Genomic DNA, 57,671 nt, shown 5'->3' on the forward strand with positions numbered 1-57,671 from the left:
ATTAGTAACTCAACTAAGGGAAGATTCGGAAATAGAGATTTATTATGATTTTACTTCTGAATTAGAAGAGTCAGCCCAGGCTGAAAGCCAGGAAGTTTTATCTGAAGACGATGGTGACAATGAACAGATAACCATTGATGAAAATAATCCTGAAGATGAAGGACTGGAAGAATCAATAACAGAAACAGATGAAGAATAATTTTAAAATAGAAAAAAGGCCTTGTAATTTAAAATACAAGGCCTTTTTTTATTCTTACTTTGTTGCTAATTTTGCTATGGAAGAATCATGTCAAAATAATCCAGTAATTTTTCAATACAAATAAGATGAAACTCTACCCTCCTGCCATATTCTATCTTAGTACATGTTTCAAAAGTTATACCGGGTGTACCAGTTTTATCCAGGGATTCATAAGTGCTGCTTCCTTCAATGGGTTTTTGAATAATTTGGAATTGATTTTCAGGATATATTATTGCACTGTTTAATTCCTGTAATAGATAGTCTGCTACTTCCTTTAAAAGCATATAATGGTCATCAAGTACAATAGTTTGCCCATAAAAAGTTGCACCTTCTTGAAAATAATCAACTGATTCATGCAAATCTAACAAAAAATCAACTTCATTTTTTATGATTATATCAAATATTTCTCCGGCTAATCCTTTTATTCCTTCTGAAGCAGGTTCTCCTGGGAAATTCCGGTTTAAATCTTCTAAAGGAGACATTGCTCTAACACTATTGTTAACTGCCTCCTTGTTAGCTTCAGGGATAATTATGACTGTACCTTTTTTAAGCCCGGTATCATTTATTCTTTTTATAAACTGTTTTGTTGCCTCAATTCCTGCAAATTCATCTCCATGAACCCCTGCCATAATCATTACAATTGGGCCATTCTGTTCAGACAAAAAAAAGTATGCAGTAGTTTCAAATTGAGATCCTTCACAAAGTATTTTTTGTGAACTGGTAATAGCTGAGGTATTATCAGCGTAAACAAACATCAGGGATATGGAAAAGATTAAACTTACAATTATTAATAATAAAAATACGCTATTTCTATTTTTTAAATTAACCGGGTTATTTTTATCCATATTTTTATTCGAATCTTGATAATTTAAATCAATCAACTATTACTTTCATTGGTACACTTAAATATTTATCATTTGAAATAAATTCCATACTTTCGCCACGGGAATCGGCAATAACCCTATATGTCTTTACAGTATAACCAGGAATGCCTTCCTGTAACACTCTATCCTTAATATACTCCATATTTTGTCTCTTAATCTCTATAATATCAAAATCATGTATCTCTTCATCCCGGGTTATAATTGTAATTTCTTTATCTAATACCCTTTCACCATATACAGTCGTTATAAGGTTACCTTCTTTAGTCTCAGAAAATATTACAATTGTCTGGTCAAGTGAATTCTTAAACCTTAAATCTTTAAAGCCATAAAATATTGCCGCATCTCTTCCCAGGGGAACATAGTTTGTAGCCTCTCCATATATAGAATGATTGTATCTCTCAATTATTTGAAGGTTAGCAAGAAGTACTGCATTATATAAAGTGGTTGATACCTGGCAAACACCACCCCCATACCCGTTGGTATATTGTCCATTTACTATAATAGTACTCTCCTTGTATCCATCTTCCTTCTCAGCAGGTCCAACCAATTGGTTAAACAGGAAGTTATCTCCTGGTTTAAGTATGATTCCATTAATATCGTCAGATGCCTTTTTTATATTAAATAATGTATTGCTTTCCTTCCCCTGCAGGCTGGTTTTAAAAGAACTGATTTCCTGATTGATTCCTAATTGTGCAAGAAGTTTGTCTGTTGATATTTCAGGATATTCACGTTTAACCGGTACCTCAACTATGACATCTGTAGTGTCCGCATTTGCTGCATGGAGTAGATTTCTATTTATTTCTTCATATAATTCCTGCTTTTGTATTTCAATTCCTATCTGTGAAGGAATAATTCTGTCTACTTTTAATTCTGCATCTCTTGTGGGTTGCTCTATTTCAGTTTTAAGTATATTAATCAAATCATCATAGTCTGAATTATTAAAATCAAAATAGGGAGTAACGATCTTTGCCCTTCTTATTAAAGATATTCTATCTGCTATTCTCTGCCATACACTACCCTGTCTGCAAATTGCATATGCTTTATCAATTAATTTATCTAAATCTATGGAAGCGCCAAGATCCTCCCGGGGAACAATAGTAATTGCATAATCATCATGTTTTATTTGAATTGATCTATGCAGCAGCTCTTCTACTATTGGTGATAAGGCATTCTCAGTTTGGGTTTTGTTCAGCTTTCCAATATTATGTTCTAAAGCAAAAACATTGCTATAATTTTTCCCTCTATGGATTAAATAATCCACAGAAAATATCAAGAAAAAAATCAGGACAAGTAAAAGAAATGCTGTAAAAATGTTTTTATAAATACCGGCCTTATTATTTTTGGTTTGCCTTCTTCTATAATAATTTTGTGAATACAACTATTTTTCCTCCGTATTTGATATACCTGTAATTGTTTAAATTATAAATATAATGTTCATTGAAAAATAAAGATTTTTAATATATAATAAAAATCTATCAAGACATTATGCGGGAATAGCTCAGTTGGTAGAGCGTTGGCTTCCCAAGCCAAAGGCCGCGGGTTCAAACCCCGTTTCCCGCTCCATCCAGTTTCAACTTACCATTTTTTCCAAATTATCCCAGGAACCTTCCAATCACATCTTCTCCTTTGAGCATCAGATAAATGATGTAAATAAGCATTGCCAGCAGGAATCCAAGCAATATTCTACTGTATGCAATAGGTATCCTGTATTTTTTATCATCTGTTTTCATCATCCTTACCGTAAAACTTGAAATAACAGCAATTATAAAAACTATTATTAATAAGAGCATTATTACTTCATTTGTCATCTTAATCCCTCTTTTTGTTTCTCACTTATGAATAACCCTATTATGAAACATAGCTTCGGCTTATTTGCTAATAATTGCAATCCCAAAACTATATCAATATATCTATATTAATCTACTCTTAATTTCCCGGGCAGTAATAACTCCGGAAATAGATGCTTGAATCAATCCTCTTGTAATACCTGCTCCGTCACCAATAGCGTAAAGGTTTTCAACCTCTGTTTCAAGACATCGGGACAATTTAATCCTTACAGAATAAAATTTTACCTCTACCCCATATAATAATGTCTGCTTACAATAAGTACCAGGAGCTATTTTATCCAGCGCCTTTAAAGTTTCAAGTATATCACTCAGAATTCTATAGGGTAAAACAAAACTTAAATCACCGGGTGTAGCACTGTTTAGAGTAGGTATTACAGCAGAATTTTTTATCCTGTCAATAGTTGACCTTCTACCAGCAAGTAAATCTCCTAAACGCTGTACAATAACTCCTCCGCTTAAGATATTAGCCAGATTAGCGATAAACCTTCCATAAGCAATAGGGTCTTTAAATGGTTCTGTAAAATTAGTACTCACCAATAATGCAAAATTTGTATTATTGGTCTTTTTATCAGTATAACTATGACCATTTACTGTGGTTATTTCATTATTATATTCTAATACTACCTCACCGTGAGGGCACATACAGAAAGTTCGTACCTGGTCATCAAACTGGGCTGTGTAATAAACTAACTTTGATTCATAAAAAATATCTGTTATATGTTCCATAACTATGGCAGGTAATTCCACTCTTACTCCAACATCTACAGGATTATTAAAAGTACTTAAACCTAAATCAAGAGATTGTTTTTTTAACCATTCAGACCCAACCCTTCCAGGTGACAAAACAACATATCTACTATGGATAACTTCATCGGTTGTGGTAATTATTCCCTGTATTTTGTTATTTTTTTCGATTATTTCTTTTACTTCCGTTGAAGTTCTTATTTGTACTTTATTCTTGATAAAATTATAGATACTGTTTAATATTAAGGAACATTTTTCAGTACCAAGGTGTCTTACTCTGGCTGAAATAAATTTAAGATTTGCTTTAGCAGATGCCTTTCTTATGAGATTAATTTCTTCCTGATTGTTACCATAGATTTTTTCATCTGCACCAAATTGTAGATATATATCATCCACATATTTAATCAGGCATCCTAATTCTTCTGAGCTTATATAATCAGATAGTTGTCCTCCGATATTACCGGTTAGATTTAATTTTCCATCACTAAAGGCGCCGGCACCGCCCCAGCCTGCCAATAAGGAACAGGGCTTACAATGCTGACAGGGTATATTTTGCTCTCTCATAGGACATTTTCTTTCATCGATATTTTTCCCTTTTTCCAGCATTAATATATCAACTTTATTGTTATCTTTCAGAAGTTCAAGAGCTGTAAAGATACCAGCTGGTCCTGCCCCTACAATAATTACATCATATATCTTATTCATTCGAATCACCTTCTTACCTGTTTAAAGGGTTTAAGCAATTAGTGATTTAATAAAAAAACGTCCCGGGGGACGATTATACAACATGTCATTCTTATTAATGTCAAATATGTAAACACTATTTTTTTAGTATTGAAACAATATTTTCCTTCATATTTTCCAATGTACATGTTCTTATGTCAAATCTGTGATAATCAAGGATACCAGGATATTTTAAGCCGGAACCGGTAATTATAGCCACACACTTATCTGTTTTACTGATTATTCCCTTTATCCTTAATTTTTGGATTGCCGGTAAGGATACCGCAGCTGCGGGTTGTGCAAAAATCCCCTCTCTCGCTAACATTTTTTGAGCTGCAAGTGCCTCCTTATCAGAAACAGCAGTAACAATACCGTCGTATTTTCTTAGTTTTCGCAATAACTCATTTCCACTTGGCGGATAGGGGTTGGCAATAGCATTATCAATAGCTTTGGGCTTTACAACCGGAGAAATTCTGTCAATCCGGTCAATCCATGCCTGATATATAGGTGCACAGCCTTCCAGCTGAACACAAACAAATCTGGGTAAATTATCAATAATCCCACTTTGGTAAAATTCTAAAAACCCCTTTATTATTCCTCTGGCATTTCCCCCTGAACTGGTTGGTATTATTACATAATCCGGAACATCATAGTTAAATTGTTCACAAAGCTCAAAGGCAATGCTTTTGGAGCCTTCAACTCTGAAAGGAACATCTGAATTTAGAAAATAAATACCAGTTTCACGACCAATTTTTAAACTCTCGAAATACAATTTTCCATAATTACCTTCTACCTTTATCAATACGGGGTTATATATCAAAACAGGTTTAATTTTTTCTTCAGGTATATCAGCGCTTACCAATACAAATGTTTTAATATTGGCACGGGCACCGTAAGCGGCTACTGAAACGGCCATATTTCCACTGGAAACAGTTCCTATATAATTATAACCGGAATTCTTTGCGTGCTGAATGCTGCTAAGCGTCCCCCTGTCTTTGAAAGACCAGGTCGGGTTGACAGTTTCATTTTTCAGATAAATGTTGTCAATATCCAATAACGATGGCAAACTATTTGCCTGTATTAGGGGTGTATTGCCTTCCTTTAAAGATAGTTCTTTATCTAAATGGGTAAAGGAATAATATGAGGCATATTTGCTTAGAATATTGTTATCATGAATATCAACAGTGGTCTTTGGATGATTCTTCTTATTAATTTTTTCCTGAAATATTTCTACTTCTAATGGCTCAAAACAATCATCACAACGTGGGAATATTCTATCTGGCGGATATCTCTTTTGGCATCCTGTACATACAAAATATTTTTCTTCCAATACTCCCTCTCTAATTAATTAAAAAAGTATGGTCGGGGCGAGAGGATTTGAACCTCCGACCCCCTGAACCCCATTCAGGTGCGCTTGCCAAACTGCGCTACGCCCCGACTTTTTGATTAACACAAATATTATTATACAGTAGCATTTTTATTCTAGCAACTATAAATAAATAAACTTTGCCTCATTCTTTGAATAATGATTAGAAAGGAGTGTTTATATCCGGATGAATCTTTTGCCTTCAATTTCCCTGATTATGTTTTTCAACTCAAGGGATAATAATATCTCATTAACCTTTGCCTGTGGTAATTCGGTTAAATCAGCTATTTCATCTATGTGTAGCGGTTCAGTGGAAATAAATGTTAAAAATTTCCTCTCAAAGACAGTCAACTCTTTTACTATTTCCTGCTCTCTGTTTGTATTAGTCTCACTATTATTTTCACAAAAACTACCTTCTTCTTCTATCTCCTCTATTATATCCTTATAATCATTTACCAGTTTTGCTCCCTGTTTAATCAAATTATGACAACCACTGGATAAAAAAGAATGTACATTGCCGGGAATGGCAAATACTTCTCTTCCCTGCTCAAGGGCAAAATCGGCAGTAATTAAGGCTCCGCTTTTTGCAGCTGCTTCAACAACCAAAATACCTGCAGATAAACCGCTGATTATCCTGTTTCTTCGTGGGAAATTAGCCCTTTCCGGTTTAGTATAAATGGGGAATTCTGAGATAATCGCTCCCTTTTTTGTAATTTTATCAGCCAATTCCTTATTTTCTGCAGGATATATTCTATCAAGACCGCATCCCAATACTGCGACTGTCTCTCCATCTGCATTCAATGCCCCTATATGTGCATTTGTATCAATACCTCTTGCCAATCCACTTATAATAATATAATTACGGGTAGATAAATCCAGGGCAATCTCTCTGGCTATTTTTTTTCCATAATAAGTTGCCTTTCTGGAGCCAACAATAGCAATAGCCTTTTTTTTGTTCACTATCCCGGTAAAATTTCCTCGATAATAGATAATTGGGGGAGGATCATAAATGTTTTTCAACAATTCCGGGTAATCTTTTTCCTTGATGGTGATAACCTTGACTTTCATCTTATCCAGATATATTAATTCATCTTCCGGCTTAATCTTTTGCTTTTCCGATTTAATCCTCAACCATGTATCCTGGCTGATATGTAACAATTCTGCTATGTTTTTTATTTCAGAACTTTTATTCCAGGCCTCTTCAAGTGAAGAAAAATATTTCATTAAATATCCAAAGCGAATGGGACCAATTTCTTTCACTCTGTTCCATGCTAACCAGTATTTTAATTCTCTATTATCAATCATTTCCCTACCCTGCTGGATATATTTTTTTAAATACCTGTTTCCTGGTACTTTTTAGTACAAACCTTTACTGACTAAAATATTAATTCTTCCATTTTTTTCAATTTGTTCTCCCGGACCAGGGGTCTGAGCAATTATCATACCCTGAGATAATTGATGGTGCATTGAATATGCAATACTACCAATCTGGTAACCTGTTTCAGATAATAAAAATTCAGCTTCCTGGACAGTTTTCCCTATTAAATTTGGTATTTGATTTGCAGCTATTGATGTTCTTACTTCAACTGCTACACTGCGATTCTTTTTTATCTCTTTCCCTGGAAAAGGATTCTGGCTTACTACATAAAGATTTCCCCCTTTAGAAAAAAGAGGTTCATCGATAATCTCCATCTTTAAACCTGCTTTATTTAAAATATCATGGGCATCCTTAATCTCCATATCAAGTACAGAGGGGACATTTACATTTGGTATATAAAATACGGTTTGATAAGTTAAAAAAGCCACATATCCACCCATGGCTACTGTTCCGAATATAACAGCCATTATTACTATAAAACGAAAAATTCCCGAAAATAGCTTTAAAAACATACTCTTGTCCTATTCTAATTGTCTTTTACAAGTTTTACCATATAGAAGCCATCAATATCGTCTCCTGAAAAACCGGGTAAAAGTTGTATTGATTCCTTTATCTCTGTGCTATATTTTTTCACACTATATTTTTTTATAAAAGAAGAACTGTCCTGCACAGTATATTGCTTATTATGTTTAAGGAAGTCCATGATTAACAAGTCATTCTCTTCTCTTTCCATACTGCATGTTGAGTAAAGCAATTCTCCTCCATTTTTTACATATTTTGAGGCAATATTAAGAATATTCATCTGTAATTCATTTAAAATCCTTATTTGCTTGCTGTTTATATTCTTCCACTTGATATCCGGCTTTTTCCTGATAACTCCGGTCCCGGTACATGGTACATCTGCCAGTACTTTATCAGCCTTTTCAAAATAATCTTCCTTATAATCAGCTGCATTTCCCTTTTTAGTTTCCACAATATCAATATCAAGTCTCTTGCATTCCTCTCTCACCATTTGAAGCCTTTTAGGGTTTTTTTCCAGGGCAATAATTCTCCCCTTATTAGCCATCAACTGTGCCATATGAGTAGTCTTTCCTCCCGGTCCGCTGCACATATCAATAATAAGCTGACCTGGTAAAGGATTCAAAAACCTGGATGCCAGGGCAGAGCTTTCATCCTGGATAGAAAATAACCCATCTTTAAATATTTTTAAACTGGCAACATCGGTTAAATTCTCAAGAAATATTATTTCAGAAGGAATATATTTACCTTCTTTGAATATAATATCCCCTTCAGATAACACTTTTTTTAACTCCGCCATATTAATTTTTAGACTATTTGCCCGTATACTTGTATTTGGTTTTTTATTCATAGTCTTACAGATAACTTCACATAATTCTAAACCAAACCTCTTTATCCACCTATCTATCAGCCAGTTAGGAAATGAATAAACCACGGAAATATATTCTACAGGATCTTTTGATATATCTGGCCAATCAAAATTACCGAATTTTCTGATTATATTCCTTAATACCCCATTAACTAAATTTGAATATTTAAAATGCTTTCTTTCTTTAGTCAATTTTACTGCTTCATTGACAATAGCATAATCAGGTACCTTATCTAAAAAGATAATCTGGTAAACACTCATTCTTAAAATATTTTGAATTACAAAAGGCAGTTTTTTATTTTGTATTTTAAGAAATTGAAAAATAATCCAATCTAATTTTTTTCTAAATCGGGTTACACCATAGGTTGTCTCCTGCAGGAAAGCCCTATCTTCTTTTTTAAAGGAATAATTATTTAAATAATACTGAACCAGGATATTTAAATAAGAATTCTTTTCTTCCACCCTTACAAGTATTTCTAATATTACGTCTCTTATATTTTCTGCTTTCAAGTTTTACATTCCTTTTTATTTTACCATGCAAATAACATCACTTTTTATTCAATAATTGCAATAAACCAGGTTAATATTCAAATGAATCTTCTACAGTAATTTTGTAACCGTTAATAAATTGAGAGACATCCATCTCTTTAGAACCAGGCAGAATAAGACGCTTTATTACTATGCTATCATCATCTCCCGTTAATACTTGTATACCTTTCTTACTTACATCTATTATATCTCCCGGCCTTTGGCTCTGTTTGATATGATTTGTGTTTTCCAGTGTAACCAAAGATGCTTTGGTTATTTTGATTCTTTTGCCTTTAAATTCAGTATAAGCGCAAGGAATATAGGCAATTCCTCTAATAAGGTTAAAAATGTCCTTACCGGTTTTACTCCAATCGATTCTACAGTCATCCTTGCATATTTTTCTTGCATAAAAATATTCTCCCTCTGCCTGGGAATACTTTTTATAATTGCCTTTTTTTAAACTATCAAGTATATCGGGTAGCATTTCCGCACTCTGAATGGAAAGTCTGTTACTTAATTCCAGATAATTTTCTCCGGGCAATATATTCACTTTTTTTTGTAAAATAATATCTCCCGAATCAATCTTCTCACTCATAAATAAAAAACTTATACCGGTTTCTTTCTCACCCCGTATGATTGTCCACTGGACAGGTGCAGAACCTTTATAATATGGTAATAAGGATGGATGAATATTCAGACATCCCTGTACTGGTATTCCTAATACGTTCCTGGACAGTATCTGACCATAGGCAATTAAAACAATCAAGTCCGGTGAAAGTTCTTTAATTTTTTTAACGGAATCCCCGGAATTAATACTTTCTGGCTGATACAGGCTTAGTCCTGCATTGATGGCAGCCTCTTTTATAGGGGAAGGCTGCAGCTTTTTACCTCTTCCTGCCGGCCTATCCGGCTGAGTAATAACTGTTACTATCTCTTCTTCCAAAGAGATTAATTTTTCTAATACAGGAACTCCGAATGCTGCTGTTCCTACAAATATAATTCTCACAACAAACCTCCTCAAACAGGCTATTTAATCTCTTTTAGCTGATTTTTAATCATTATCCTTTTTGCAGGTCCAAGCCTATCTATAAAAAGATATCCCTCTAAATGGTCTATCTCATGCTGTAAGGCAATAGCCAAAAACCCTTCCCGGGTAATTTGAATCTTCTTTTCATCTAAATCAATTGCTTCTACAGTGACCGAGTATGATCTTTTTACCGGTGAATAGATTCCGGGCACACTTAAGCATCCCTCTTCTTCACTGGTTTCTCCCTCTCGTTTAACAATTTCAGGATTTATCAAGACAATGGGACCTTTATCCTCTGTATCAATTACAATTATTTTTTTGGAAACACCAACCTGGGGAGCAGCCAAACCAGCTCCTCCTTCGGCATACATTGTCTCAATCATATTGTTTACTAATTCCCTGATTTCATCATCAATTTTAGTTACCGGCATAGCCTTTTCTCTTAAAACCGGAGAACCATATTTGTGTAATCTTAAAATAGCCATTTCCTACTCCTAATACATTTTCATTGGATTAACATCAATTATTAATTTTACATCATGTGACCGATATTTTGAAATATATTTGGATAAACTGTCTTTAAAAAAATCCAGATCATTTTTTTCAGTATTTATCCTCATAATAAAACTTACCTTGCTATTATATTTCTCCCGCGTAATAACTATATTATCCTTATCCAGTTGAAATCCTAATTCATATTTATTTATCAAATCAAGATGATTAAAGTATTGAATTAACTCGTCTGCATTTTTTTTTACATTTTCTCTTTTTTTTCCTAAAAAATCAATTTTTATCATCTGAGTAAAAGGGGGATAATCAAGCTCTTTCCTGATTAATAACTCCTGTTGATAGAATAACCTGTAGTTAATTTTTTCGATAGCCTGCAGACTATAATGTTCAGGCTGATAACTCTGTATTAATATCTTTTTTGCATCTTTTCTGGTACTATATTTCAAAGCCAGATTATAAATAAACTGAAATGTTAATTCAGCTGACCGGTAATCAGGGATATTAAGCAGATAATCCGCTAAAATTAATCCTAACAGACCTACATTATCATATTTTACCTGCCTGAAAATAATCTGGGTTCCTATTAAAATATCAATTTTTCCTCTGTTAAATTCATTTATTATTTTTTTCTGTTCAATGGCACCGGGTGCATTATCGATATCAAGTCGACTGACAGTAGCTTTAGGAAACATTCTTTTTGTTAGCGCCTCTACATGTTGAGTTCCTGCTCCAACCGGTTTTATTCTTCCTTTACCACACTTGGGACAATACTCTTCCATTCTTACTCTTTTTCCACACATATGACATAGAACAGATTTAATCTCACCAGTAATGTGATAGGCTAAAATGTGATTACATTCGGGACATTTTATTACATGACCGCATTGAGAACAAACCATATGCCCGGCAAATCCACGCCTGTTTAAAAATAGTATGACTTTTTCACCTTTTTTCAGGCATTGGAGGATATTTTGTTGTAACTCGAAACTTATAATTCGCTGATATGCTTTCTCCTCTTTCAAGTCAACTAATTTTATCTCAGGAAATATTTTCTGAGAATGTATCATTCGTTTTTCAGTTTTTAAAATATACTTATTATTTTCTGCACACCAATAACTATCCACTGAGGGAGTATGACTGCTTAGAATTACCTCTATTTTCTCTAATTTTCCCCTGCTTAAGGCAACATGTTTGGCATTATAGCGGGGCATTCTTTCTTCCTTATATAATAATGAGTTTTCCTGCTCAACAATAATCAATCCTAAATCCTTAAAAGGAAGAAATATATTGGACCTGGTTCCAATTACTACATCCACATCACCTCTTTTTGCCTTCAGGAATCGAATATATTTTTCTGTTTGACTCACTTTTTTGTCAAATATCCCCAATTTAGCTCCATACCTGTTCGCCAGTTTCTTTTTTAATTCAGCACAACACCATTGGTCTGGAACCATAATAAAAACCTGTCTTTTTCTCTGCAGTACCCTATTAATACATTTCCTGTAGAAACGATCTCTCAGGTTATGATTATTATAATGAAACAAAAATGGTTTATCAGGGGCATCATTGTATTGCAATTCACTGTTTTCAGGCAAGGGGAATTGATTTTCTTTCTCTTCAAGAGTACTGATACCATTATTTACCATGTTAATATCAACACCTGGTTGAGATTGGTTGTCTACTCCATTCTGAAGAAAAGCTAATATTTTTTTTCTTGATATCTTGGTAGGAACAATATAATTCACAACAGTCCCTATTGGACATATATAATACCTGGAAATCCAGTCAGCCAAATCCAAAATTGATTCGGTTATTACAGGAATAGGGTCAATTACCTCTTCAATATTTTTCAGGCTGGTAATATTGGTCTGGTAAATTTTTTTGGTAATAACACCGACTATCTGCTTATTTCTGAATGGAATTTTTACTCTTTTACCAATATCAGCTATATCCTCCATCTCAGGAGGTATATAATAATGAAAACCTTTGGTTAAATTGTTCCTTAATGGAATTATTTCTGCTACACTTTTCCTGCTCATTACAACAACATACCATTATGTCGGTTGCTAAGTTTTATTTCTATAATATTAAGAATATGTTCAGCTAACTTGTGCTTGGACATCAGTGGTAAATCCTTTTTCTCACCTTCATTGTCAATAATTATAACTTTATTGGTATTAGTTCCAAATCCACTGTCTTTTCGGGTTATATCATTAGCTATGATATAGTCTAACTTTTTTGTTTTTAATTTTGTTAACGCATTCTCCAGCAAATCCTGGGCTTCAGCAGCGAACCCTACTAATATCTGGTTTGTTTTTTTCTCTCCTGCCTCTTTCAAAATATCGATATTCTTTGCAAGCTTAACAGTAAATGTTTCCTGCCCTTCTTTTTTAATTTTTCCGGAATACTGTTTAACAGGTTTAAAATCTGCTACAGCGGCTGCTGATATAAATACATCTGAATCCATAAAATAATTCATTACCTGTTTTCTCATCTCTTCTGCTGTAATAACATGGATTGTCCTGGCTCCAGGAGGATCCTGTAAACAGGTAGGACCGGTAATAAGTGTTACATCTGCACCATAGTTTACAGCTGTCTCAGCTAAGGCAAATCCCATCTTGCCGGTAGAATAATTTGTTATAAACCTTACCCTGTCAATCGGTTCTCTTGTTGCAGAGGCTGATATTAATATTTTTTTATCTTTTAAATTATTCTTTCTGTTAATTTGCCCTTTTATAAAATTTACTATGTGAACAGGTTCAGCCATACGCCCATCTCCGTAATCCCCGCAAGCCAGATTGCCTGTTTCTGCATTAATAAAGTAATATCCCTTTTCTGTTAAGTATTTGACATTATCCTGATAAATAGAGTTATTTATCATTACAGTATTCATTGCAGGAGCCAGGTATACTTTTCCCGGAAAAGCCAATACAGTTGAGGTTAATATATCATCTGCCATCCCGTTAGCCATTTTGGCAATAGTATTTGCCGTAGCAGGAGCAATGATTATCAAATCAGCCCATTGAGCCAGTGAGATATGCCGGATTTCCTCCTCTTCCCTGTTAACAGAAAACAACTCAGTATATACCCTGTTTTCACTTAAAACCGCCAGGGTAAGGGGCGTAATAAAACGCTCTGCGTTGTTGGTCATCATTACCTTAATGCTGTGCCCTTCTTTTTTTAATAATCGTATTAATTCAGCACTCTTATAAGCTGCTATTCCACCTGTTATTCCAATAACAATATTTATTTTTTTATTATTTTCTTTTTCTTTTTCTTCAAACATATTCCTGACCGGTATCTTTCACTAAAATTGTATTACTTAAATATGATAATTCGTTTTATAATCATTATTTTAATAATACCATATATAACAAATAATATAAAAACTATAGTCTCATAATTTAAAATCAGACAGCCCATCTCTTACCCTGCACCTTTCGGCAATTATAATGCACTTCAGTTCCTTTAATGCCTCGAGGAGGTGATTATTAATTACCAGATAATCATAGTGTTTTATCTGTTTTAGCTCAGAATGGGCATTATTAAGCCTTTTTTGAAGGATTTCCTCGTCTTCAGTATTTCTACCTCTTAACCTTTTTTCCAGCTTTTCCCAGGAAGGAGGCGCAATAAATATAAATATTCCCTGCGGAAATTTCTCTTTAAGCTGCAGAGCTCCCTGTACATCAATTTCTAAAACAAGATCTTTCCCCTGTTCCAAATTTTGTTTAATAGTATTTAGCAAAGTTCCTTTATACTCACCATGAACCAATGCCCACTCAGCAAATTTCTCATCCTTTATATACTGTTTAAAGGTCTCCTCATTGACAAAATAATAATCCCTGCCCTCTTCTTCATCTCTTCTTGGTTTCCTGGTTGTGACTGAAACAGAATAAGATAGATTGGATATCTGCTGAAATAGTTTTTCTCTCAAAGTTCCTTTACCTACTCCGGATGGTCCGGATATTACAAATAAATGTCCAGTCTTTTTTTTCATTTTTTCTTCCAAACTATTCAGTCATTGTTATCTTTTTTCTGATAACTGGCTAACCGGTTAATAATAGTTTCAGGCTGTAATGCTGATAAGATAACCTGGTTGCTGTCTGTTATCAGAATAGAGCGAGTCCTGCGGCCATAAGTTGCATTAATCAGTTTTTTTTCTTGTTTTGCTTCTTCCCGCAATCTTTTCATCGGGGCAGAATCAGGGTCCAGGATAGCTATCACCCGATTTGAATTAACAAAATTTCCAAAACCTATATTCATCATAAACATATTCTATAATTCTCCTGATTTATTTGATTTATTCAATATTTCTTGACTGCTCCTTTATTTTTTCTAATTCATCTTTTATTCTAATTATTTTTGATGATATGCCTTTATGGTTAGATTTGGCACCCATTGTATTTATCTCCCTGCCTATTTCCTGGGTATAAAATTCTAACTTTCTACCAATAGGAGTTACATTTTTTGTAAGTCTTTTTAATTGGTTAAAATGACATTTAAGCCTGGTAATTTCTTCAGAGATATCACTCTTCTGAGCTAAAATAGAGACTTCCATTTCCAGTCTACCCTGGTCAAGAGTAACATCCTGGCCAATTTGCTGAATTCTTTGTTTTAATTTCTCCTGGTACTCCAAAAGGCACTCATCTTTATCTTTTTCTATTTGATTAACAACTGTTTTCATTTTTTCAATTCTTTTCAGAATATCATCAATCAGCTTATTTCCCTCTTCTTCCCGGCATATTATCAGATTGTCCAGTGCTTTTTCCAGAGATACTTTTATTGATTTCCATAAATCATCATTTTCTTCTTCTTTTTTAAAATCAAAAATCTCCTTAAAACGCAACAGTGATTCCAAATTAATCTCATCATTGATTTTACTGATTTCTTTTAACCTGTGTAAAGAATTCAGGTATGATTTTAGCAATTCTTCATTAAGTTGTATACTACTGATATTATCATTAGAAGATTCAGATTTTATCAATACATTTATACTTCCCCTGCTAATCCTTTTCTGAATAATATTTTCAATTTTTTGCAGAACATCCAGTGATTGAATTGGCATCCTTACTTTAATATCACAATAGCGATTATTTACTGATTTTATTTCAGTCTTGGAAGTAATACCGTTTATTACTGATTCTCCCATCCCAAAGCCAGTCATGCTCTTTGTCAATGATTTCTTCTCCTTTCCAGTCCGGTTATTTTACAATCATTTTAGGTAATTCATTTCTTGCTGTCAAATAAGTATTATAATTATATAACTTAAAAACTACTTGACCTAAAAGATTAAATGTATTATAAATTACCTGTAATAGAAATAAAAAGGTGTATTTTATAGCATGAAATTAGACAGTATTGCAATAGCTTCTGTTGTGTTTGAAACAAAAAAAAATATAATTCCGGCAAAAATTATCGAGTTATACCAGCCAAGCAAATATGAAATTCTATTTGTATTGAAATCTAAAAAAGGTATCGGGAGACTTTTTTTCTCAATCAGACCTGATAGGATGGCTTTTTTTAGAAGTGAATCCCTGATACCGTCAGAAAATTTTACATCACTATTTTTCAATCATCTGCAAAACTGGTTACAGGGAGCAGATCTGTTAGACATTGAACACTATCAATTTGATCGGATAATAAAACTAATTTTTCAGCCTTATATTAAATTCGGCACTACAAAAAATTATCAACTGATAATTGAGTTTATGGGCAAACACAGTAATGCTGTTCTGGTAGACGAACAATTAAATATTAAATCCGCCATAAAACAGGTTGGCTCAGAAGTAAACCGTTTTCGGGAGATTAAACCGGGTATTCCCTATGTTTATCCACCAAAACAGGATAAGCATAATCCCTTATCCATTAGCCAGGAAATGTTTTTAAACTTATTAAATGATGATATTAAAAATAATGATATTATATTTTTTTGGCAATTCCTGCAGCATAATTTTAGCGGATTAGGTAAAAAAAGCGCGAAAGAGATTGTGACTGCCATGGGCTTATCTTCTCAATATTATTTAAGAGAGTTTAGCCAGGGAGATTATGCCAGAATGTGGCAATTGTTTTCTGAGGTTGTCAATAAAATTGCTAATAATATAATGTTTCCTGCTGTAATTATTGATAAGAAATCCAATAATATACTTGATTACTCCTTGCTTTCTCCTGTAACGAAAAAGGAGGATTCCATTGTTGTTAATTTTAAGGAAACATCTAATTGCCTTGAATTTGTATTTAACAGGTTAACCGAACAGGATAAAAAGAAAGAATTATATCAAAATATTAATAAAATTTTAAACAAGAATATAAAAAAATTTGAGAAAATGAAAAATATTTTCCAAAAAAAGAAAAAGGATATAGAAAGCAGTGAAGAATACCGCAAAAAAGGTGAGTTAATAAAGGCAAATCTTTATCGTATTAAACCCGGCGTGAAGGAGGTTTCCCTTGTTGATTATATTGATAATGAAAAAGAAATAATTGTGAGTTTAAATCCGGATTTTAATCCTGTTCAAAATGCAGAATATTATTTCAATAAATATAAAAAGTTGCAGCAAAATAGTAAAAATATAAAACAACAGGCTGAGGAAACAGAAAACGCTTTTCGCCAGTTAGAGGAAATAAGAAAAAAAACTGAGGAAAATAAAGATTCTCTGGAAATTCTTTCTGATATTTACAAAGAACTTTCCAAATCAGGATATATTAAAACTGAAAAAAGAAGAAATACAAAAAGAAAAAAGCCACAACCCAATATAAGTAAGTTCATTTCTCCAGATGGATGGACAATAATTGTTGGAAAAAATAATAAACAGAATGAATATCTTTTAAGATATTTATCTTCCGGGAATGATTTCTGGCTGCATAATCTAACCAGCCCCGGGGGACATATAATTATAAAAAACCACAAAAATCTGGATAATCCTCCATTTCAAACTCTTCTTTTTGCAGCTCGCTTAGCAGGATATTACAGTAAAATTAAAGATAAAGAATATGCTATTATTATTTACACTCAGAGAAAATATGTTAAAAAACCCAAAAACTCCAAACCGGGAAAGGTAATTTATTCTAATGAAAAAACTCTGCAAATATTAATAAATCATGATGAGATTAAAAATGATATGCATAAAATGTGGACTGGCTAACATTCTAATCTCCATAAAGTATGGCCAGTTGTTTCTTTATATCATCAGGAAGGGCTGATGTAAAACTCATCGTTTGTCCAGTAGCAGGATGAGAAAATTGTAGATAATGGGAATGCAAAGCCTGTCTTTGAATTGAAATATAGTTATTCTTTTCTTTTCGGATGCCATACAGCTTATCTCCAACTACCGGGTGTCCAATAAATCTTAGATGTACTCTAATCTGATGAGTACGACCTGTATACAACCTGAGCAACAATAGTGTAAATGACTCAAAATACTTGATAACCTCAAAGTACGTTTTTGCTTCACGGCTGGCTATATTAGAAACACTCATTTTATTCCTGTGATTTTTATCTCTACCTATAGGTGCTTCAATATACCCTGCTTTATCTTTTAAAATACCGTACACAAGAGCAATGTATTTTTTTACAATACTTCTTTCCTTTATTTGCTTGGTCAAACTATGATGTGCCAGTTCTGTTTTAGCAATCATCATTAATCCGGATGTTTCCTTATCCAATCGATGAACAATCCCGGGTCGGTTTACACCATTGATGCCCGGGAGGTTTCCCTGACAATGATACAATATTGCATTAACAAGTGTACCAGTTCGAACTTTACCTGTTGGATGCACAATCATCCCTGCGGCTTTATCAATAACCATCATATGCTCATCCTCAAAATAGATATCAAGAGGTATGTTTTCCGGCTGCAGATTCAATTCTTTTTGCTCAGGAATATTTATAGAAATTCTATCTCCATTTTTTAAAATGTAACTGGCTTTTATTTTTTTATCATTCACCAGAATATTTCCCTGAGTAATCAATTCCTTGATTCTATTTCTGGAAAAGCTACAATACTGGCCCTTTGCTAAATAAATATCAATTCTTATATTTTCTTCATTTGTATAGATAATTTCTCTAGTTTTACTTTGTAACTCCAAAATTGATTACTTCCCTTTTTAAAAAAATCTTTAATAACTAATCAATTATCATCTTCATTTTCATTAATCTCTTCCTTTTGAAAAAGAAAATAAATAATCAGCATGAATAGACCTATATTAAGCGCTGAATCAGCAATATTAAAAATAGGCCATATTTGGAAATCCAGGAAATCGATAACACTTCCTACCCTGAGACGATCAATCATGTTACCCAGGGAACCACCTAAAATAAATATCAAAGAGAAGAAAACCAGTTTGTTCTCTGGGGTTATCTTTTTTCTCAATAAGAATATTATCAGTAAAATAACCAATATGGTTACAACAACAAATACAGTATTTGGAAATCTAAGAATACCAAAAGCAGAGTTAGGATTTAAAATATAGGTTATATGGAATACTCCCTTTATAATCGGTATGGATTCCATTAAATTCATTTTTGTTTCAACCCAAATTTTTGTTATCTGATCAAAAAGGGTAATCAGAAATATACCTGATAAAAAGTATATTGAAATACCCTTTTTAGCAACCTTTTTCTTTTTCCCTGCCATTAGTATATATCCTTATTTATCATATGTTAATACAGTAACACATTTATGGCAGATAGTCGGATATTCTTTGTTTTCTCCTACGCTTTCTGAATAACACCAGCATCTTTCACATTTTTCTCCAGGGGCTTTCTTTACTGACACTGATAGTTCCGGAACTTCTTCCCCTTTTAAAATATTATCAGCAGATACTTCCTCTGATGCTTTGATTATCTCAACTTTTGAAACAATAAAAATAGTTTCCAGTTTATCCTTAAATTTGCCCAAATACTCGTATAATTCATTATTATCAGTGATCAAATCAACCTGTGCCTGTAGAGCATTACCAATAAGCCCTTCTTTTCTGGAAATCTCCAATGCCCTTAGAACATCCTTTCTTACTGCCAACAATTTGCTCCACTCTTCCTCCATCTGTGTTTGAACCATATGTTTGTCTACTTCCGGCCATGATGAGAGGAAAACACTTCCTTCTTTTTTATTTTCTTTATTTAAATTCTGCCATATTTCTTCTGCAGTAAAGCTTAATACCGGAGCAATCAAGCGAGTTAATTCATTGACAATTTTATAAAGAACTGTTTGAGCTGATCTTCTTGAAATAGAATCAGCATTGAGTACATATAATCTATCCTTAATTATATCAAGATAAAAAGAACTCAAATTAAGAGTACAGAAATTATGTATATCATGATATAGAGAATGAAATTCATAATTATCATAATTCTCAGTAGTATGTTTAACCAGTTGCTGGAATTGACTTAATATAATCTTATCAATATCTTCCATTTTTTCATATGGAATACTATTCTTTTCCGAATCAAAATCATTTAAATTGCCCAGGATAAAGCGGGTAGTATTTCTTATTTTACGATATATTTCTACCAGTTGTTTTAATATCTTTTTAGATATTCTGACATCTCTCCGATAATCAGAGGATGCTACCCATAATCTCAAAATATCTGCACCATATTCATCAATTACCTGTTGAGGAGGAATTACATTACCGATAGATTTAGACATTTTTCTTCCCTCTTCATCCACAATAAATCCATGAGTTAAGACTGATTTATACGGAGCTCTGTCAAAACTCGCTACCGATGTCAAAAGAGAAGTCTGGAACCATCCGCGATGCTGATCTGTACCTTCTAAATATAACTCACAAGGCCAGTGCAAGTCTTTTCTGGTTTGTAATACAGCTGCATGACTGCATCCTGAGTCAAACCAGACATCCATAATATCAGTTTCCTTTTCAAACTTATCACCATTACAGTGAGGACATTCGAATCCTTTTGGGAGAATCTCGTCTGCATTCATGGCAAACCATGAATTTGAACCTTTTTCTCTAAACAATTCTTTGACAATATCAATTGTTTGTGGTGTTATTACTATTTTTTTACAGTTACTGCAATAAAAGGCAGGGATAGGAACTCCCCATACCCTTTGACGTGATATACACCAATCAGTCCTTTCTTCTACCATACTGTATATTTTTTCTTTACCCCAGCGTGGAATCCATGTTACTTCATCAATAGCCTTTAATGACTTTTCTCTGAATTTATCCACCGAAACAAACCATTGCTCTGTTGCTCTGAATAAAATTGGTTTTTTACATCTCCAGCAATGAGGATATGAATGTTTAATTTTGCCACTTACTAAGAGTTTTCCATTTTCTTTTAGGGATTCAATAACCTTCTTATTACCTTTTTGATAATCCAAACCATTAAAAGGTCCAGAATTTTCATTTAGTCGCCCCTTGCTGTCAAGGACTGAGATAATCGGCAGACCATATTTAATACTAACTTCATAGTCTTCCTGTCCATGACCGGGAGCAGTATGAATACAACCTGTACCTTCTTCCAATGATACATGGGATCCTAAAATAATAAGAGAATCTCTGTCTAATATCGGATGCTTTGCTTTTATTCTTTCAAAGGCCTTGCCTTCTTGTTCACCTAAAACCTGATAAGAATCAATCCCAACCTTTTTCATTACCTCTTCTACTAATTTTGATGCTATAATCAAATTTCCCTGATTAGTCTTCACCAGGCTATATTTAAAATCCGGGTGAAGTGTGATGGCCAAATTAGCAGGTATTGTCCAGGGTGTAGTCGTCCATATTACTATATATACCTCACCAGGTTCTACCCTGGGAAAAATTGAGCTTATATCATCTTCTATCTTAAATTTAACATAAATTGAGTCACTCTCTTCGTCACTATATTCAATTTCTGCTGCAGCCAATGCAGTTTCACAGGAAGGACACCAATAGACCGGCTTTAAACCTTTATATATATATCCGCGCTCATACATTCTCCCAAATATTTCAATTTGTTTTTCTTCATATTCAGGCAAAAATGTCAGGTAAGGATTTTCCCAATCAGCAATAACTCCCAGTCTTTTAAATTCATCCATTTGAATATTAATATATTCTTTTGCATATTTCTGGCATTCTTCTCTTAATTTAACCGGGTCGATGTCATGCAGGGTGACATTTAAGTTCTTGCTTACCCTGTGCTCAATAGGCATTCCATGAGTATCCCATCCAGGTACATAATATGCATTATATCCTTTCATCCACCGGTACTTAGGAATTATATCTTTCAGAATCTTATTATATGCTGTACCTATGTGAATATTCCCGTTAGCATAAGGAGGACCGTCATGCAGGATAAACTTTTCGTTATCTCTGTGTTTTTCCAATAATTTCTTATCTAATTCCATGCTATACCAGAAATCCAACATTTTTGGTTCTTCTTTTGGTAAATTAGCTTTCATGGAAAAATCTGTTTTTGGTAAGTTTAGTGTTTCTTTAAAATCCATAATATACTCCCTTATATTCTAAATATATAAAAACAAAAGCCTCTTGCCTTCAAAAGGGCAAGAGGCTATAATTTCCTGCGGTACCACCTTATTACACGTTGTTCTATTAATTATTTATAACAAGAACAACCTTTATGAAAGATATGTTATTACATTCTTCCATCATTCAGCTTTATCGAGACAACCGTTTTGGCTTATTATATATATTTCAGCCAAAATCTCAAGAGGTGATTTTCAGAATTATTAACTTTCTTACTCTTCCCCTTGCTTATTTTTAAAATAATTATTTCTCATTATTGTGATAAAAAATAGTATCACTTTTTTTATAAAGAGTCAATTAAAGGACACAAAATATTTTCAGATTAAAGATTTTAAAAATCCTTATCATTCTGTATATCATCAAATTCCTTCTGGTTATTTTTTTTATTATTTGAGTAAAATTTCATTTTAATATCTTCTATTGCTTTATCCCGGATATCTTCCGACTCCCCTTGATCTACCTGCTTCACTTGCTCTTCCGGTTTGTGTTGCTCTTTAAGATTTTCTTGTTCTTCCGGTTCTTCAATAATCTCTTCATCTAACATCCTGATATGAATTTTTAGTGTATTTTTTAATTTTTCTAAAATCAGGTATTTTCTTTTCTTTAATTCTACTATCTCATTATTGATATCATAGATTTCCTGTTTTGCCTGCTGCTTAATCCTCTCAGCCTCAATTTTGGCATTTTCTAATACGACCTGTGCTTCTTTTTGTACATTTTCTTTAATATTAGAAGCACTCTTCTGAGCATTAATCAAGGCACTTCTAAGAGTTTCGTCCATTTTTGAATATTCTTCAACCCTTGATTTAAATCGTTCAACTTCTTCTTTGAGCTTTATATTTTCATTAAGCACTTCCTCGTAATCTTTAGCAATACGATCCAGGAAATCATCGACTTCTTCCTCATTATATCCTCTGAAGGATCTATTAAACTGTTGCTGTTCAATATCCATCGGGGTAATCTTCATTAATCGCCCTCCTTCTATTGGCTGTCTTTTTTAGCCATATGAATGTAATTCCTAAAATTAATAATATATATTAACAATTAATCTTATCAATGATGTTCTTAACAGGTTTAGTAAAAAATATACAATAATCGGGGACAAATCAATCCCCATCCCCCCCAAAGGAATGATTACCCTGAAAGGAGCTAATATCGGCTCAGTAGCCTGATATATCAGTTTAATAATAGGATTAGACCTATCAACCGGTAACCATGATAAAAATATTCTGGCTAATATAATATAACTGTAAATCCTGAAAACTATATTAATAATATTTATTAAAAAATACATAGATATCCTTAACTATCCCCTCTCATTTGTCCAAACTTTTCTTTTATTCTTTCCCCATCAACAATGTACACTACCCTCTCGGCGAGATTTCCGGCATGGTCTCCTATTCTTTCCAGATTATCAGAGATAAAAATCAAATGTATTGCCCGGCTGATTGTATGGGGATCTTCTAACATAAATGTTAACAGTTCGCGAAGTATCTGTTGATTTATCTGATCAACCAGCTTGTCTTTTTCCCAAACCGCTTTAGCTAATTCTACATTCCCGCTAAGATATGCTTCAAGACTATCCTTGAGCATTTCTTTTGTTAAATCTGCCATCCTGGGAATATCCACTAATGGCTTTACCATGGGCTTAGATGATAAATACTGGCTAGCTCCGGCAATATTAGCCGCCCTATCCCCAACTCTCTCTAAATCAGATATGGCTTTCATGGCACTTGTTATAACTCTTAGTTTTTTAGATACCGGGTGTTTTAATGCTATTAATTGCAGGCACTGTTCTTCAATATCCAATTCCATTCGATCTACTATTTCATCACCGTCAATTACCTGTTGTGCCATCTCCCAGTCTTTATTAACCAAAGACTGTACAGCCTTTTCCAGGGAAATTCTAACCATTTTTGACATTTTAATCAAGTTATCCCTTAAATCTGCCAGCTCATTATTAAAAATAGCTATTAATTCCTTATCTTCTTTGCTTTTTTGACTCATATTGCTTTATTCCTAAAATAAATTAAACATATTAACTTGCATATAATATAACAAAAAAGGTTCATTTTTTCAATTAAATTATAATAACTGAAACCAATGACTGAATCACATTAATAAACATTAATAGAATATCATAATGCTTTAAGCCAGGGTTTTAAAGTTTGGGCCTTTTTTATTTGATTCTTTCAAAACCAGGTTTACTCAGGTTTTTGCCTCTTATGGCACTTCCACCAAGATATGCTTCCTGTATTTTCTTATCATCCTTTAATTTTGAAGACAAACCGCTTATACTTATCCTGCCTGTTTCCAGTACATATGCCCGATTAGCAACAGCTAAGGCCTTTCTGGCATTTTGTTCAACTAATAAAATTGCAACACCCTGTTCATTGATTTCCTTAATTATTTTAAAGATTTGTTTTACCAATAATGGTGCAAGCCCTAACGATGGTTCATCCAATAGCAATAATTCCGGGTCACTCATTAATCCTCTGCCAATAGCAAGCATCTGCTGTTCACCACCTGACAATGTACCAGCTAACTGTTTTTTTCTATTTTTTAAAATTGGGAATAAATCATAAACACGTTCTTTTCTTTCTAAAACAATTTTTTTATCACTTCTACGGTTAAAAGCACCTAAATTTAGATTTTCCTCAACGGTCAATGTAGCAAAAACATGCCTTCCTTCAGGAACATGGGAAATACCATCAATTACAATTTTGTATGCTTCTCTTTTTTTTAAAGAATTTTCCTGAAACAATATATCACCATCATGTACAGGAACCAGTCCGGAAATAGCTCTAAGCAATGTACTTTTACCTGCACCGTTTGCACCTAAAACGCTAACAATTTCGCCTCTTGAAACATCCAGAGAAATTCCTTTTAATGCCTTTACTGCATCATAATAGATATGAAGGTCTGTTATTCTTAATAATGATTTTACCAAAACTACAAATAATCCTCCTCTTCTTCTTTTCCTAAGTAAGCTTCAATAACAACGGGATTATTATACACTTCTTCTGGTTTTCCCTCAGCAATTTTTTTCCCTTCATCCATTACCGTTACCCAGTCGGAAATTCCCATTACAACATTCATATCATGCTCGATAAGTAGTATTGTTAAATCTTCTTTTTTTAATTTATTGAGAAAAAACATCAAATCTTCAGATTCTTTATCATTTAAACCACTGCTGGGTTCATCAAGTATCAATAAATCAGGGTTGCTAGCTAAAGCCCTGGCAATTTCTAACATCCTTTGATTACCATATGCTATATTTTTTGCCAGTTCAAATTTACAAGAACTAAGCCCTATTTGTTCCAGCTTGCTCTCTGCAACTTCCTGTATCCTTTTTTCTTCTTTTATTTGTGACGGTAACCGAAATACAGAAGGCCATAATCCTGATTTACTGCGTGCATGCTGTCCGGACATTACATTTTCGAGACAAGTCATATCTTTAAATAAGCGAATATTCTGAAAAGTTCTGGCCATTCCTTTTGCAAGTATTTGATGTGGTTTTAATTTAAATAATCTTTCATCTTTAAAATAGTATTCTCCACTATCGGCTTGATAAATTCCAGTAATTACATTAAAAACAGTAGTTTTACCGGCACCATTTGGACCAATTATACTGCTTATATTTCCCTTCCTGACTTTTAAATCAAGCTGATTAACAGCAATTAATCCACCGAACTGCTTGGTTAATTTTTTAGTCTCCAGTATAATTTCTGTATTGGCAGTTTGCAGATTTTTTTCTTCTTTAGTATATTTTTCAGTCATTATATTTCACTCTCTTCTCCCTTAATAACCATTGGTTCTACTTGCAGTTTGCCTCTTTGTCTCGGCCATGCGCCACCTGGCCTGAACATCATCATCAATACCATTACTGCCCCAAATATTAACATACGGTATTGGGCAAAAGTTTGAAATATTTCCGGGAAAAGAGATATTGCCGCAGCTCCGATAAATACACCGGGTATTGAACCCATTCCTCCAATTAGAACAATACAGAATAGCAGACATGATTCCATAAAAGTAAAGCTATCCGGGGAAACAATCATAAGTTTGCTGGCATAGATATTACCTGCTACACCAGCTAATGCAGCACCGATAACAAATGCAAGCAATTTATAGTACCTGACATCAATGCCTGACGCTTCGGCCGCTATATTGTCTTCACGGATACAATTCCAGGCTCTTCCAATCCTGGAATTCTGTAACCTTATTAAAGCTATAACTGTCAATCCAACGACTATCCATATATAATAGTAAAATTCTGTAGAATTATTTATAACTAAAAAATTGCCGATAGAAGGAAATTGTATTCCAAAAATACCGTTTGGACCTCCTGTAATCCCGAGTGGATTGTTAATCAACGTCAAACGGATAATCTCTCCCATTCCGATAGTTACAATACACAGGTAATCTCCCCTCAAATGTATTATAGGAGAACATACTATGTAAGCAAAAATAGCAGCTGCAATAGCACTAACAGGTAATAAAGCTAATATGGGTAGATTAAAGCTGGTATTTAGAATTGCAGCGGAATAAGCCCCAATTGCAGCAAATCCCATGTGTCCTAAGTCAAATAGTCCTACTTCACCTAACACGACATTCAGGCTTAATCCTAACAGTGTATAGATGCCAAAGAAAAAAGCAACATCAATAATATAATTATTTTTGACAATAACAGGAAAAAGTAAAAACGCTATAATAATACCTGTTAAAAAATATCCACTTTTTTTATAAGCAAAACCATTTTTGGTATTGTTTTTTTCAATCATATTATTCTACTCTAAACTTTCTCAGCTACTTTCTCACCAAGAATTCCCCTTGGCCTAAAAATCAATACAAGAATTAACACTAAAAAAACAAATACATCTTTGTATGCAGTTGAAAGATAAGTTGAACCAAGCATTTCTAAAAGTCCTAAAATCAGTCCCCCTATCATTGCTCCGGGAATATTTCCTATTCCACCTAAAATTGTTGCTGTAAAAGCTTTAAGACCATAATTCCAACCCATGATAAAACTTATTCTGCGATAATAAACCCCAACCATAACTCCGGCTGTTCCTCCCAGTGCAGGTCCAAGGGCAAAAATAAAAAATATAATTAGATTAATATTTATTCCCATTAGAGCAGCTGTCTCTCTATCCAGCGCACAAGCCCTGATAGCAGCACCAAAGGTAGTTCTTTGAATAATATAATACAGTATGCCCATTAATAAAAAAGATAAAAGCAGAATTATAATCTGTAAAACATTAATTCTTAAACCACCAATATTTAAAATATGATTAGGGATAACATTTGATGTGTATGCCTGTGGTCTGGCTCCCCAAATAACCATAATGGCATTCTGTAAAAAAATCGAAACACCTAATGCGGATACTACGGCCGGTAATCTACCTGTAGGATATATGGGTCTGTATGCTAACCTTTCCACAATAATTCCCATAATACCTGTACCGATTGCGGCTACCAACATAGCCGCAATCAATCCACCCCACAAACCAAAGGTAGAGGTTACATAAGCAGTGCTCATAACTAATAGAGTATATCCAAAGTATGACCCCAAAGTAAATAAATCGCCGTGGGCAAAATTTATCAATTTCATTACACCATATACCATTGAATACCCTAATGCAATAAGAGCATAAAAAGAACCAATTGTTAATCCATTCAAAAGCTGTTCAATAATTAATTTCATTTACCTCTACCCCAATAATACTACTAATTTTTATCTCTCAACAATAGCATAGCTACCATCATCATTAACTATATACAGATTTATACCAGTTCCTACACGGTCTCCTTTTTCATCAAATCCAATTGGTCCGGTAATGCTTGGAAATTCTTCCATTTCATTTTTCAGATAATCAGCTAACATATCTGAATCTGTTGAACCTGTTTTATCAATAGCTTCAGCTATTACCATCAAAGCATCGGCAGCATAAACAGACCATGGGCTGGAAGGTAAAGCGTTATAAGCTTCCTGATATTTTTCTTTAAATTCCATAGCTTCCGGATTAGTAAAATATTGTATCAATGCTTCCTGAGTCATATAACAGCCTGAGGCATATTCCAATCCAGCAATTCTGATAAAATCTTCGTTAATTGCTGCATCTCCTCCCACAAAAACAGCATCAATGCCAATTTCTCTGGCCTGTCTAATAATTAAACCCGCCTCTGAAAAATAACCGGTAAAATAGAATAAGTCAGGATTTGTTTCCCGCATCTTAGTTAATGGAACTGTATAATCAGATTCTCCCGGAGTAATAGCATCAAAATAAACCAGCTCAGCTGTGCCGGCTTCTAAAAGAAATTTTCTGGCTTCCTCTGCTAATCCTAAAGCAAATGAGGTGTTGTCATGCAGGATAGCGACTTTTTTTGCTCCAAAGTATGGCACAACTTCCTCAGCAAAAAAGATTCCCTGCGTATCTGTTCTACCACAAGTTCGGAAAAAATACTTTAAACCTCTTTCAGACAATTCTGAAACTGTTGCTCCATATGCAATATTAACTATTTTATTAGCTTCGTAAATATCTGAAGCAGGTTGTGTGACAGATGAACCATAAGTTGAAATACCTGCAACTATTCCCCTTGAAGTTAGGTTTTGAGCAGCAAGGGAACCACCTTTTGGAGTACATTCATCGTCTACCACAATTATTTCAATCATTTTTCCATCTAAAACGCCACCCTTATCATTAACCATCTGCGCTGCTATTTCTACACTCTGTTTCGCCATTTCACCTTCAATTGCCTCTGATCCTGTTAGCGGACATTGCAGGCCAATTAATACAGTATCTTGTGCAGCAACATTAATGGGAAATAATATTAGTAAGGCTATTAATATCACGAAAATCTTCTTAATTCTTAACATAAATTCCTCCTCTTTGTTCTGAATTTTACTTTGCATATTATTTTATTTAATAGAAATCTTATCTATTGTCATACCTCCTCTTATAATATTACAAATTTTATTCAAATATAATAATATACCATAATACCAAAAAGAAGTAAATTAAACCACTTTTAGCCTTGAAATATTTTTTTTGGTTATTTTTTGTGTCAAAATAATCCGTTAATAATTTTTTCTATAAAATATATCAGAAAGATATCTTTGCTATTATAATTGCATTCAGAAGAAAAAATTGAGAGATTTAATCTGAAGAAATACTCTTCCTTATCATTAACCGGTTCGGCCTATCACCTTACCCTACATTCTAAAACATTATTTTTAACCTTTTTTAGTATGTCAGTTATTTTTTCTTCATCGTACGCTTTCACATCTTTAAGATCAGGGTCTAACATTTCTTCTGATTGAATAAACCTTTGTAATATATATCTGCGTGCACCTGTTATTTCTTCGGCTATGTTTTTTATTACCTCTATATCATGAAATTTTGGAATAATTGTTGTTCGAAATTCGTAATCAATACCTGAATTCATTATTAAGTTAATACTATTCCTGATTTTTGAGATAATATTATCAATCTTTAACCCAATTACCTCTGAGTAATCCTCTTCCCTTAACATTGTTTTTATGTCCATTGCAATATAATCAACTAAATTTTTTTCTATTATATCTTTTAATATTTCTGGATTACTGCCATTAGTATCTATTTTTATCTTTAAATTATGTTTCTTAATCTCCAAAAGGAAATCTTTAACCCCTTCATTTAATGTTGGCTCACCACCGCTCAGACAAATACCATCTAAAAAAGGTTTTTTTGAAAGTATTGAGGAAATCATTTCTTCTATGGGAATATCCTGCAAAGACTGATGCCTTAGCACTAAATCTGTATTATAACAAAATGGGCAGCGGAAATTACACCCACCTACATATAGAGTTGAAACAATCATGCCCTCCCAATCAATTAAGGATGTTGAGATTATCTTTTTTATCTTAATCATTTCCATATTTTTAACTTATTATTTTTCCTTCAATATCTTTTATGTCAGGCACAATGCCTCTCCAGGAATCCATTTCATTATCATAGTTATCCAGTATAATTATTGTTGGGGTACTCATAACATTCAGCATACATGCCTCTGTTAATCCATCAACAGTATCAATATCACAATATTGAACCTCAACTTTATCTTCTAATAACCTACCAATTTTTTTTGCCTGTGGGCAATTAGGGCAGTCTTTTTTCCAAAATATCTTGATTTTCATTTTTATCTTTTTCCTTCATTCAAAATAATTCAGATGACATTTTAAACAACCTGGTATTTGCCTATTCTCCTGTCTTTTAATTCGCCAATCTTATTTTTGTTCCAATTATTAATCTTGCTATAATACCCAACAATTCTGGTAATACCATAGACATTTTCACTATGACAATAGCTACATGAATCAAGCAGGCCACGGCTAATTTTATTACATTGATTACATACCGTAAACTCCGGTGAAATTGTTATTTGGGCAGAAAGTGTATTTTCCCATACTTTTTTTATCAAATTATAAATACTATCAGCAGGTGGCTGCTTTTCGCCGACAAAGGCATGGATGATAGCCCCACTTTTAATAAGAGGATGAAATTTACTCTGTTTGATTATTCGCGAAAGAAGGTCAATATCTGCTGCAGCTGCAAAATGAATGCTGTTTGAATAATAGCACTCATCATCTAAAATGCTTCCCTTGACCACTTTTTTGCTTTCCGGAAACTCTCTCAAATCTATTTTTGCAAGCCTGCCAGCAGCACTTTCAGCAGGAGATTCTTCCAGTGACAGCTTTATTCTGTATTTCTTTGAATACTCATTACATTTAATATGTAAAAAAGAGACAGTTTTTAATCCCAGATTGTAAGTATCCTCATTTTCATGTAACTGTTGACCTGTTAAATATTGAATAGCCTCATTTAATCCAATAATACCTACCAGGTATGTCCCTTTTTCTAAATCAACATAAGGCTCTCCATCAGGACTTATTTTCCCAACTTGCCATAATGGACCTTCCGGGGAATCCATCATTTTTTTCAAGAAATGCTTTTTTTCTTGATGTGCCTTAATAACTAATTTAAGAACTAAGTCTATCTGTTGGAAGAAATTATCAAATAATTCTCTCCTTTTGTCTGTGCCGGATTGTAATCTCATATCTTTGAGAGTCCTATAGGCACACTGTGGTAAATTTATTGTCACATTCTGTATTCCTGAAAACCTTAATTTTTCAGGCTTTTTAATCATCTGCATGTCTGTTATTTCATTTTTTAATCTACAACAGGCAGATAATGTAACACTATCCCTATCAAATATGAAATAAGGTGTTCCGTTTTTGGAAGCAATCTGACAGGCATACTCCAGCAATTCTTTTTGCCTGGGATCACAAAAAGAATCGTTATTAATATGAAGGTCCATTTTAGGAAAGGCAAAAACTTTTCCGTTAGAATCTCCTTTTTCCCATACCTCCATTAAAACCTTCAGGAATTGCTGGGCTTCTTGTGTATAATCCTGATATTTTTTTCCGGTATATTTGCCTCCCGGACCTATTGCAGGTACATCTTTTAAATGGTCAGGAATGCCGGTATGTACATTGAAATCCAGAAACAAACTTTGCCCTCCCCTTGAAAAGGCATTTTGTGAACCGCTGAAAATCAGGTATTGTGCTTCCTGCTTCATTTCCTCATAAGACATCCCGACCAAATAAGGCGCATAAAAGATATTAAGATAAGCTATACCTAAAGCCCCTGCATAATAGGCCTGCATCGAGGATAGGAATGTATTCAGGTGACCTGTTAAGGTTCTAGCATATTTAGCAGGTGAAGAGGAAGTATCTAAATTATCCAGATTTAATCCATATTTTTTTATATATTCGAGGGAATGTCCTGAACAGTAAATACGTGGATACCCTAAATCATGGATATGAATCATCCCTTTTAGATGTGCTTCTGCAACTTCCTGGCTAAAAACTTCCTGGAGCATATACTGCTTAATTGTATTTTCGGCAATAGCCAAATTAATTGCTTCAGGATTATTATTTGCAATATTGCTATTCTCTTTTGTCTTAGACAAAAAGAGGCGATTTAAATCATAAAATGGCATCCCGATAATTTTTTGTTTTATCCATTTTTTTTCATAACCACGGATAAATAACTCATTATCTACAAACTCCCTGATTAAACCGGTAGAGATATTGTCAAAATTTAAATTAAATATTTTTTCTTCAACATTTTTGGCAATTTTTCTTGCTACTCCAGAAGTGATATCTGCTTCCTTACACAGTGCATCTACAATCTTGCTTCTATCCCAGGGAGCAATAGTCTCCCTGGTAGGTGTTGAGACTAATAATGACATTTCTGTACTGTTCTTATATTTCTTATCACTGCCACGTACATATAGTTTTTTGCGAATTTCATTTCTTTTATTTCTATATAGAATATAGGCTTTAGCAACTCTGGTCAGTCCTGAAGAAATAAGCTGTTCTTCAACAATATCCTGTATTTCTTCTACTGATGGAATATTCTTCTCAAAATTTACTTCCAACCTGTAAATTACGTGATCAGTTATTTTTCTAGCCTGGGTATAATTTTTTTCTCCAACTGCCTCCATTGCTGACAGAATTGCATTATATATTTTTTCCTCATTAAAATTGACCAGATGTCCTTCTCTTTTTTTTATTTTTTCAACCATAAACTAATTTCCTCACATTTTTTCTCTTTCTTGATCTTCGCTTTCCGGCACTTCTTTTATTCTGTTAATCTCTTCCAAAAAGCTTCCCACATCCTCAAAATGACGATATACAGAGGCAAATCTTACATAAGCTACTTCGTCCAGACTCTTTAATCGATCCATCACCAGTCTGCCAATAATCTCACTTCTAAATTCATTAGTGGGACCTTGTTTTAATCTTTCTTCTATATCCTCAGCAATTTGATTTATTTCAGCCATGCTTACAGACCTTTTCTCACATGCTTTAATTATTCCCTTGATAATCTTGTCACGATTAAATACTTCTCGTCTTTTATCTTTTTTAATAACCACCAGGGGGACTATCTCAATACGTTCGTGTGTAGTAAAACGTTTATTGCATTTTTTACAAAATCTTCTTCGCCGTATTACTAAATCATTCTCCATTGATCTGGATTCAATTACACCGGTATCCATGTTATTACAGAAGGGACATTTCATTTAACAACTCCATATTTAGGGCTATTACTAATAGTAATACCCTAAATATGTAATGTCAAGACATAATTAACAAAATGGGGATAAATATTTTAATAGTTTTTTTGTGCAGATATTTACACTATCAGAGAGTAAAAATAAAATAAATATATAATTTAATAAGAGTAAATAAAATATTTTTGGATAATTTGGATAATTTATATATATAAAGTATTTCAGGGGAGAAAACTCCCCTGATTATTTTTTATCTGTTTCTACGTAAAAAAGTCGGTATTTCTAAATCATTATAATCAACATCATTTTTATCAGGCATTTCTTCCCTGGCCTTTTCTTCTTCATTTTCTATTTTGTTCTCTTTTAAAGGTTCATGCTCTGGCTTAGCAGTTCTTTCCTCAATAAAACTTCTTTCTTTTTCTCTTTCTTTTTCTTCTGAAGATAGTTCATCGAAACCGGTTGCTATTACAGTTATGCGAATATCTTCACCCAATGCTTCATTGATAACAGCACCGAATATAATATTGGCATCAGGATTTGCAGCTTCCTGAACAATTTCTGCAGCCTGGTTTACCTCAAAGAGAGTTACATTTTTACCACCGGAAATATTAAACAATATACCTCTTGCATCTGTAATTTTAGTTCCTAAAAGAGAGCTGTTTACAGCATTGTGAGCCGCTTCAATAGCTCGATTTTCACCACTTGCTCTGCCAATTCCCATAATAGCAGTACCGGCATTTTCCATAATCATTTTTACATCTGCAAAATCAACATTGATTAAGCCAGGCTCAACAACAATTTCGGAAATTCCTTTAATTCCATGAAGTAATAACTCATCAGCCACTTTAAATGCTTCTAAAACCGGGGTATTCTCGGCAATTATCTGCAATAATCTATCATTAGGGATAACTATCAAAGTATCCACATAATCTTTAAGTTGCTGGATACCTTCTTCTGCCTGTTTTTTTCTCTTAACTCCTTCAAAGGTAAATGGTTTTGTTACTACACCCACAGTCAAGGCTCCAAGTTCTTTAGCAAGCTGGGCAATAACGGGACTTCCTCCGGTACCGGTTCCTCCTCCCATACCGGCAGTAACAAATACCATATCAGCTCCCTCCAGGGCCTTACTAATCTTATCCTTGTCTTCTTCCGCAGCTCTCTTACCTATATCAGGGTTTGAGCCGCTACCTAAACCCATAGTAATCCTGCTCCCTATCTGTATTTTTTGCTCAGCATTCGATAGGGCCAATACCTGGGCATCTGTGTTTGCAGAAATATATTTTACTCCATTTATTTTCTCTTCAATCATTCGGTTGACTGCATTTCCCCCTCCGCCGCCAACTCCAATGACTTTAATATCGACAAATGAACTGGGTCTTTCATTTATATTGTTCAAAACTTATCCTCCTCCAATTTTGGTGGTAAAATTTAGAAAATTATTCTCTATATTTTAGTGTAATTTAAAAGAAATCTCTTAACCAGTTGGTAATTTTTGCAAAAATTGTATTTCCGCCTCTACGGCTTCTTCTGTTTGAACCTTCTATAGTTTCTATCTCAACAGCAAAGTCGATTAACCCCATTACAGTTGAAAGTCTTGGCTCATTAATCAAATCACCTAATTCACCCTTATATTCTGGCCTACCCAGTCGTACATTAGTTTCAAAGACTTTACCTGCAAGCTCTGTAATACCTGGTAAAAGGGCACATCCACCGGTTAATACAACACCCTGTGTTATTAAATGGTAGTTATTAGACCTCTCTAATTCTTCTCTTATCAGGCTAAACATTTCATGAACCCTTGCTTCAATAATGTCAACAAGGTATTTTTTTGATACTGACGCTTTTTTTTGTCCCTGGATTCCGGCTACTTCTATTACTTCTTCAGGGGAAATATAATTACTCATAACATTCCCATGTTTTATTTTTAATTGTTCTGATTCCTCGATTGATGTTTTTAAACCAATTGCCAAATCGTTAGTAATCTGAATTCCACCTAAAGGAAGGATAGAAGAGTAAGCAATATTACCATTCAGGAATACTGAAACATCTGATGAGCCAGCTCCGATATCAATCAGAAGCACACCTAATTCCTTCTCTGTTTTGGTTAAGAGGGCATTTCCGCAGGCAAGGTTTCCAAATATCAATTCATCCACATCTACATTCACTTTTTCCATACATTTTAAGAGATTTTGAACTGCTGTGACTGAACCTGTAACAATATGAACTTTTCCTTCTAATCTTGAACCGGTCATTCCCAGCGGATCCTGGATGCCCTTTTGTCCGTCTAAAATAAACTCTCTTGGCAGGACATGGATTAATTCCCTTTCAGGGGCAATAACCCCCGCTTTTGCGGCTTCAATTACTTTTTCAATATCATCCTCGCTGATTTCCGGGTTTTCCTTTGCTATAGCAATAACTCCCTGGCTATTAAATGAAGAGATATGGCTTCCGTTAACAGCAACCACGGCTGAACTAATCTTTCCACCAGCCATTCTTTCTGCATTGGCTATCGATTCCTTAACCGCCTCGGCAGCTTTGTCTAAATCAACAATAACCCCTCTTTTAATCCCTTTTGATGGGACAGATCCAATCCCAACAATATCAACAAGGTTATCCTCTCCTAACTCTGCTATTATCGTGTTAGTATTATTTGTTCCAATATCCACACCTGCTACCAGTATTTCACTTCTCATAGACGCCCCTCCTGCATTTTAAGTAATGCAATAAATTTCATAATTATTATATTAAAGGTAAGATTTTTTCAAGCCTTATTTTATATTTTTTTAATTATTGTTAAGAATAAATTCTTGATTAGTATATTCTTTATATATATACATATTATAACTGTATGGTTACTGCTACTCTTTATCTTCCCTGAAATAATAATAATTAAATTAAGAATATTCCTGAATATTATGTTTCCATCAGTAAAAATAGACAAAACACTACTCTTCAAGTATTATTGATAATCTGTCTTCATATTTCATATTAATTTCTTTAATAGGGGTATTTTCCTGGATAACATTTTGGATTGCCCTTTCCAGCAAATACCATTCATCAATCAACTGGTCCCCATCTTTAATTCTAACCTTTATCTGATCTTTTTTATGAAATAACAGATATTCCTCGTTTGAAATGACCTGAATCTTATAGAATTGTTCAGGAAAAATATTATTTAAAGCATAAATAATTCTTTTAATATAATTGTATTTTTCAATATCTATTTTTTCCCCGGGAATATTATTTTTAATATCTAAACCTGTTACAATGTACAAACCATGTTCATTGTCAGATTGTCCTGATGCCGATAAAATTACCCCTTCTTCACTAATAAGATAAAAAACTTCATTATTATAAAGGAGCACCTCTGGCTTACGTTCTATAATTTTTACACTTAATCTGTTCGGGGGTCTTTTTTTGATATATACATCTGCAATCCATGGGTTTTTCAGAATGTCCAAACCTGATGCCTCAACATCAAAGAGAAACAGATTAATATGTTTATCTAATCTTCCTTGCTTGATGATAGTTTCGTTACTGGTATAGTAATTACCTTCAATATTAATCTCTTTTATGTCAAACCAGAAAAATGTAAAGATAAAACTAAAAAAACTCCAACCGACAAATCCAATTATGATATAGTAAAAAATTATTTTGAAAATATTGAATCTTTTATTATCTTCAACTTCTTCTGGAAGAATTTCTTCATACACTTCTGAGTCCTGATATTTGATAAAGCTAATTCCTCTTGTCTATGATTTATTAGTTATAATTAAGCCCAATTATATCTATTTCTATCTCTAATGCTATCCCAAAAGACTTTTCAACTCTGTCAGACACTTCCTCAATTAATAAAAGGATATCTCTGGCAGTTGCATTTCCCCTGTTAATTATAAAATTAGCATGTTTCTCAGATACTTGAGCATCCCCTATCGTTAAACCTTTTGCTCCGGCCTTCTCTATCAGATAACCGGCTGATTCTTTTTCAGTATTTTTAAATACACAGCCGGCACTTAAATATTCAAGAGGTTGACTGCTTTTTCTTTTTTTATAATATTTTTTTATTCTCTCATTTATTAATACTTTTTCATCCTCTATCATCTCTAAAACGGCACCGGTAATCACAAACTTCTCAATTCCTATATCTATACCACGATAGGAAAAATTGAGCTTTCTCCGGCCTAAATCTATTAAATTTCCCTTATAATCCAATACTGTTATCTGTTTAACAATATCCGCCATAGATTTGTTGTTAAAACCAGCATTGTTAATTATAGCTCCACCTAAAGTACCAGGTATGTGTGCGGCAAATTCCATTCCACTTAATTCTTTATCCGTCATTTTTTTTACTAAATCAGGTAACAGAATCCCGGAACCTGCTTTTATCATTTTACCAGAATATTCTATTTTGTCGATAGCTCCTGATACCTTTACCACCAATCCCCTGATTCCCTCATCTGGAACCCATAAGTTAGTGCCATTGCCAATAACATAAATAGGTATCTCATGATTTTCAGCAAATAATAAAACTTTTTTTAAAGAAATCACATCCGGGGGTATACAAAAAAAATCAGCAATCCCACCAATTCTCCATGAAGTATGCTTTTTCATTAATTCATCAGGTTTTATCTCTTTTGTTAATCCACACTTTTTGATTTCTTTTAAAATTAATCTCTTATTGAACATTGCTTAATTGGTTATGCCAACTTTTGGCTCATTCCGCTTGGTTTTTTTTGCAAATTCTTTCCCAATTTTCCAAACATCACCAGCTCCCAAAGTCATTACAATATCTCCGTCTGCTACTATATCTTCCAAAAAAGAAATAGCCTTTTCTTTTTCGGGACGATAAAAAACTTTTTCTTTTTTATAATCTTTTATTTTCTGGTAGACTAATTCAGCTGAAATTCCGGGTAATGGCTTTTCATTTGCGGAATAAATATCATTAACAACAACAATATCAGCATTATAAAAAGCATTTCCAAATTCTTCCAGTAAAAATTTTGTACGGCTATAGCGATGTGGTTGAAATACTGCAATAATCCTTCGATTTGGCCATCCCTTTCTGATTGCCTCTAAAGTTGCCTTTATTTCAGAAGGATGATGGGCATAATCATCAATAATCATAAGTTTACCTTCATAATCAGCAATTATCTCCTGTCTACGTTTTACTCCTCTGAAATGAAAGAGAATCTCTTTAATATTATTAAACTTAATATCCAGCTTGATTCCAGTAGCAATTGCAGCCATGGCATTGGAAATATTATGGTATCCGGGGATGTTTAATTTAAGGGACCCTAATTTTTCCTTTTTATAATATATCTCTGATGTAGAAGTGTTTTTATCTAATATACAATTCATTGCCCTTATTTGAGAATCACTATGAAAACCGTAAGATATAATTTGTTGGGAGGAAAGATGCTTTTTGACAATCTGTCTTGCATTTGGACAGTCATTGCCATAGATTACACATCCGTTTTCAGGAACTTTATTAATGAACCTTTCAAAACTTTCTATAGTCTTTCCTATACTATTATAATAGTCCAGGTGGTCATTTTCAATATTTGTTACAATCGCTATATTCGGGTTGAGCAATAAAAAAGAGCCATCACTTTCATCTGCTTCCACAACAACGTAATCTCCCTTACCTAATTTTGCATTACCGCCAATATCGTTTACTTCTCCTCCTATAGCAATAGTCGGGTCCAGATTCATTTTCTCCAGGATAAGGCTTATCATCGAAGTGGTTGTGGTTTTTCCATGCGTTCCTGCAACGGCAATCCTGTGATTCTGATGCATAATTCTGGAAAGCATTTCTGCTCTGGGGATAATCTCTATTTTTTTCTTTTTAGCTTCAATAACTTCCTGGTTTTCTTCATTAATAGCTGAAGATATTACAACTAAATTTGCTCCTGAAATATGACTTCCGTCATGTCCTTTATAAATCATAGCACCCTTGCTGGTTAATCTCTTAGTGACAATAGTACTCTGTAAATCTGAGCCACTTATACTATAGCCTAAATCCAATAAGATTGAAGCAATTCCACTCATTCCGGTTCCACCTATTCCAATAAAATGGATATGCTTTCCTTCAATATTCATAAACACACCTTTCTGTTTTGCTCATAAAGAAACTACTAATTCTCATAATAGTTTACCTTATTTTATTTATTATTAAAAGAAATTTTTTTTAAGGACTAAACCTCTTTTTTTATATTGTTATAAATTAAATCAATAATCTCTTTTGCAGTATTTCTATTGCCTGCTTTTCTACTGTTTTCAGCCATTTCACTTAATACTTCATTATCAAGCAAAAACTTACTTATTTCTTCTGCAAGTCTTTTTTCTGATAATTCCTGTTGTGCTATCACTACAGCAGCCTGCTTGTTTTTCAGGTACATGGCATTATACATCTGATGATTGCCAGTGGCATATGGATATGGTATTAAAATAGATGGGAGTCCTACAGCAGTCAGCTCTGCGATAGTTGTAGCACCTGATCTGCATATTACTAAATCAGCCAAATCATAAGCATCTTCCATATTATACATGTAGGGCGTAATATAAATACTGGCTTTGTGTTTAGAAAATTTTATTTTATCCAGCATGTTCGAATAATCCTCTCTCCCACTAATTAACAATACTTGCCATTTATTAAAAGAAAGGTCATCAATTAAGTCTATACAATTTAAAAATACCTGGCTGATAGCATTTGCACCTTTACTCCCTCCAAAAACAAGAATTGTTTTTTTGTTATAACTCATTTTTTCTTTGCTGATTATATTCTTCCTGTCACCGTTCCAGATACTCTTTCTCACCGGGTTTCCTGTATATACTACCTTTTTCTTCTTCCAGAAATACTGCTCAGATTCCGGAAAACTGGTAAATACTATCCTGCTGAATATAGATAACGCCTTATTGGTTATCCCGGGTAAAGCATTTTGTTCATGAATAAATACAGGCACTCCTGATAAAGCCGACATCAAGGAAACCGAACCGCTGACATATCCGCCTGTACCTATAACCAGGTCAGGTTTTATTTTTTTGATTAATTTAAAAGAATTAAACAATGAACCTAAAAACAGGAATATTGCATAAATATTATCCAAACATATTTCCCTCTTTATGCCCTTTACTTTTAAAGATGCAAATTCATATCCCTCTCTGGGAACTATATCTGCTTCCATACCGGTGCTTGTACCTACAAAGATTATTTCATTCTTCTTATCCCTGTTTTGAAACTCTTTAGCTAAACTGATGCCCGGGTAAATATGCCCTCCTGTACCGCCTCCGGTAATGATAATTTTCATTTGTTACGATACTCCAATCTCTCTGAAGTATTTTTGGAAATATTTAAAAGGATGCCACAACAAAACATATTCACAATCAAAGAAGAACCCCCATAACTTATAAAAGGTAAAGTTATGCCGGTTGTTGGTATTAATTTTGTTACAACACTAATATTTATTATAGCTTGAAAAGTTATCAGTGAAGTAATTCCAGCTGCTAATAGTAAGCCATAATTATCCTTTGCCCTTAAGGAAATCAAGAAGCCTCGCCACAAAAATAGGAGAAATAATACTATTACTGAAAATGCTCCTATAAAGCCAAGTTCCTCACCGATAATTGAAAATATAAAATCTGTGTGCTGGTCCGGAAGATAAAAAAACTTTTGTCTGCTCTCAGCTATTCCTACACCGGTTAAACCCCCGCTTCCAAGGGCAAGTAGTGACTGGATAATATGAAATCCACTATTCAATGGGTCCTCCCATGGATTTAAAAAAGAAAGCAGTCTAACCCTCCGATAATCTTTTCCCAGAGCTAATAGCAAACCCGGGGGCATCAAAAACACAATTAATGCAAACAATTGTGTTATCTGGCTGCCACCAATGAATAGCATAATAAATGAACAGCCCATTATAACAATACCTGTACTGAAATCAGGCTGACTGAAAACCAGGAAAAAGATAAATACTGTAACAATAAATACAGGTAATACTCCCCAGATAAAGCTACTTATATCTTTTTCTTTTTTCCGGGTCAGGCAATCAGCAATATAAAGTATAATCGCAACTTTTGCCAGTTCTGATGGTTGAAATGGAATAGGTCCAAGATTAATCCACCTTCTGGCACCTCTTACACTCCTTGCAACCCCCGGAAAATATAGCATAGCTAATAAAAATATAGACAGTATCAAGATAGGAATAGCAAATTTTTGCCAGATATGATAATCTAAATGCATCGCCACAAATAGAACAGCTATTCCAATTAAAGCAGAAAATGCCTGTTGGGTAAAAAAATGAAAACTATCATCATACCATTTATATGCCATAACATAACTGGAGCTAAACACCATGATTATCCCTATGGTTAACAAAATGAATATAGTAGCTATTAAAATGTAATCAGGTTGTTTTGTTTGTGATATATTCATTTTTATTAACTATCTCCCATTTATTATTATCTTTTAAAAATCAATTAAACGAATAGGCAATCAATCCTATTAAAGAAAACATTATTCCTGCTACCCAAAATAATAAAATAATATGCACTTCTTTCCATTGTAACATTTCAAAATGATGATGCAGCGGACTCATCTTAAAGACAGGTTTTTTCTTTATTTTAATAGAACATACCTGGATAATAACAGACAGTGTTTCTATTACGAAAACACCTCCAATAAGTAATAAAAAAAGTTCAGTTCTGGTAATAACAGCAATGGCTGCTAATACACCTCCTAAACCAAGAGATCCTACATCACCTAAAAATATTTTTGCAGGATGAAAATTGTAAAACATAAAACCAAAACAGGAAAATATGACTATTAAAGAAAGTGTCCCCAGATCCTTCTGCCCCTGGAAAAACGCAATAATAGTATATGAAATGAGGGCAATAATCATTAGCCCTGTAGCAAGTCCATCTAAACCATCAGTGAGGTTCACTGCATTGGTAGAAGATATAAACACCAGTATAACAAATGGTATAAAAAGTATCAGTGGAAGATACAGGGAATCCTGAGAAAAAGGCAACATCACTGTTTGTGTAACTGATTCATTCTGAAAATACCATATAAAAAAAAAGAAACAGATTAACAGCTGCATAGCAATCTTACTTCTTGCTTTTAAACCTAATGATCTCCCTTTATAATATTTTATAAAATCATCCAGGAAACCGACAAAACCAAAACCACAGAACAGCAAGAACACTACATATACAGTTTTATCCTCCGGTTGAAAAATAAGCAAAGAAATAAGAACTGAAAATAGAATAACTATGCCTCCCATAGTTGGAGTTCCGGCTTTATGCTGGTGCAAATCCGGACCTTCCTGCCTGATTCTTTGGCCAATTTTGTATTTTTTCTGGATTTTTATAAAAATCGGTATTACCAGTATTGGAACAGATAAGGCAATCAGAAGGGAAATTATAATTTTAAACATTTTTATAATTCTACTCCTTCCTTTCTGTTTCTTCCCAATGCCGGGCAATATCTTCCATCTGCATATTTCTAGAGCCCTTTAGTAATACAATTCCGTTATCAGGGATATTCTTTCTTAATATGTCTGTTATTTTTTCTTTATCCTCTACATTAAAACAATAAATTTTATCTTTGGACATTCCCTGTTCCAGTGCACCCTGTATTATCCAATTTCCATAATCTCCAAAGGCAACTAATAAATCGTAGGAAAGTATTTCGGCTATTTTCCCGATTTCCCTATGATAATTTTCAGTTTTCTCGCCTAATTCAAGCATATCTCCTAATACAGCAGCTTTGAATCTCCCCCCTGCCATACTGGCAACGCTATTTAGCACTTCCCTTACTGCTGTAGGATTGGAGTTATAATAATCCTGAACAAAAATTATTCCCCGATTAAAGTAATGGCAATTCATTCGCATATCCGGACTCTTAAAATTTGAGATATAATATATCATTTCTTCTATAGGAATATGCATCTTTATTCCTGCCGCAAAAGCAGATAATGCATTATATACATTAAATTTGCCTAATAATGGCAGAAAAACATAGTATTTTTTTCCTTGAAATGAAAAATCAAAATGAAGGCCTTCTTTTTTGTCCTGCCGCAGGTTTTCTGCTTTCAGGTGTGATTCTGGATGAAATCCGATACTTATAAAATCATTATGATGTATCAAACATTCTCTAAAATAATCATAATATTCATCATCATGATTCAATATTGCAGTTCCTTTATCTTTTAATGATAATATCAATTCAGATTTTTCCCTGGCAATATTATCTCTGCTTCCAAACAAACCAATATGGGCTTCGCCAACATTGGTTATCACCGACAAATCAGGTTTAACAATATTGGTCAATTCTTTTAATTCTCCCAATTTTCGGGCAGCCATTTCCAATACCAGGACATCATGATTCGATTCCAGTTTAAAAATAGTTAAAGGAACACCAATTTCATTATTATAGTTTCCCCTTGAATGTAAAACATTATACTGAGATTTTAGTAAGTGCACTATCATTTCCTTGGTAGTGGTCTTTCCATTACTTCCTGTAATACAGATATTGAATGGTTTAAATAATGAATGATAATGGTGTGCCCATAATTGTAGAGCCAATAATGTGTTATCGACCATAAGTACAGGGTGAGAAAAACTTTTTTTTATAGTATCGCTACTCTGGTAAAAGCTTTTTTCCAGGACTACTGCAACCGCACCTTTGTTAATAGCATCCAGGGCAAATTTGTGACCATCATACCTTTCACCTCTGATAGCAAAAAAGATATCACCAGACTTTATTGTCCTGCTGTCAATGGAAATGTCCTGCCATTTAACATCAGGATTTCCCAGGAGCATTGCTCCCGGTATTACCCCTACCAAATCCCTTAATAAGAACATTTACCTTTTATCCTTTTTCTTTCAATATTTGCCGGACAGCTTCTTCGTCATTATGGTAAACTACCCTGTCCTGATATATCTGTTTTTTTTCAGGTCCTTTACCGGCAATTAACACGATGTCATTCTCTTCGGCAATTTCCAGTGCATATTGAATAGCCTGAAATCTATCCGGAATGATTCGATAATTACTATTTTTAATATCCTGCAAGCCTTTCTCTATTTCCTTTGATATTTTTTCCAGGCTTTCACTTCGAGGGTTATCAGCCGTTATAATACTAAAATCACTGTGGGTACCGGCAACTTGCCCCATTTTTCTCCTTACTCTGCTGTCTCTCTCTCCGCCATGACCAAAGATAGTAATAATTCTGTTTCTGGGGAAAAGTTCCAATGTTTTCAAAATATGTTCTAATCCATGAAAATTATGTGCAAAATCAATAATAATATTATATGGTTGTCCATAATCTAATATTTTATATCTTCCAGGTGCTCCGGAAAACTTTTGAAAAGCATTTGTAATTATTTCTAAAGAAATACCCTGGTCAACAGTTGCGGCAACTGCTGCCAGAGCATTATATATATTATATTTACCACTCATGTTTAAAAGTATTTCCGCATCTCCCTGTGGAGTTTCCAACTTGAACCGGGTTTCTTTTAATCCCATTTTTATGTTGCTGGCACGAAACATCGCCTCTTTTTCAATGGCATAGGTAATTTTGTTAACCTTTTCTGTATTAATAATATTAATAAATTCTCCGGAATACATTTCATCTATATTGACAATTCCTGTTTTTCTTTTCTGACCGGTATTATTGTCTGTTAGATTCAATAATTGAAACAGTTTCTTTTTACTATCAAGATAATTTTGAAAATTTTTGTGCACCTCGAAATGTTCATCACTTATATTAGTAAAGATAGCGGTATCAAAATCACATCCGTCAACTCTTGACAAACTGAGGGAATGGGAGGAGACTTCCATGACACAAAATTCCGTGTCACCGGAAATCATTTTACAAAATGATTTTTGTAAATCCAATGCTTCCATGGTAGTCATTGTTGATTGTACTGCTTGTCTGTTAATAATATTTTCAACTGTCGTCAATAAACCGACTTTCCTGTTAGCTTCCTCTAATATTGCCCTTATCATATAAGCAACAGTTGTCTTGCCATTAGTGCCGGTAATACCAATAAGCCTTAATTTTCGCGAAGGATAACCATAAAAATTATTTGCCAGTATTGCCAATGCTTTACGGGAATCTTTCACCTGTATAATAGTGATACCTTTGGGCTTAGGAATATCTTTCTGGACTATAACAGCTTTTGATCCACCTTTGATTGCATCTTTAATATAGTTATGCCCATCTGAAACAAATCCTTTAATACAGACAAAAAGGTAGTTTTCTTTAATATCTCTGGAATTTTGGGATATTCCCTTGATATCAATATCGGTATCACCTGAAATTTTCACAATATTTAATTCTTTAATCAATTCATTTAACTTCACATCATTATCCTTTTTTTACTATTCAATTAAAAGTTAATATTTTGTATAATATTATTTACATTAATGTACCGGATTTAATCGTTATTTTTTGCTATAACACTATTTTAAAATGTACAAGGAATATCTTACTGAATATCCCGTAAAAAGTAAACTGTTTTTTTGCTTTATTCAGGAGGAATTGACAGATAAGGAAGTACTTTTGATGCAATCTCCTGAAATACCGGTGCTGCTACTGTACCACCATAATAACTTCCTTTAGGCTCATCTAACATCACTAAAATGGCAATTTCCGCATCATGACTGGGAGCAAAACCAACAAACCAGGAAGTAAATTTTTGATTGGAGTATCTTCCCAAAGAAAAATCAAATTTCTGTGATGTTCCTGTTTTGCCACCAGCAGTGTATTCTTCCAGCTTAGCCCTACTTCCTGTTCCATCATCAACAACTTCATATAAAATATTTTGCATAACCTCTGCTGTATTTGTGGAAATCACCTGTCTTACCTGCTCAGGCTGATATTTTTTAATTATATTATACTCTGAATCAATAATTTCTTTTATAATTAATGGTTTCATCAAAACACCATCATTCGCAATAGCAGCTGTTGCCATAATCAGTTGAAGGGGTGTCACCGATATTTCCTGGCCTATCGACAAAGATGCAATAGATATTTTTGACCACTGGTCTACCGGTCTAAATAATCCGGGAGTTTCGCCCGGCATAGGGATACCGGTTTCTGCACCAAAACCAAAGCTCCGAATTGTATCAGCAAAAATGTTTTCATCCATTCTGGACCCAACTTCAATTAATCCCACATTACATGAATTCTTTACAATTGCAGTCAAATCCTGAAAACCGTGAGGATCAATATCCCTTATAACTGTGCCATGATAATTAATCCATCCAGTACAATTGAATGTGTCATTCAGGCTGGCATAGTTGTTTTCCAATGCAGTAGCAATAGTAAATATTTTAAAAGTTGATCCCGGTTCATAATTATCAGTAATACATCGGTTTTTCCAGTAATCTTCCGGTGAGTACTGGTAATTGTTATTATCATAAGTAGGCTTTACAGCCATACTTAATATCTCTCCCGTTTCCGGCTTTACAACAATTGCAACTGCTGACTTTGGATTATATTGCAGATAAGCCTTTTCCAAGGCCTCTTCAGTGATATATTGAATAACTTCATCAATAGTTAAAACAATTGATTGACCATCTTTTGAAGGGAGTGTACTTTTTATGCTCAGGGGTATTTTCTGTCCGGAGGCATCTCTTTCCATAACCACCAATCCGGGCAAACTTTTCAATTCTTCATCAAAATATAACTCAATTCCCTCTAAACCCTGATTATCAATTCCGACAAAACCCAGTATATTGGCAGCCAGCTCATCTCTTGGATAAAAACGTTTACTTTCGGTTACAAAATCAATTCCTTCCAGGTCCAGTTCTTCTATCTCTTCAAAAGTTGTTTGAGGCAATTTTCTCTTAAGCCAAACAAAATACCTTTCTTTCTCTAACTGAGTTATAATATCAGAATATTTCATATCTATTTTTTCTGATAGTATTTTTGCTGTTTCTTCAGGATTATCAATTTTGTAGGGTATGGCAAATAAGGATTTTGAGTCAACATTGACGGCTAACCTTTTTAAGTTTCTGTCAAATATTGTACCCCTCTGGCCGTCAAACTCATATGATAAAATGTGTTCTTTTTTGGCAAGCTCTGTAAGCTTACTCCCTTCTACAACCTGTATTTGAAATAAGCGATAAATTAGAATAATAAAAATAACAATAAGGACAACTATTAGAAAATAAATTCTTTTTCTTTTCTCAGCCAATTGGAACAAAATAGTAAGCCTCGCCTGTCAAAATCTATTTTTATCTATTGATTTCTAAAAAATTGCAAATTAGCAAACTCTTGCAGAGTATTTCCTGCCTGCAGATACCCTCTGCTCCCTTTTTCTTCAGAAGGCATTTCGGCAACCATAGAGGCTATGTTTAAATCTGCAGGAAGCATGGCAATAAATTTGATATTTTCGGCTCTGCACATTCCTAATTCCAGTTTTGCAATTCCTTCAATTCTGGTTAAAGAAGAAAGGCGTTCGACCGAATACTCCAGGTGGTTTCTTTCTACTAACAACTGGTCTCTTTTTTGTTCTAATTCAATCGACTGGTACCCCAGTTTCATTAAAACAATATTGCTGCAGATATACCCTATAACCAGCAAGCCAATTAAGATAATAATAAATAAAAATAAAGAGAATGTTGTTTTGTAATTTTTTGACTGAAATTGTTTTTTTTCATCAGCTAAGATATAATCTGTCATTTTTTATACACTTCCTCTGAAATTATTTTTTCAGCTACTCTCATTTTTGCACTACGAGCTCTACGGTTTTCCTTTATTTCATCCTCTGAAGGATAAATGGGTTTTTTTGACATCACCTTCACCCCATATTTGTTTAAACTTATAAAATCATCCCTGGCCATTTCCCTGAAAGAATGCTTAACAATTCTATCTTCAAGAGAGTGATAAGAAATTACACAAATCCGTCCATTTGGCTCTAATTGCTTAACTGAATCTATTAAAGCTTTACTTAATATTTCTAATTCCCTATTTACCTCAATTCTTAGTGCCTGAAAAACCCTCGTTGCCGGATGTATGTTCCATCTTTTTTTCTTAAACCTGGCATAAATATTTGTTACTAATTCTGCCAGTTGACGGGTAGTCTCAATTCTCTTTTCTTTTCTTTTTTTTACAATCATCCTGGCAATTGAACGGGAAAATCTCTCTTCTCCATACTTGCTGAATATATCCACTAATTCTTGCTCAGAATATTGATTTACAATATAACGGGCATCTATCTTTCTGCTTAAATCCATTCTCATATCCAATAAATTTTCCTCTAAAAAACTAAAGCCCCTAACTTTAGTATCAACCTGATATGACGATAATCCCAGATCAAATAGAACACCGGTAACCTGATTAATTCCCAAATCCTGCAGCAATAATTTTAAATCATTAAAATTACTTTTTACTATAACCACCCTATCCTTGTTTTTTGATAATCTTTCCCTGGAGAATTCCAAAGCTTCGATATCCTGATCCAATCCTATTAATAATCCGTCAGGATATATTTTTTTTATTATCTCCTCCGAATGACCTCCTCCACCTAAAGTACAATCGACATATATGCCCTCTTTTCTGGTAATTAATAAGTCAAGAACTCTTTCGCTCATCACAGGAATGTGAAAATTTATCACTAATCCTTTTCCTCTTTTTCGTAAATTCGCTCGGCAATATCTTCATAAGACTGTTCTGTTTCTTCGGCATATTGATTCCATTTATCTAAATCCCATATCTCGATTCTTTCAAAAACGCCTATAATCATGACATTTTTGTTGATTTGGGCATAGTCTCTTAAATTTTTTGAGATTACTACTCTTCCCTGCTGATCAAAATGGCTGATTAATGCTCTGGAGGCTAAAGTCCTTTTAAAAGCCCTGGTATCTTTTTTACCCAAAGGGAGTCCCTGGAGATTATTGGCTAATTTTTTCCACTCTTCCATAGGGTAGACGAAAAGGCATTTATCAAGTCCAAAGGTTATTACAAAAGTATCGCCTAAATCATCCCGAAAGCTTGAAGGCATAATTATTCTGCTCTTCTTGTCTAATGAATGCTCATATTGTCCAAGAAACATCATATTTGCCACTTTCCTCCACTTTCCTCCACTTAGATATAGTATACAACATTAATTAAAAAAAATCCTCTTTTTTTAATATTTTTTTGTAAAAATAAAAAATATTTTCAAAAGTTTTTCCTGTTATTTGGAATAGCAGGTTTTGTTTCCGTAAAGGATAATAATTTTATTATTCAGGGGTTAATAAATAGGGGAAAAACAAGGGGTATAATAATTTTTAACTAATAATATAAGAAAAAATCAGGGATATACTGATTAATACCAGTATATCCCTGATTTATCTTTCGGCAAGTAAATCATAAGCCGAGTTCTGTCACTGCACATTCCTTATTAATAGAGATTAATAAAAATATGCAGTGTGGTAATCATCTATCTGGGGCATAAGTTGCCTTAATACCTCATAGCGACCTACCCGGAAACCTATAGCGGGCAACTAATTGTTTCCTTCTTGGTCTTGCTCCAAGTGGGGTTTGCTAAGCTTATTGGTTACCCAATAACTGGTAGGCTCTTACCCGGCCTTTTCACCATTGCCAATTTGGCTGTTTCCTTTTCTGTAGCACTTTCCCGGGGTCACCCCCGCTGGGAATTACCCAGCACTCTGCCCTGTGGAGCTCGGACTTTCCTCAAACCCGTAATACGAGTCTGCGATTACCTGATTTACTTGCCAAAGAAATATTTATTTATTTCTTCCATATCAATATTCTATTACAATTGGGGCAGGTTATCAATACATCATCCCTTTGCAGATGATAAATTACATCACTTGGTAAAGAAAGATTGCAACCGCTGCAGGTAGCACTATCGATCTCTACAACAACTTCTCCTTCTTTCCCTTCCCATAAAATTTGATATCTTTTCATTAATTCATTATCAGTAATTTTTGTGGCAATCTCTTCCCGCTGCCGTCCTTTTTTTTCAATTCGAGCATTGACAGCTTTTTCCTGCTGGCTTATTTCTATTTTTCTTTCCTGAAGCTGTTCTTTTGCTATATTTAATTCCTCTTGTGCTTTGCTTAAGCGTTCTTTTATATTATCTTCTTCGTCCATAAGCACTAATAATTCCTCTTCAACCTTGTCTCTGTCTTTCTTTAACAACTCAATAACTTTTTGCAATTGTTTTAATTCTTTAATATCACTGGTCTTTCCACCATACAATTCGTCTTGATGTTTATCAATTTTTGTATTAACTGCCTTGACATCAATCTCTTTTCTTTTTGCTTTTAGTTGTAATTCTTTCAGACTTTCCTTTAGTTTCTTATATTTTTCCTCTTTTTTAAATACTTCATTTTCAATTTCTGTAATTTTGGCAGGAAGTTTTTTTAGCAATTTCTTTTCCCTGACAATCTCTTTATCTACATCCTGTAGTGTTAACAGGGTATATAGCTGCTCTCTCAAAAATATACCTCCTTTTTGAATGCTATAATTTTTGTTTATAAAACAAAAAAGCCTTACTTTTTTTTATAAAGTAAGGCTTTTTAAATAGCGTTTTCCCCGCTATGATTTATATTCAATAATTCTTGCAACACATTTAGTTTGCTTTTCATAAAAATACTCTTTCAATCTATTTAAATACTGGTGGGCCCACCCGGATTCGAACCAGGGACCGGCCGGTTATGAGCCGGCTGCTCTACCAACTGAGCTATGGGCCCTAAGCAAATTCTCCTTTAAAAGTATAGCAGATATCAATCGAAAGTCAAGAAATTATATTTAAGATTAATTTAATTACTGTACTTTCTTCTTAATTGTCCACAAGCTGCATCGATATCCTGTCCTCTGGAATATCTGATTGTTACAGGTATGTGTTTTTCTCTTAATATTTTCTGAAAAGCATTGATAGTATATTCATCAGACGGAAAAAGGTTATTAAGGCTGTCTACAGGATTGTAAATAATTAAGTTTACCTTGGCATCAAAATCAAAAATCATCTGGCTTAATTTAATTGCCTGCCGGGGACTGTCATTAATACCTTTTAACATCAGGTATTCAAAGGTTACCTGTCTGTTTTTTTTCTCATTATATAACTTACAGACATCTATTAACTTTCTCAATGGATATTTCTTATTCACAGGCATTAATGCTGTTCTGGTTTTTTCATCTGCTGCATGCAATGAAACAGACAACTCTACTTGCAGAGGAAATTCAGTAAACCTTATAATGCCAGGAATGATACCACAGGTTGATACGGTTATCTTCCTTGCACCAATATTTAAACCTTGTTTTTCATTCAGGATTTCAATTGCATTAATAACATTTTCATAATTATCAAAAGGCTCACCCATGCCCATGAAAACTATATTCTGAATACTTTCCCCTGTAATCCTCTGTACAGACAGGATTTGTTCAATTATTTCTCCTGTTGACAAATCCCTCTTATATCCTCCTTTGCCGCTTGCACAAAAAAAGCAGTTCCATCGGCATCCTACCTGTGATGATATACATAATGTATTTCTACTATTATTCCTTATTAAAACAGTTTCTATATACTCATTATCAGTTAACTGAAAAAGATATTTTTCTGAACCATCATAGGATTTCTGGTTTTTAAGACATTTTATATCAATAATTGTAAAAATTGAATTCAATTTTTCTGCTAATTCTTTTGGTAAATTTGACATTTCTCCGAAGGAATTTACGTTTTTTTGATAAATCCATTGAAAAATCTGTTGAGCGCGAAATGGCTGGTATCCTTCCCGGGAAATAATATTTTTTAGCTTATCAAACTTTATTCCTTTGATATCAATTTTTTCTTTCATTTTTTCCCTTTTTTTATACAGAAAAAGAAAGTCGATGAAATGTGAATTATACCGGTTAATCTATTCTATTCCATCGACTTTTATTATTTCTGTCCTGCTTTCTCTATATGCTAAATATGTTAACTCCTTCTTAATCCTGGGGCATAAAATCTTTTAACATATCCATCATGCCTTCCATCATAGCTTCAAGGTCTTCTTCGGACATGGGTTCACCTTCTTCATAATCCTCAGATACCTCTTGAGACTTTTCAGACACTCCTCCAAACATGGGTTCCTGCGCTTCTAATTTTGTACCATCAAAAAGATTATCAGATAATCCCGTATTTACCTCTACACTTGTTACAGTCATTTCCATGTCACTCATTCCCATAGCACTCATCATAGATTGAGCCATTTTTCTTTCCTCTTCACTCATTGTAGGATCATCAATTTCAATCTGGCTTGAAATTATCATTCGATAAGGAATCAGCATAGTACCTTCCGTACGATAATCTAAAAATTGCACATCTGCTACTGTATTAGTAATTACTGGATTCCCGTCCTCTATTACAGTAGTCTTCATAATATTCCTTGATTTCAGTGGGATAAACTGACTTTTATCAATCCAAAAGATGCTTTGCATTTCCATGTCTTCAACATCCTCAGCTATATTTTGTTGGGCAATATCTTCCTGACCCATCATCCAGATTGCACCATCCAGTTGAACCATGTAGGCACCTTTTCCATTTACCGTTTCTTCACCTAAATACTGCATCTTATCCGGATTGAATATTTTCCAAACCTGTAAAGGATCAGCTCCACCTTCCTCCTGTTTGACTTCACCCGTTTCCGCATCAGTAGACCATGTGTAGATACCATCATATATAGTTACCATATTCATACCCATCACTTCTGTTTCGGACCGAGATTTTAATATTTCTTCGTTGTTTACAATATCCTTTTTTTGATAAGTTGTTGATATAACTTCGAAAAACCCCGCATCCATCTGTTGAACAATGGTAATATCATCAATTCCCCTCATCTGTTTTTTATAACTTTCTTCCATCTGTTGAACAATAAAATTAATATTATTAGCAGAAACTACACTGGGAAATATAATCACAAGGGCAAAAAATACTAACATAATCTGAACTATTAAAATATTTTTTTTCATTCCATTTTCTCCTTTTATATTTTTTGTCTTTAATTATTTAAATATTACATTTTTATAAAATTATTTTTCTTCAAACAGAAGAGTTTATCAGTTTTTTACCATAATCTAATATTTTTTTAATCACTTTTAATTTGGCATTTCCTGGGACCAAAGATAGCTGTACCAATTCTAATCAGGTTAGCTCCTTCTTCAATAGCAACTTTATAGGAATTGGTCATTCCCATAGATAAATATTTCATATTAACTCTTTCTAATTCTAATCCTGCTAAATTATCAAAAATTTTTTTAACTCTTTTGAAATAGGGCCGAACCTTTTCCGGGTCTCCGGTAAGTGGACCCATGGTCATCAATCCTTCCAGACGTATATGAGATAAACTGGAAACATCTTTGGCCAACTCTTCCATATAAGCCTCAAAATCTTTATGTTCTGCCGGTTTTATCCCGTATTTAGTAAATTCACTTCCGATATTAATTTCAAGTAAAATCGGGACATAATCTTTCCCTGCCTTCTCAACCCTTTTATCAATTTCCCTGGCTGATTTAATTGAATCAACACTCTGGATTAAATCAAAAATAGGAAGAGCCTTATTGATTTTATTTTTTTGTAGATGACCAATCAAATGCCAGGTAACCTTTTTTGTCATTTCGGGATTTAATTTATTGATAATGTCTTCAGCTTCCTGAACATAATTTTCTCCAATGTCAGTTGCTCCTGCTTCTATCAGCTCCTCTATTTCTGCGGTTGTTCTTGTCTTGGCTGCTGCAATAATCCTGACATAAGAAGGTATCTCTGATCTGATTTTTTGATAATTCTCTTTAATACTCATTTAACAATTATCCCTATATTTAATATTTTTTACTGTGTATAACTGTGTATATAAAACATTATGCCTTAATTTATATTTATTTTCAATAAATAGCTTTTATATATTTTCAACTACATTAGCATATTATTATTTATTGCTCAAACAATAAAAAAAGAAGTCGGTAACCTGGCAGTCTTTTATATCTCCTTTAGACCCATGGCTTTGCGTCCTACCCTTTCGAGTAGTTTGCCTTTATCAACTTTAACTTTAATATTTAAGTAATGTAAATACTCCCTATTCTACTTTTTACTTTAAAATATATCTAATAATTGACTCCTCGGGGTAACTGTTTTGCCTGCTCAGTCCATTTTTGCACTTCCTTAAGTACAGGAACTCTCCTTACCAGATTCTTCTCTTCGTTTACTTCTTCCATTTTTTTCTGCAAATTTTCCGGTACCCTCTTTGATAGTTCAACTACTGTGTCTACACCGGCTGCTTCCAATAACTCGGAATATTGAGTGCTTATCCCTTTTATCCTGAAAAGATCAGCAAAGTTTACCCACTTTAAGATAACTTTTTCATTAATTCCTGTTTTAGCAGCTATCTCTCTTCTTCCGCCTGGTTCAGCACCCATTTTTAATAATTTTTCCACTGAACTGATTCCGGCTTTCTTTAATTTTTCAGCATTTACTTCTCCTACTCCCTCAATAGCAGTTATAGTTGCCATTTTTTCCTCCTTATAATTTTATTTGACAAAATTTTGTCCTTATTTGATTATAAATTATTTTAAGAGTTACTGTGATTCCCACAAAAGAGCTACTTTGATCCCAAAAATATCACTCTTTTTTGGCTTAATACTGATTGTATCTATAGTATAATTCTCAATCTCAAATTTTTCTGACATTTCCTCAATGTTCTCTTTTAATTCCTCTTCCAAACCCTTAATATCCTCTGTAAGCTTTTCAATCTTCTTCTTGACTAAATCAACATCCTTTTTTTGTTTCAAAACACGGCTGGCTTTATTTAATCCGGTTACACTGGCTCCTAATGTCCCTACCTTAGTCCTGCCCAGCAATGCCCCAAGTACGCTTGAACCAATGGATAAAGCACTCTGGGTAGTGGCAGCTTTAACATCAGCCTCTTCCTTTTCCAGCTTTTCCTGCAGTTTTGCATAATCTTTTTCCAGTTTTTCCTCTTTTTTGCTATATTTCTCTGTTAATTTCTCAACTGCTTTATCTTTTTCTTCTCTAATAATATCCATTAAGAGGGATTTAAAATCAGCCAGGTCTTCTTCCGGTTTGGATAAAAGTTTTAATTCTTTGCAGGTATATAACTCAACTCTTTTGGTATCATACAGATAATTCTTAAATTTATCCTCAATCATTTTTGTATCTTTCATTTTTTCCAGGAATGGGGGCAATAGAGAAAACTTAGCCTGCTCGAGAGGTTTCAAGTCATAGTTGTGAAAGCTGTCCTCACTTATAACTGCATCTTCTATTTTAATATCAACCATTTCCCGATAAACCGGGAGTTTGAGTGATATCTCTTCTTTCTGATCAACTCTTTTTGACTGATTGTAGAACCTTACCTTCCCATTTAATATAATCTGTGGATTATAAATTACTTCTTCACTAAAGGGAGGGTTATTCAGAAAATATTGTTTGATCTTATCAGACACAAGGGGCATTATTTCTGTTACTCCCGTATGCCTTGACTCCTGATCTACAGGGATCTCCTGTTCTTCAACTCTCTCAGTTAAGAGTTCTTTTTTATCCTCCATTAATTTTTTAATCTCTAAACTGGATAGAGGGCCTCTCAGGTAAGACAGAACCCATCTGGTTTCCAAGAGAGGAATCCGGTCAAGATGTGCACTTTTTAACAGGAAAGTTCTTTTTTTCATATTTGCTAACAGTGATTCAACTTCATTTTTTTCCAGGGAATTATCAGTATTTTTAATCAAGCCATCAACTACCCTGTCCCTGTCCTGCCTGGTCTGGAGGCGGCCTAAGAACCAGCTGCCAATATTGGAAAGGCCTTTATAATCAATATCTACAGGATTCTGGGTTGCTAATACTATACCTACTCCATAAGCCCTGGCTTGCTTCAATAACAAAAGCATGGGTTTTTTGGATGGAGGACTTGAGGTTGCCGGGAAAAAACCAAAAATTTCATCCATGTAAAGTAGCGTTCTTAGTGAAGACATACCTCTTTGCTGTCTCATCCAGCTGATATATTTGTTTAAAAACAGTGTTACGAAAAACATTCTCTGACTATTGTCCAGATGAGCAATTGAAATAATACTGACCCTGGGATTTCCTTCTTTATTATAAAGTAAGTTCTGAATGTCCAGCCTTTCCCCTTCCAGCCACATAGAAAATCCGGGACTTGAAAGAATATTGTTTAAGAGCATGGCAAGTTCAAATCTTTCCTTTTGTGGATAAAAATGATTTAAACTAAGCACTCCAATCTTCTCAAAGGGCGGATTGGTAATATAACCAATAATTTCTTCCAGGGACAAGCTTTTATTGTTTTTCCAAAAATGGTTAAAAATAGCAGCTAACAGAATATATTCTTTACTGGTAAGTACATCTGCATCAATCTTAATTAATGAGAGTAATCCCATTACTGTAGAATTAACAATAGATGAAAAAGTGTCCGGGTCATTAAGCACATCCTGTGAGGGCACATCAAAACTGCTCAATACCGATATTGGTATACCAGCAGAGCTGCCGGGAGTATAGATGGAAAAATCGGCACTATTCTTATAGAGACTAACCCTGTCTTTTCCCTGTGAAAAACTTTTTAGTCCTTCTTCCCAATTTTTGGCAGTATTTTCCGCATAAACGGCAGGATCGATGCCCTTGTTTTCAGCTTCAGCCGGGTCTATCCATTTTTGAAAATCTTCCGGTTTTAAATCCGGAAAAGCCAGCATAAGGTTTCCCATATCCCCCTTTGGGTCTATTATAATAGAAGGGATTTTATCAATTGCCGCTTCCTCAATAATGGAAATACCCAAACCGGTTTTACCACTGCCTGTCATACCGATTATGGCTGCATGTGTTGTAAAATCTTTTGATTTATACAAAAAGAGATTTTCATTGGTTTGAAATGTTTTGGGATTTACTTCTTTACCTAAATAAAATAAGCCTAACTTTTCATACAAAGAGATATTCTTATCCATTTTCCTTTCCTTATTCTTTATTTTTTTATTATATTTTACCTCAAATTACCTTTTTTTAAATTTACCAAATATATTTAAGACATCGTCAATAATACTCCCGTCCTTATTGGCATCCAACAGTTTAGTTGCCATAGAAAATAAGCTTCCACCGGTATTTTTCTGTAAATTCTGGGATAATAAAGATGTCAGGCTGGATACTCCGTCAGCATCCAGGTTCTGCGTTTTTTTCTGATTTCCCAAAAAACCCAAAATCATTGGAGCAAGACTTGCCATAATAGAACTCACCTGGTCCTGTTTTAATCCGGTTGTTTTAGAGAGATTACTTTGTACTGCCTGTTTTTTATTTGAAAAAATGTGTTCCAATATCTTTGATCCGTCCTCTGTATCAACGTTCTGCAAAAATTTTTCCAGATTATCAACATTATCATCCTGGTGCTGTTCCAGGGCTTTTGCCAGAGATTGTGCACCTTGCGGATTATT

Annotated in this window: 53 protein-coding genes, 3 tRNA genes, 1 other RNA gene and 1 riboswitch (2 of these 58 cut by a window edge); of the genes, 3 read left to right on the forward strand and 54 right to left on the reverse strand. The window is 33.8% G+C overall.

Going from position 1 to position 57,671, the window contains the following annotated elements; all coding sequences use genetic code 11:
- Positions 1-199, forward strand: the 3' portion of a protein-coding gene (locus tag PHQ99_00250; GenBank protein MDD4288016.1) for a SurA N-terminal domain-containing protein. The gene continues 923 nt to the left of window position 1, outside the view; only the last 199 of its 1,122 coding nucleotides appear in the window; its start codon lies off the left edge, out of view; the stop codon is at positions 197-199.
- A 74-nt stretch (positions 200-273) separates the two neighbouring features.
- Here the strand turns inward: PHQ99_00250 and PHQ99_00255 are convergent, their stop codons facing one another.
- Entirely contained in the window at positions 274-1,083 is an 810-nt protein-coding gene (locus tag PHQ99_00255) for a succinylglutamate desuccinylase/aspartoacylase family protein (protein MDD4288017.1), read from the reverse strand.
- Positions 1,084-1,111: 28 nt separating this feature from the next.
- Positions 1,112-2,500, reverse strand: a complete 1,389-nt coding sequence (locus tag PHQ99_00260) for a VanW family protein (GenBank protein ID MDD4288018.1) — start codon at positions 2,498-2,500, stop codon at positions 1,112-1,114.
- Positions 2,501-2,609: 109 nt separating this feature from the next.
- On the opposite strand from PHQ99_00260, the gene PHQ99_00265 reads away from it, so the two are divergent.
- Positions 2,610-2,685: transfer RNA gene (locus PHQ99_00265), tRNA-Gly, on the forward strand.
- Positions 2,686-2,714: 29 nt separating this feature from the next.
- Here PHQ99_00265 and PHQ99_00270 read toward each other — a convergent pair.
- From PHQ99_00270 to PHQ99_00335, 14 genes are all read right to left on the reverse strand, one after another.
- Complete coding sequence (locus tag PHQ99_00270; GenBank protein MDD4288019.1) at positions 2,715-2,930, reverse strand: hypothetical protein; 216 nt, start codon at positions 2,928-2,930, stop codon at positions 2,715-2,717.
- Between the two features lie 102 nt (positions 2,931-3,032).
- Positions 3,033-4,418, reverse strand: coding sequence for an NAD(P)/FAD-dependent oxidoreductase (locus PHQ99_00275; protein MDD4288020.1), 1,386 nt, complete (start codon positions 4,416-4,418; stop codon positions 3,033-3,035).
- A 115-nt stretch (positions 4,419-4,533) separates the two neighbouring features.
- Complete coding sequence (gene thrC / locus PHQ99_00280; GenBank protein MDD4288021.1) at positions 4,534-5,766, reverse strand: threonine synthase; 1,233 nt, start codon at positions 5,764-5,766, stop codon at positions 4,534-4,536.
- A gap of 29 nt (positions 5,767-5,795) precedes the next feature.
- Positions 5,796-5,873: transfer RNA gene (locus PHQ99_00285), tRNA-Pro, on the reverse strand.
- 106 nt (positions 5,874-5,979) lie between these two features.
- Positions 5,980-7,107 carry a DNA-processing protein DprA gene (gene dprA, locus PHQ99_00290; GenBank protein ID MDD4288022.1) on the reverse strand — a complete coding sequence of 376 codons (1,128 nt, stop codon included), beginning with the start codon at positions 7,105-7,107 and terminating at the stop codon, positions 5,980-5,982.
- Between the two features lie 51 nt (positions 7,108-7,158).
- Positions 7,159-7,692 (reverse strand): PASTA domain-containing protein, encoded by a 534-nt coding sequence (locus tag PHQ99_00295; protein ID MDD4288023.1) that lies wholly within the window; start codon positions 7,690-7,692, stop codon positions 7,159-7,161.
- 14 nt (positions 7,693-7,706) lie between these two features.
- Positions 7,707-9,077: a 16S rRNA (cytosine(967)-C(5))-methyltransferase RsmB gene (gene rsmB / locus PHQ99_00300; protein MDD4288024.1), complete on the reverse strand. Its 1,371-nt coding sequence runs from the start codon at positions 9,075-9,077 to the stop codon at positions 7,707-7,709.
- 70 nt (positions 9,078-9,147) lie between these two features.
- Positions 9,148-10,101, reverse strand: a complete 954-nt coding sequence (fmt, locus tag PHQ99_00305) for a methionyl-tRNA formyltransferase (GenBank protein ID MDD4288025.1) — start codon at positions 10,099-10,101, stop codon at positions 9,148-9,150.
- Positions 10,102-10,121: 20 nt separating this feature from the next.
- Positions 10,122-10,607: a peptide deformylase gene (gene def / locus PHQ99_00310; protein ID MDD4288026.1), complete on the reverse strand. Its 486-nt coding sequence runs from the start codon at positions 10,605-10,607 to the stop codon at positions 10,122-10,124.
- Between the two features lie 9 nt (positions 10,608-10,616).
- A complete protein-coding gene (gene priA / locus PHQ99_00315; protein ID MDD4288027.1) occupies positions 10,617-12,671 on the reverse strand; it encodes a primosomal protein N' in 2,055 nt (684 codons plus the stop codon).
- Positions 12,671-13,918 carry a bifunctional phosphopantothenoylcysteine decarboxylase/phosphopantothenate--cysteine ligase CoaBC gene (gene coaBC / locus PHQ99_00320; GenBank protein ID MDD4288028.1) on the reverse strand — a complete coding sequence of 416 codons (1,248 nt, stop codon included), beginning with the start codon at positions 13,916-13,918 and terminating at the stop codon, positions 12,671-12,673. The genes priA and coaBC overlap by 1 nt, the downstream gene beginning before the upstream one ends.
- 111 nt (positions 13,919-14,029) lie before the next feature.
- Positions 14,030-14,629 (reverse strand): guanylate kinase, encoded by a 600-nt coding sequence (gmk, locus tag PHQ99_00325; GenBank protein MDD4288029.1) that lies wholly within the window; start codon positions 14,627-14,629, stop codon positions 14,030-14,032.
- A gap of 17 nt (positions 14,630-14,646) precedes the next feature.
- The gene (locus tag PHQ99_00330) at positions 14,647-14,904 is read right to left on the reverse strand and encodes a DUF370 domain-containing protein (GenBank protein ID MDD4288030.1); all 258 of its coding nucleotides are present in this window, start codon (positions 14,902-14,904) and stop codon (positions 14,647-14,649) included.
- 28 nt (positions 14,905-14,932) lie between these two features.
- Positions 14,933-15,808, reverse strand: coding sequence for a YicC family protein (locus tag PHQ99_00335; protein MDD4288031.1), 876 nt, complete (start codon positions 15,806-15,808; stop codon positions 14,933-14,935).
- Between the two features lie 166 nt (positions 15,809-15,974).
- Between PHQ99_00335 and PHQ99_00340 the strand changes: the two genes are divergently transcribed.
- A complete protein-coding gene (locus PHQ99_00340; protein ID MDD4288032.1) occupies positions 15,975-17,771 on the forward strand; it encodes an NFACT RNA binding domain-containing protein in 1,797 nt (598 codons plus the stop codon).
- 4 nt (positions 17,772-17,775) lie between these two features.
- On the opposite strand, the gene PHQ99_00345 is transcribed toward PHQ99_00340, so the two are convergent.
- The 38 genes from PHQ99_00345 to PHQ99_00530 all read right to left on the reverse strand — a co-directional run.
- Positions 17,776-18,714: an RluA family pseudouridine synthase gene (locus tag PHQ99_00345; GenBank protein ID MDD4288033.1), complete on the reverse strand. Its 939-nt coding sequence runs from the start codon at positions 18,712-18,714 to the stop codon at positions 17,776-17,778.
- A gap of 41 nt (positions 18,715-18,755) precedes the next feature.
- The gene (gene lspA / locus PHQ99_00350) at positions 18,756-19,262 is read right to left on the reverse strand and encodes a signal peptidase II (protein ID MDD4288034.1); all 507 of its coding nucleotides are present in this window, start codon (positions 19,260-19,262) and stop codon (positions 18,756-18,758) included.
- Between the two features lie 12 nt (positions 19,263-19,274).
- Positions 19,275-22,076: an isoleucine--tRNA ligase gene (gene ileS, locus PHQ99_00355; protein ID MDD4288035.1), complete on the reverse strand. Its 2,802-nt coding sequence runs from the start codon at positions 22,074-22,076 to the stop codon at positions 19,275-19,277.
- A 371-nt stretch (positions 22,077-22,447) separates the two neighbouring features.
- Complete coding sequence (locus PHQ99_00360) at positions 22,448-23,083, reverse strand: DivIVA domain-containing protein (protein MDD4288036.1); 636 nt, start codon at positions 23,081-23,083, stop codon at positions 22,448-22,450.
- Positions 23,084-23,140: 57 nt separating this feature from the next.
- A complete protein-coding gene (locus tag PHQ99_00365; GenBank protein ID MDD4288037.1) occupies positions 23,141-23,410 on the reverse strand; it encodes a YggT family protein in 270 nt (89 codons plus the stop codon).
- Between the two features lie 8 nt (positions 23,411-23,418).
- Entirely contained in the window at positions 23,419-24,123 is a 705-nt protein-coding gene (gene phoU / locus PHQ99_00370) for a phosphate signaling complex protein PhoU (protein ID MDD4288038.1), read from the reverse strand.
- Between the two features lie 172 nt (positions 24,124-24,295).
- Complete coding sequence (locus tag PHQ99_00375) at positions 24,296-25,066, reverse strand: ABC transporter ATP-binding protein (protein ID MDD4288039.1); 771 nt, start codon at positions 25,064-25,066, stop codon at positions 24,296-24,298.
- 2 nt (positions 25,067-25,068) lie between these two features.
- Positions 25,069-25,896 carry an ABC transporter ATP-binding protein gene (locus PHQ99_00380; protein ID MDD4288040.1) on the reverse strand — a complete coding sequence of 276 codons (828 nt, stop codon included), beginning with the start codon at positions 25,894-25,896 and terminating at the stop codon, positions 25,069-25,071.
- Positions 25,896-26,900, reverse strand: coding sequence for a branched-chain amino acid ABC transporter permease (locus PHQ99_00385; protein ID MDD4288041.1), 1,005 nt, complete (start codon positions 26,898-26,900; stop codon positions 25,896-25,898). Before PHQ99_00385 ends, PHQ99_00380 begins: the two co-directional genes overlap by 1 nt.
- 11 nt (positions 26,901-26,911) lie before the next feature.
- Positions 26,912-27,823 (reverse strand): branched-chain amino acid ABC transporter permease, encoded by a 912-nt coding sequence (locus tag PHQ99_00390; protein MDD4288042.1) that lies wholly within the window; start codon positions 27,821-27,823, stop codon positions 26,912-26,914.
- Between the two features lie 30 nt (positions 27,824-27,853).
- Positions 27,854-28,996 (reverse strand): branched-chain amino acid ABC transporter substrate-binding protein, encoded by a 1,143-nt coding sequence (locus PHQ99_00395; protein ID MDD4288043.1) that lies wholly within the window; start codon positions 28,994-28,996, stop codon positions 27,854-27,856.
- 326 nt (positions 28,997-29,322) lie between these two features.
- Positions 29,323-30,030 (reverse strand): anaerobic ribonucleoside-triphosphate reductase activating protein, encoded by a 708-nt coding sequence (locus PHQ99_00400; GenBank protein ID MDD4288044.1) that lies wholly within the window; start codon positions 30,028-30,030, stop codon positions 29,323-29,325.
- 10 nt (positions 30,031-30,040) lie between these two features.
- Positions 30,041-30,295, reverse strand: coding sequence for a thioredoxin family protein (locus PHQ99_00405; GenBank protein MDD4288045.1), 255 nt, complete (start codon positions 30,293-30,295; stop codon positions 30,041-30,043).
- 41 nt (positions 30,296-30,336) lie between these two features.
- The gene (nrdD, locus tag PHQ99_00410) at positions 30,337-32,748 is read right to left on the reverse strand and encodes an anaerobic ribonucleoside-triphosphate reductase (GenBank protein MDD4288046.1); all 2,412 of its coding nucleotides are present in this window, start codon (positions 32,746-32,748) and stop codon (positions 30,337-30,339) included.
- 12 nt (positions 32,749-32,760) lie between these two features.
- On the reverse strand, positions 32,761-33,246 hold the full coding sequence (nrdR, locus tag PHQ99_00415) for a transcriptional regulator NrdR (protein ID MDD4288047.1): 486 nt from the start codon (positions 33,244-33,246) through the stop codon (positions 32,761-32,763).
- A 241-nt stretch (positions 33,247-33,487) separates the two neighbouring features.
- Positions 33,488-34,633: a cell division protein FtsZ gene (ftsZ, locus tag PHQ99_00420; GenBank protein ID MDD4288048.1), complete on the reverse strand. Its 1,146-nt coding sequence runs from the start codon at positions 34,631-34,633 to the stop codon at positions 33,488-33,490.
- Between the two features lie 64 nt (positions 34,634-34,697).
- On the reverse strand, positions 34,698-35,930 hold the full coding sequence (gene ftsA / locus PHQ99_00425; protein MDD4288049.1) for a cell division protein FtsA: 1,233 nt from the start codon (positions 35,928-35,930) through the stop codon (positions 34,698-34,700).
- Between the two features lie 252 nt (positions 35,931-36,182).
- Positions 36,183-36,950 carry an FtsQ-type POTRA domain-containing protein gene (locus tag PHQ99_00430; GenBank protein MDD4288050.1) on the reverse strand — a complete coding sequence of 256 codons (768 nt, stop codon included), beginning with the start codon at positions 36,948-36,950 and terminating at the stop codon, positions 36,183-36,185.
- Positions 36,951-36,999: 49 nt separating this feature from the next.
- Positions 37,000-37,923 carry a UDP-N-acetylmuramate dehydrogenase gene (murB, locus tag PHQ99_00435; protein ID MDD4288051.1) on the reverse strand — a complete coding sequence of 308 codons (924 nt, stop codon included), beginning with the start codon at positions 37,921-37,923 and terminating at the stop codon, positions 37,000-37,002.
- Positions 37,924-37,926: 3 nt separating this feature from the next.
- Positions 37,927-39,336, reverse strand: coding sequence for a UDP-N-acetylmuramate--L-alanine ligase (gene murC, locus PHQ99_00440; GenBank protein ID MDD4288052.1), 1,410 nt, complete (start codon positions 39,334-39,336; stop codon positions 37,927-37,929).
- Between the two features lie 95 nt (positions 39,337-39,431).
- A complete protein-coding gene (murG, locus tag PHQ99_00445) occupies positions 39,432-40,544 on the reverse strand; it encodes an undecaprenyldiphospho-muramoylpentapeptide beta-N-acetylglucosaminyltransferase (protein MDD4288053.1) in 1,113 nt (370 codons plus the stop codon).
- Positions 40,541-41,668, reverse strand: coding sequence for a putative lipid II flippase FtsW (ftsW, locus tag PHQ99_00450; GenBank protein MDD4288054.1), 1,128 nt, complete (start codon positions 41,666-41,668; stop codon positions 40,541-40,543). Before ftsW ends, murG begins: the two co-directional genes overlap by 4 nt.
- A gap of 40 nt (positions 41,669-41,708) precedes the next feature.
- Positions 41,709-42,671, reverse strand: a complete 963-nt coding sequence (gene mraY, locus PHQ99_00455) for a phospho-N-acetylmuramoyl-pentapeptide-transferase (protein ID MDD4288055.1) — start codon at positions 42,669-42,671, stop codon at positions 41,709-41,711.
- A 10-nt stretch (positions 42,672-42,681) separates the two neighbouring features.
- Positions 42,682-44,100 carry a UDP-N-acetylmuramoyl-tripeptide--D-alanyl-D-alanine ligase gene (locus PHQ99_00460; protein ID MDD4288056.1) on the reverse strand — a complete coding sequence of 473 codons (1,419 nt, stop codon included), beginning with the start codon at positions 44,098-44,100 and terminating at the stop codon, positions 42,682-42,684.
- A 7-nt stretch (positions 44,101-44,107) separates the two neighbouring features.
- The gene (locus tag PHQ99_00465; GenBank protein MDD4288057.1) at positions 44,108-45,601 is read right to left on the reverse strand and encodes a UDP-N-acetylmuramoyl-L-alanyl-D-glutamate--2,6-diaminopimelate ligase; all 1,494 of its coding nucleotides are present in this window, start codon (positions 45,599-45,601) and stop codon (positions 44,108-44,110) included.
- Positions 45,602-45,765: 164 nt separating this feature from the next.
- Positions 45,766-47,448 carry a penicillin-binding transpeptidase domain-containing protein gene (locus PHQ99_00470; protein ID MDD4288058.1) on the reverse strand — a complete coding sequence of 561 codons (1,683 nt, stop codon included), beginning with the start codon at positions 47,446-47,448 and terminating at the stop codon, positions 45,766-45,768.
- A 35-nt stretch (positions 47,449-47,483) separates the two neighbouring features.
- A complete protein-coding gene (locus tag PHQ99_00475; GenBank protein MDD4288059.1) occupies positions 47,484-47,927 on the reverse strand; it encodes a hypothetical protein in 444 nt (147 codons plus the stop codon).
- Positions 47,924-48,859, reverse strand: a complete 936-nt coding sequence (gene rsmH / locus PHQ99_00480) for a 16S rRNA (cytosine(1402)-N(4))-methyltransferase RsmH (protein ID MDD4288060.1) — start codon at positions 48,857-48,859, stop codon at positions 47,924-47,926. The genes PHQ99_00475 and rsmH overlap by 4 nt, the downstream gene beginning before the upstream one ends.
- Before the next feature lie 2 nt (positions 48,860-48,861).
- Positions 48,862-49,299, reverse strand: a complete 438-nt coding sequence (gene mraZ, locus PHQ99_00485) for a division/cell wall cluster transcriptional repressor MraZ (protein ID MDD4288061.1) — start codon at positions 49,297-49,299, stop codon at positions 48,862-48,864.
- Between the two features lie 284 nt (positions 49,300-49,583).
- Positions 49,584-49,963: RNase P RNA component class A (gene rnpB, locus PHQ99_00490), an RNA gene on the reverse strand.
- Between the two features lie 16 nt (positions 49,964-49,979).
- Complete coding sequence (locus tag PHQ99_00495; protein ID MDD4288062.1) at positions 49,980-50,693, reverse strand: C4-type zinc ribbon domain-containing protein; 714 nt, start codon at positions 50,691-50,693, stop codon at positions 49,980-49,982.
- Positions 50,694-50,871: 178 nt separating this feature from the next.
- Positions 50,872-50,947, reverse strand: a tRNA-Ile gene (locus tag PHQ99_00500).
- Positions 50,948-51,016: 69 nt separating this feature from the next.
- A complete protein-coding gene (gene rlmN / locus PHQ99_00505) occupies positions 51,017-52,051 on the reverse strand; it encodes a 23S rRNA (adenine(2503)-C(2))-methyltransferase RlmN (GenBank protein MDD4288063.1) in 1,035 nt (344 codons plus the stop codon).
- Positions 52,052-52,181: 130 nt separating this feature from the next.
- Complete coding sequence (locus tag PHQ99_00510) at positions 52,182-53,204, reverse strand: hypothetical protein (GenBank protein ID MDD4288064.1); 1,023 nt, start codon at positions 53,202-53,204, stop codon at positions 52,182-52,184.
- A gap of 116 nt (positions 53,205-53,320) precedes the next feature.
- The gene (locus tag PHQ99_00515; GenBank protein MDD4288065.1) at positions 53,321-54,031 is read right to left on the reverse strand and encodes a YggS family pyridoxal phosphate-dependent enzyme; all 711 of its coding nucleotides are present in this window, start codon (positions 54,029-54,031) and stop codon (positions 53,321-53,323) included.
- Between the two features lie 156 nt (positions 54,032-54,187).
- Positions 54,188-54,271: riboswitch (cyclic di-GMP riboswitch) on the reverse strand.
- A gap of 61 nt (positions 54,272-54,332) precedes the next feature.
- Complete coding sequence (locus tag PHQ99_00520) at positions 54,333-54,737, reverse strand: DUF4332 domain-containing protein (protein ID MDD4288066.1); 405 nt, start codon at positions 54,735-54,737, stop codon at positions 54,333-54,335.
- Positions 54,738-54,803: 66 nt separating this feature from the next.
- Entirely contained in the window at positions 54,804-57,191 is a 2,388-nt protein-coding gene (locus PHQ99_00525; protein MDD4288067.1) for a DUF87 domain-containing protein, read from the reverse strand.
- A 45-nt stretch (positions 57,192-57,236) separates the two neighbouring features.
- Positions 57,237-57,671: the 3' portion of a DUF937 domain-containing protein gene (locus PHQ99_00530; protein ID MDD4288068.1), read on the reverse strand. 150 nt of this gene lie beyond the right edge of the window; the window shows 435 of its 585 coding nt (coding positions 151-585); its start codon lies beyond the right edge, outside the window; its stop codon occupies positions 57,237-57,239.

Source organism: Atribacterota bacterium, from assembly GCA_028703475.1.
Classification (GTDB): Bacteria; Atribacterota; Phoenicimicrobiia; order Phoenicimicrobiales; family Stramentimicrobiaceae; genus JAQVMU01.

Excerpts from the sequence above, each read along its gene's own strand:
- murC (MDD4288052.1), bottom strand. The coding sequence starts at position 39,336 with ATGAATATTGAAGGAAAGCATATCCATTTTATTGGAATAGGTGGAACC.
- PHQ99_00515 (MDD4288065.1), bottom strand. The coding sequence starts at position 54,031 with ATGAGTATTAAAGAGAATTATCAAAAAATCAGATCAGAGATACCTTCT.
- gmk (MDD4288029.1), bottom strand. The coding sequence starts at position 14,629 with ATGAAAAAAAAGACTGGACATTTATTTGTAATATCCGGACCATCCGGA.
- PHQ99_00390 (MDD4288042.1), bottom strand. The coding sequence starts at position 27,823 with ATGAAATTAATTATTGAACAGCTTTTGAATGGATTAACAATTGGTTCT.
- PHQ99_00395 (MDD4288043.1), bottom strand. The coding sequence starts at position 28,996 with ATGTTAAGAATTAAGAAGATTTTCGTGATATTAATAGCCTTACTAATA.
- mraY (MDD4288055.1), bottom strand. The coding sequence starts at position 42,671 with ATGTTTAAAATTATAATTTCCCTTCTGATTGCCTTATCTGTTCCAATA.
- priA (MDD4288027.1), bottom strand. The coding sequence starts at position 12,671 with ATGAGCAGGAAAAGTGTAGCAGAAATAATTCCATTAAGGAACAATTTA.
- ileS (MDD4288035.1), bottom strand. The coding sequence starts at position 22,076 with ATGGATTTTAAAGAAACACTAAACTTACCAAAAACAGATTTTTCCATG.
- ftsA (MDD4288049.1), bottom strand. The coding sequence starts at position 35,930 with ATGAGAAGTGAAATACTGGTAGCAGGTGTGGATATTGGAACAAATAAT.
- PHQ99_00275 (MDD4288020.1), bottom strand. The coding sequence starts at position 4,418 with ATGAATAAGATATATGATGTAATTATTGTAGGGGCAGGACCAGCTGGT.
- dprA (MDD4288022.1), bottom strand. The coding sequence starts at position 7,107 with ATGATTGATAATAGAGAATTAAAATACTGGTTAGCATGGAACAGAGTG.
- PHQ99_00525 (MDD4288067.1), bottom strand. The coding sequence starts at position 57,191 with ATGGATAAGAATATCTCTTTGTATGAAAAGTTAGGCTTATTTTATTTA.
- def (MDD4288026.1), bottom strand. The coding sequence starts at position 10,607 with ATGGCTATTTTAAGATTACACAAATATGGTTCTCCGGTTTTAAGAGAA.
- rlmN (MDD4288063.1), bottom strand. The coding sequence starts at position 52,051 with ATGAAAGAAAAAATTGATATCAAAGGAATAAAGTTTGATAAGCTAAAA.
- PHQ99_00380 (MDD4288040.1), bottom strand. The coding sequence starts at position 25,896 with ATGACTGAAAAATATACTAAAGAAGAAAAAAATCTGCAAACTGCCAAT.
- PHQ99_00360 (MDD4288036.1), bottom strand. The coding sequence starts at position 23,083 with ATGAAGATTACCCCGATGGATATTGAACAGCAACAGTTTAATAGATCC.
- PHQ99_00520 (MDD4288066.1), bottom strand. The coding sequence starts at position 54,737 with ATGGCAACTATAACTGCTATTGAGGGAGTAGGAGAAGTAAATGCTGAA.
- PHQ99_00295 (MDD4288023.1), bottom strand. The coding sequence starts at position 7,692 with ATGTTTTTAAAGCTATTTTCGGGAATTTTTCGTTTTATAGTAATAATG.
- nrdD (MDD4288046.1), bottom strand. The coding sequence starts at position 32,748 with ATGGTTGAAAAAATAAAAAAAAGAGAAGGACATCTGGTCAATTTTAAT.
- phoU (MDD4288038.1), bottom strand. The coding sequence starts at position 24,123 with ATGAGTCAAAAAAGCAAAGAAGATAAGGAATTAATAGCTATTTTTAAT.
- lspA (MDD4288034.1), bottom strand. The coding sequence starts at position 19,262 with ATGGCAGGGAAAAAGAAAAAGGTTGCTAAAAAGGGTATTTCAATATAC.
- ftsW (MDD4288054.1), bottom strand. The coding sequence starts at position 41,668 with ATGAATATATCACAAACAAAACAACCTGATTACATTTTAATAGCTACT.
- PHQ99_00255 (MDD4288017.1), bottom strand. The coding sequence starts at position 1,083 with ATGGATAAAAATAACCCGGTTAATTTAAAAAATAGAAATAGCGTATTT.
- mraZ (MDD4288061.1), bottom strand. The coding sequence starts at position 49,299 with ATGTTTCTTGGACAATATGAGCATTCATTAGACAAGAAGAGCAGAATA.
- PHQ99_00405 (MDD4288045.1), bottom strand. The coding sequence starts at position 30,295 with ATGAAAATCAAGATATTTTGGAAAAAAGACTGCCCTAATTGCCCACAG.
- PHQ99_00460 (MDD4288056.1), bottom strand. The coding sequence starts at position 44,100 with ATGTTCTTATTAAGGGATTTGGTAGGGGTAATACCGGGAGCAATGCTC.
- PHQ99_00270 (MDD4288019.1), bottom strand. The coding sequence starts at position 2,930 with ATGACAAATGAAGTAATAATGCTCTTATTAATAATAGTTTTTATAATT.
- murB (MDD4288051.1), bottom strand. The coding sequence starts at position 37,923 with ATGTTCAATAAGAGATTAATTTTAAAAGAAATCAAAAAGTGTGGATTA.
- PHQ99_00340 (MDD4288032.1), top strand. The coding sequence starts at position 15,975 with ATGAAATTAGACAGTATTGCAATAGCTTCTGTTGTGTTTGAAACAAAA.
- coaBC (MDD4288028.1), bottom strand. The coding sequence starts at position 13,918 with ATGTTTGAAGAAAAAGAAAAAGAAAATAATAAAAAAATAAATATTGTT.
- PHQ99_00365 (MDD4288037.1), bottom strand. The coding sequence starts at position 23,410 with ATGTATTTTTTAATAAATATTATTAATATAGTTTTCAGGATTTACAGT.
- nrdR (MDD4288047.1), bottom strand. The coding sequence starts at position 33,246 with ATGAAATGTCCCTTCTGTAATAACATGGATACCGGTGTAATTGAATCC.
- PHQ99_00330 (MDD4288030.1), bottom strand. The coding sequence starts at position 14,904 with ATGTTTATGATGAATATAGGTTTTGGAAATTTTGTTAATTCAAATCGG.
- murG (MDD4288053.1), bottom strand. The coding sequence starts at position 40,544 with ATGAAAATTATCATTACCGGAGGCGGTACAGGAGGGCATATTTACCCG.
- PHQ99_00385 (MDD4288041.1), bottom strand. The coding sequence starts at position 26,900 with ATGATTGAAAAAAACAATACCAAAAATGGTTTTGCTTATAAAAAAAGT.
- PHQ99_00400 (MDD4288044.1), bottom strand. The coding sequence starts at position 30,030 with ATGATTAAGATAAAAAAGATAATCTCAACATCCTTAATTGATTGGGAG.
- PHQ99_00510 (MDD4288064.1), bottom strand. The coding sequence starts at position 53,204 with ATGAAAAAAAATATTTTAATAGTTCAGATTATGTTAGTATTTTTTGCC.
- PHQ99_00475 (MDD4288059.1), bottom strand. The coding sequence starts at position 47,927 with ATGACAGATTATATCTTAGCTGATGAAAAAAAACAATTTCAGTCAAAA.